Source organism: Desulfonispora thiosulfatigenes DSM 11270 (assembly GCF_900176035.1).
Classification (GTDB): Bacteria; Bacillota; Peptococcia; order Peptococcales; family Desulfonisporaceae; genus Desulfonispora; species Desulfonispora thiosulfatigenes.
In genome coordinates, this window is the sequence record NZ_FWWT01000019.1 from 1 (window position 1) to 57671 (window position 57671).

The following is a 57671-nucleotide window of genomic DNA, read 5'->3' on the forward strand; positions in this document are numbered from 1 at the left end:
TTGTCTCGCCAGAGGCATAGCTGGGGTAGCTACGTTTGGAAGTGATAAGCGCTGAAAGCATCTAAGCGCGAAGCCTACCTCAAGATGAGATTTCCCACAGCGTAAGCTGGTAAGACTCCAGAGAGAATATCTGGTAGATAGGCTAGAAGTGTAAGTGCCGTGAGGTATTTAGCGGACTAGTACTAATAGGTCGAGGGCTTGACCTAAATAAAGACGAAAATCTTCACTGTGTAGTTTTGAGAGAGCAAAGTATCATTTAAAGTTTAAGTAGGAAAAATACTTAAACAGATAAAGGATATATTGTTTGCTCAACAATTACATATTTTCTCGGTGATAATAGCGGAGGGGTCACACCCGTTACCATTTCGAACACGGTAGTTAAGTCCTCCAGCGCTGATGGTACTTGGACCAGAGGTCCTGGGAGAGTAGGTCGTCGCCGGGATTTTTCCTATTGTTCCTCGATAGCTCAATGGTAGAGCACCTGGCTGTTAACCAGGGGGTTGCTGGTTCGAGCCCAGCTCGAGGAGCCATTTAAAATATTATAGGGGTGTGGCTCAATTGGTAGAGTAGTGGACTCCAAATCCATTGGTTGCGGGTTCAAGTCCTGCCGCCCCTGCCATCAAAAAAAGGTAAACCTGAATATTTAGGTTTACCTTTTTTATATTAATAATTTATTTGACATCTTATATACTCGTTGATATAATATCCCCTGTTAAAGGGGATACTTAAAGATATTGACCCTTAGGAGGATTTATCGTGAAAAATGATATTAAAGAAATTTTATTAACTGAAGAACAAATTAAAACTAAAGTAGCTGAATTAGGAGCACAAATTAGTAAAGATTATAAAGGAAAAGATTTAATTGTGATTTGTATTTTAAAAGGTGCAACTCCTTTTATGGCAGATTTAATTAGAGAAATAAAAATTCCTATGGCAATTGATTTTATGGCTGTATCTAGCTATGGTGTATCAACTCAGTCATCAGGTGTAGTTAGAATTCTTAAAGACTTAGATACTGGTATTGAAAATAAGGATGTATTAATAATTGAAGACATAGTAGACTCAGGATTAACTTTAAAATACTTATTAGAAAATTTAAGTTCAAGGAAAGCAAATAGTGTAAAAGTATGTACATTCCTAGAAAAAACAGAACGCAGAGAAATTAATGTAATTCCTGACTATAAAGGGTATGATATACCAAATGAGTTTGTCGTTGGTTATGGCTTAGACTTTGCTGAAAAGTATCGTAATTTACCGTACATTGGTGTATTAAAGCCAGAAATTTATTCTTAAATATGAAGTGTTTTAGCTACCTTTAATGGTAGCTAAATTGTTTTGTATTACCTAAGTAGTTTAAATTAAATAATAAGGAGGAAGTAATATGGATATAAAGAGACATGATGTAGTTTTAGTAATTGACTTTGGTGGTCAGTATAATCAATTAATAACTAGACGTGTACGTGAACTTAGTATATATTCTGAGTTAGTTTCTTATAAAACATCTATTGAAAAAATTAAAGAAATTAATCCAAAAGGTATCATCTTATCGGGGGGACCTGCGAGCATTTATGGTGAGAATGCACCAAAATGTGACCCTGAAATATTAAATTTAGGTATACCAGTTTTAGGTATATGTTATGGTATGCAATTTATTAATGATAATTTTGGTGGAAAAGTAGAAAGAGCGGAAAAAAGAGAATATGGTAAAGCTACTGCCAAAGTAAATACAAAAGACTTATTTTTTAAAGGCTTAGATGAGAGTCAGCAAGTATTAATGAGTCATGGTGACTATATTACAAGTATACCAGAAGGTTTTGAAAGTATTTCAAATACTCCGCATGCTCCTTATGCTGCATTTGCAAATCAAGATAAAAAGATTTATGGTGTACAATTTCATCCTGAAGTAAAACTCACTGTAAATGGACAATCTATGCTTAAAAACTTCTTATTAAACATTTGTAAGTGTAATACAGATTGGACTATGGGTTCATTTATTGAAGAACAAATTGCTTTAATTAAAAAGCAAGTGGGAGATAAAAAGGTTATCTGTGGCTTAAGTGGTGGAGTTGATTCTTCAGTAGCTGCTGTTTTAGTACATAAAGCAATTGGTGATCAATTAACTTGTATTTATGTTGACCATGGGTTTATGAGGAAAAATGAATCAGAAGAAGTTAAGGAAACCTTTATAGGAAAATTCGGTATGAATCTTGACTTTGTAGATGCTGAAGAAAGGTTTTTATCAAAACTAGCTGGAATTACTGAACCAGAAGAAAAAAGAAAAATTATTGGAGAACAATTTATTAGAGTATTTGAAGAAGAAGCAAGTAAATTTGGTGATAGTGAGTTCTTAGTACAAGGTACTTTATATCCGGATATTGTTGAAAGTGGAACAGATACAGCTGCAGTAATAAAAAGTCATCATAATGTAGGTGGCTTACCTGAGGATATGAAATTTGAACTTATCGAACCTTTAAAAAACCTATATAAAGATGAAGTAAGAGAAGTTGGTAAAGAATTAGGCTTACCTGAAGCTATCGTTCAACGTCAACCATTTCCAGGACCTGGACTGGCTATTAGAATTATTGGCGATTTAACAAAAGAAAAACTAGATATCTTAAGAGACGCTGATGCAATAATTCGTCACGAAATCTCAAGTGCTGATTTAGAAGAAACAGTGTGGCAATACTTTGGTGTATTACCAACTATTAAATCAGTAGGAGTTATGGGCGATGAAAGAACTTATGCTTACCCAATTGTTTTAAGAGCAGTTACTAGTGAAGATGCTATGACAGCTGATTGGGCAAGATTACCTTATGAATTGTTAGAGAAAATCTCTAATCGTATAGTTAATGAAGTAAATCATGTAAACCGTGTAGTTTATGATATCACTCCTAAACCGCCAGGAACTATCGAGTGGGAATAATAAATAATAGTCTTGAAACCTTTAGAAATAGAGGGTTCAAGGCTTTTTTTATGTAAAAGAAAAATCCTCTAAATAAGATAAACTATAAGTACAATTAGATGAAAATAAAAATCTACATGTAGAAGAAACAAGTGAAGGAAGTTGGTAATGATGACCTAGTCAATGCCTTTGAAGAAAATCGAGTAAATACGGAAGAAGTAGCAAAGGATATAAAGAAAACTATATACAATTTGAATGAGCATTGATTTTTATTTACAATATAAATAATATTGTAGGCATATTCTATTTTTAGAATTCATGTTAATTTTAATATTTAACAAAGCAATATAAATGGGGGTGAAAATATGAAATATAAAAACCCTAAATATAGGAAAAGACGAAATACTTTTCCGCTTGAAGTTTCTTGTGGGAATTGTAAAAAGCCGATGGTTATATATGAAAAAGGGGGAAAAGGAAATTTGGTAAAGATGCAAGTTCCTAGAATAATAGAATCAGATGTAAATCTTGAAGGCTATGAAGGTCATTTATTATGTTCTAATTGCAAAGAAGAACTTGCAAGAAAAGGTACTTATAATGAAAACATAACTTATTGGATTATTAGAGGAAAAGTAAATACTAAAAGATTAACTAATTATTTTTGATAAAATATAAGGTGGATTTATTTTTTAAATTTAAATATAAAAATCACGATCACAATTTTTATAGATTGCTAACTATTATGATGCCAGATTGGAAAGAAAAGAAAAAATCTTAGATGAAGTGATTGTTTGTCAATTTTAAAATAAAAGCTGAAAAAAGTTTAACAACTATGGTAAAGTTAATATAAAAACAATTATATCGAAAATATCTAAAAGGAAGGAGTTTTATAAATTGCTTACAGTTACTAAAGAATTTACTTTTGATTCTGCGCATTTTTTTGACTCAGTATCATGGAAAGTGTGAAAATTTACATGGTCATACTTATAAACTTCAGGTTACAGTAAAGGGAACTTTAAATGAAGAAGATTTAGTTCTAGACTTTATTGTGTTAAAGAATATTGTTAAGGAAAAGGTTTTAAACAAATTAGATCATACTAATTTAAATGATCGCTTTACCCAGCCTAGTACAGAAAATATCCTTATTTGGATATGGAATGAAATTAAAGATGAGTTAAAGGGACCTAATTATGAGCTTTATGAACTAAAATTATGGGAAACACCAACTAGTTTTGCTACTTATAGAGAAGATTAAAGGAGATTTTTAAATGTTAATTCGTCCATTATCAAAAAGACGTAATTTAATTAATGAGATAGATTTGATCGGTGCAGATAAAGGCTCGATTCCTTTCTTTAAAGAAAAAGCAGAGATACTTTATTTCAAAATTTATGGAATTAGATCAGCTGAAGCTAATATTTTAAAGCAAGAGCTACTTTCAAGGGGTGGAGATTTAGTTATTAGTCATCAATGTGTTGTCTGTAAAACTGAAAAGACAGATGCTTTAATTTTAGCAACGCGTAAAACGCTAAAACAATTGATTAATAAACTTACATTTTTACCTTATTGGAATTTGCCAAAGATAAAGAAGCAATTAGAGGATTATTTGAAAGAAACTAATAAGGATAATTTAAATTTACCTAAAGACCGAGTTTTAAATATTTGGGATAAGCCTTTATTGATGGGCATAATTAATTTAACCCCGGATTCATTTTATGCAAAGAGTAGAATTAAAAAGGATGACTTGCTCTTAAAGGTAAAAGAATACATTGATAATGGTGCAGATATTTTAGACATAGGGGGGGAGTCAACTCGTCCAGGGTCAGACTCTGTATCTAAAGAAGAAGAATTAGAACGGGTGATCCCTACAATCCAAGTTATTCGGGAAAATTTTGATATTCCTATCTCTCTTGATACCTATAAAGCTGAAGTAGCTAGAGAGGGAATAAAAGTAGGCGCAGATATAATAAATGATATTAGTGGTTTTGAGTTTGATGAAAACATGGTGGATGTGATTAAAGAAACAGGTGCACCAATTGTTATTATGCATATGAAAGGTAATCCTAAAAATATGCAAGAAAATCCTTATTATGATGATGTTATAAAAGAAGTATGTTCTTATTTTGTAGGAAAAATTGAATATGCTCTGAATAATGGGGTTAAGAGAGAACAAATAATTTTAGATCCAGGTATTGGTTTTGGAAAACGATTAGAAGATAATCTTACTATTTTAAAATATATGGATGAGTTTAAGATGTTTAATCTACCTATATTAATAGGAGCATCACGTAAATCTGTAATTAAGGATGTTTTAAATTTGCCAGTTGATGAACGACTTTCAGGTACACTTGCTATCACCGCGCGAGCAGCAGAACTAAATACTAATATTATCCGTGTTCATGATATCAGAGAAAATAGACAAGTTATCGATATGATTGAAGCCATAAAAGAGGTTGATTAAAATGAATAAAGAAAGAATTTTTATTGCACTAGGAAGTAATATGGGCGATAAAGATAAAAATATAGAACAAGCTCTAGAGTTAATGAATGAAAGAGAAATAAAGGTAATAAAAATATCTTCTTTAATTGAAACTGAACCTTATGGATATATGGATCAAGAAAGGTTTGTAAATGCAGTAGCAGAGGTAGAGTATACGGGAGAACCAGAAGAATTATTAAAGAATCTATTAGAAATTGAAGTGGATATGAAAAGAATTAGGATTATACATTGGGGACCACGAAATATTGATTTAGATATTGTTCTATGGGGACAACAAATAATTAAACAAGATAATTTAAATATTCCACATACTGATATGCATAATCGTGAATTTGTTCTGGATCCATTAGCAGAAATTGCCCCGGAGATTATTCATCCAGTTTATAACTTAAGTATTTCTGAACTGTTAGATAACCTAAAACAACAATAATATATGCTAAAAGGTATTTGAATTTTCGTCAAAACCTTTTAGCATATTTTTTTTTATTTGGGTCAAAATATAAATATGCTTAAGAGGTATGTTTTATACGGATTAATAGGTTGGATTATTGAGGTTATATGGACAGGTTTAGGTTCTTTGTTAGAAGGGAGATGGACTCTAGATAGTCAGACGTATCTATGGATGTTTTTTATTTATGGATTTGCTATATTTTTAGAACCTATACATGATCTAATAAGGCAGTACAATTGGTTTTTTAGAGGTTTGATTTACATGAGTGTAATCTTTCTAATCGAATACACTACGGGTTACATATTAGATTTAGCTATTGGCGCTTGTCCTTGGGAATATGCAGGGAAGATTTATGCTGTTAATGGTTATATCAGATTAGATTATGGTCCAGCATGGTTTGGTGCAGGCTTATTATTTGAACATATCCATGATAAATCGGGAAAATTAATAGCCATCATTTAAAACAACCATTTGTTTCCACATTAATGGTTGTTTTTTATGCTAAAAATACAATTTATGAGCAATATTGACTTGATTTTTCACTCCTTTTAGTTTAAGATAAAAACAATTAGTGAACATTTGTTTTGTAAAACCAAATATCGTTCGTATATTATGCTGCCTATATAAGTTTGATAATATGGATCAAGCGTCTCTACTTAGTAACCGTAAATTACTAAACTATGGGTAGTTTATATTATTGCTCCAGGCTTTTAATATAAACTCCCAAACCACTGGGAGTTTTTTGTTTTGTTAAGGATAAATCATAAATAGAAAGGAATAAAAATTATGAAAATATTACAAGAAACAATCAGAGAAAAGGGTAAAGCTATTGGGAAAGAAATCTTAAAAGTAGATAATTTTCTTAATCATCAAATAGATGTTAAATTGTTAAATGAAATTGGAAAAGAATTCAAGAGACGTTTTGGCTCGAAAGAAATTACGAAGATTTTAACTATTGAAGCTTCTGGAATTGCAATAGCCTGTCTTACAGCTCAATATTTTGATAATGTACCAGTTGTTTTTGCCAAAAAGTTAGAAGCTAGTAACCTAGATCAAGATGTCTATGAAAGTGAAGTGCATTCATTTACGAAGAATAAAACATACAAAATTAGAGTTTCTAAGAACTATATTAATAAGGATGATAAAGTATTAATTATAGATGACTTTTTAGCTCATGGAAAAGCTGCTAGTGGCTTAATTGAAATCGTGGAACAAGCAGGAGCTAAAGCTGTTGGTGTGGGTATTGTAATAGAGAAGTATTTCCAAAATGGTCGTAAGTTTATCTTAGATAAAAATGTCCAATTAGAATCCCTTGCAATCATAGAATCCTTAGATAATGGGAAAGTTAACTTTAAGTAATTAAATTTAGGGTCATAAATTAAATCATCAAGAAAGCATAAATTAAGACATAAAAGTAAGCAATGCAATAAGCATTAAATCAAGAACTAAAATAAGAAATAATTTAAGCCGTAAATTACGACATGAAAATAAGACTTAAATTAAACAATAAATAGGGAAGGTTTGTTATTAAATAAACCTTTCTTAAATAAAAAATAAAAGGAGGAATTTTTAATGATGAAAAAAATTAGCTTATTATTAGTATTAGTAATGTTATTATCTATTTTTATGGTTGGCTGTGATAATAAGCAAGAAGAAGACAAAAATCAAGAAAAAGCAGGTTTAAGTAAAGAAGATATCAAGGTAGGTTTTATATATGTAGGTCCAATCGGTGATGGTGGATATACATATGCTCATGATCAAGGAAGATTATACTTAGAAGAAAAATTAGGTGTAGAAACAATTTATGCTGAATCTGTTGAAGAAGGACCTGGATGTGAAAAAGTATTAAATGACATGATTGATCAAGGATGTAATGTTATTTTTGCTACAAGTTATGGATTTATGGATTATGTAGAAAAGGTTTCTAAGTCTAACCCAGAGGTAAAATTCCTACATTGTTCAGGATATAAGATGACAGAAAACATGGGTAATTATTTTGGAAGAATGTATGAAGCTCGTTATTTATCAGGTATTGTAGCTGGACTTAAAACAGAAAGTAATGAGATTGGATTTGTGGGTGCTTTTGATATTCCAGAGGTAGTACGTGCTATAAACGCATTTACTTTAGGGGTTCAGTCAGTTAATCCAGATGCTGTTGTTAAGGTGAAATGGACAAACACTTGGTATGACCCAACTAAAGAAAAAGAAGCGGCAATTGCATTATTGGATGAAGGAGCAGATGTTATAGCTCAGCATCAAGATACAGCTGGACCACAACAAGCAGCTGAAGAAAGAAATGCGTTTTCTATTGGATATAATACTGATATGAAAGAAAAAGCTCCAAAAGCATATATGACTTCAGCAGTATGGAACTGGGGCCCTTATTATGTAGATCAAGTACAAAAAGTAATGGACGGAACTTGGAGTGCAGAAAGTTATTGGGGATCTATGAATGACGATATTATTGGCTTAGCTCCATTAACAGAAAATGCACCTGAAGGAGCAAAGGAAGCTATTGAAAAAGCAAAAGCTGATATTTTAAGTGGTAAGACAAAGATATTCGCTGGACCTCTAGTTGATCAAGAAGGTGAAGTTAAGGTAAAAGAAGGCGCAGAAATGACAGATCAAGAACTGTTAGAATTTAACTGGTTTATTAAAGGAATAGAAGGAAAAATTGAAACAAAATAATAGCTAAAAAGAAAACAGGTGATTAGATGAATAGTAAAGCGTTTATATCAATGCAAGGTATAACTAAAACATTCGGTTCAGTCATAGCGAACAAAAATGTAAACTTAACTGTAAATAATGGTGAAATACATGCTTTACTAGGTGAAAATGGTGCTGGTAAAAGTACCTTAATGAACATGCTGTCAGGGGTTTATATCCCTGATGGCGGTTCTATTTTTATTCATGGTACGAAAGTTAGTTTTACTTCACCTAAAGATTCCATAAATGCTGGGATAGGTATGATTCACCAACATTTTAAGTTAGTAGATGTTTTAACTGCTAAAGAAAATATAATGTTAGGTCAAAAAACAGGATTTTTTCAAAACAAGAAAAAGTTATCAGAAAGGATAATGGAATTATCGAATAAATATGGGTTAAATATTGATCCTGATAAAAAGGTATACAATATGTCAGTTGGAGAAAAACAAACCTTAGAAATTTTAAAGGTTTTATATAGGGGTGCAAACATTTTAATTCTAGATGAGCCCACTGCTGTTCTTACACCGCAAGAAACCAAAAATCTTTTCAAAATAATGAAAAAAATGAGAGAGTCAGGTTGTGCGGTTATTTTTATAAGTCATAAAATGAATGAAGTAATGGAAGTAGCTGATAGAGTCACAGTCCTTCGAAAAGGTGAAACTATTACAACAGTAAATAAGGAAGATACTAATCCTCAAAAACTAACTGAATTAATGGTTGGAAGACCTGTTGTTTTATCAATTGAACGAGTTATAAATGAAAATAAAAGCAAAATCCTTGAGGTAGAAAACTTAACCTGTATAGATTCGGAAAATGTAAAAAAACTAAGAGGAATTTCTTTTGATTTATATAGTGGTGAAATTTTAGGCGTTGCAGGAATTGCTGGAAGCGGTCAAAAAGAGATATGTGAGGCTATAGCAGGACTTTATCCTATTAAAGAAGGGAAAATCTTATTTAAAGGTGATGACTTAGTTGGTAAGACTCCTAGAGAGATAATTACTAAAGGTGTAAGTATGAGCTTTATTCCAGAAGATCGGTTAGGTATGGGCTTAATTCCTTCAATGGATATTGTCAGTAATTTAATTTTAAAACAATATCAAAAACAAAAAGGATTTTTAATAAATCGCAAACCTTCTGAACAAAAGGCTCATGAAATTGTTAAAAAGCTAGAAATAAAAACGCCAGGTATTAATCATCCTATTAAAGAATTATCAGGAGGAAACATTCAAAAGGTACTACTTGGCAGAGAATTAGATATAAATCCAGATTTATTAATTACAGCTTATCCTGTTAGAGGATTAGATATAAATACCTGTTATAAAATTTATGATCTTTTAAATACTGAAAAGAAAAAGGGCGTAGGAATTTTATATATAGCTGAAGATTTAGATGCTTTAATTGAATTATCTGACCGCATTATGGTGCTTTCTGGTGGAGAGATATCTGGAATTGTTGATGCTGATAAGACAACTAAGGAAGAAATAGGATTACTTATGTTAGGAGAAAAATTTACTAAGCGTGAGGGTGTTAATGTTGATTAGAATTGCAAAAAGAAGTGATATGAATAAAAGAAAATATGTAACAATTCAAATAACAGCAGTTTTATTAGCATTATTAACAGCAGCGATTTTTATTGTTTTGTTAGGTCATAATCCACTAGAAGTATATTCATCTATGCTAAAAGGTGCGTTTGGGTCATCTTATAGATTTAAGGAAACTGTAATAAAAGCTATCCCTCTTGTAATTACTTCATTAGGAATAGGTATTGCTTTTAAAATGAAATTTTGGAATATTGGTGCAGAAGGTCAAATTATTATGGGTGCATTTTTAGCTAGTTGGGTAGGACTTAGTTTTCCAGATTTACCAAAGTTAGTTTTATTATTATTGATGTTTATTGGTGGATTTATTGGTGGCGGAATGTGGGCTTTAATACCTGCCTTTTTAAAGGCAAAATGGGAAACAAATGAAACCATTGTTACTCTAATGATGAATTATATAGCTTTAAAATGGATAACTTATTTACAATTTGGGCCTTGGAAAGATCCTAAAGCAATGGGATTTCCTAAAATACCGTATTTCTCTGATAATGGGATATTACCTGATTTTTTTGGAGTTCATTTGGGCTGGGTAATCACATTAGTCCTAGTAGTTTTGGTATATATTTTCATGAATCATAGTAAAAAGGGTTATGAGATAGCTGTTTTAGGAGAAAGTGAAAATACAGCTAGATATGCTGGGATTTCAGTTCCAAAGACAATTATTTTAGCTTTAATTTTAAGTGGTGGATTAAGTGGTATAACTGGATTTATTCAAGTATCTGGAGTAAGCAATAATTTGTCGATTCAAATTGCAGGTGGTGTTGGTTACACAGCAATAATAACTACTTGGCTTGCTGGACTTAGTGCTCCCGTGATATTAGTTGTTTCTTTTTTATTTGCAGTCCTTATTCAAGGAGGAGCTTTTATTCAAACTGCATTTGGAATACCAGAAGCTGCCGCTAGTATGCTACAAGGTATTATTTTATTTTTTGTTTTAGGTAGTGAGTTTTTTGTAAGATATAAGGTTATATATGATCATAAACAAGCGGAAAATAAGGGGGTATAATCATGGAACTAATAATTTCCTTTTTAGCAAGATCAATAGTTGCAGGTACCCCATTGTTATTTGCAACACTTGGTGAAATATTTACGGAAAGAGCGGGACACTTAAACCTTGGAGTAGAAGGTATGATGCTAATGGGAGCAGTAGTTGGCTTTCAAGTAGGACTTGTAACCCAAAGTCCACTTCTTGCTATTTTAGCGGCCATGATAGCTGGAGCGTTTGGAGCATTGATATATGCCTTCTTAACAGTAACTTTACGTGCAAATCAAGTCGTTTCAGGTCTAGCTTTAACTATTTTTGGGACAGGCTTTTCAGGATTTTTAGGAAGTAACTTAATTGGTGAAATAGCACCAGATAGTATTAAAGTATTTTTTAGCCCTCTTGCCCTTCCTATTCTTTCTAAGATACCAGTCATTGGTCCTATATTCTTTAATCACGATCCTTTTGTCTACTTGGGATATTTAAGTACAGTTTTATTAGGGATTTATCTTTATAAAACAAGAGTAGGTTTAAATTTACGTGCTGTGGGAGAAAATCCAGCTGCTGCAGATTCAGCTAGTATAAATGTAAGTAAGTATAAATATTTTCATATTTTACTAGGTGGAGCCTTTGCAGGATTAGGTGGAGCTTATTTATCTTTAGTATATGTACCTGCGTGGCAAGAATATATTACAGCAGGGAGAGGCTGGATAGCTGTAGCTTTAGTTATTTTTGCCGTTTGGAATCCGTATAAAGCAATAGCAGGAGCTTATCTCTTTGGTGGTTTAGACATAATTGGTTTTCGTATTCAAGGATCAGGAATTATCATATCCCAATATTTTATCGACATGCTTCCATATTTAGTAACAATTATTGTGTTAGTTTTCGTTTCTATGCGCAAACTAAAAGAAAATGCGCCACCTAAAGGTCTTGGTAATCCTTACTTTAGAGAAGAAAGATAAGTAAAACATGAATTATAAAAGGTTTTATTTGAAAATCGTTCGTTAAAATATTGACTTAAACTAGTTTTTTATGCTAATATTCATATATCAAGCAGGGAACATCATAGGTAGTTCCCGAACATTAGATAAGGCATAATTTGGAGGTCAGAGTAAATGTTTGAGAATTTATTTAAATTAAGAGAAAATGGAACAAATGTTAGAACAGAAATAGTTGCAGGTTTAACTACATTTATGACAATGGCATATATTATCGCAGTTAATCCTCAAATTTTAGGTGAAGCTGGGATGCCAACTGGTTCTGTTTTTGTGGCTACTTGTTTATCAGCAGCAATAGGATGTTTTTTAATGGGGCTTTTAGCAAACTACCCCTTTGCATTAGCTCCTGGTATGGGGTTAAATGCTTTCTTTACTTACTATGTAGTTATGCAAATGGGACTGTCATGGCAAGGAGCCTTAGCGGCAGTATTTATATCTGGAATCATTTTCATTATATTAACGGTTACAAAAGCAAGAGAAGCAATTGTTAATTCTATTCCTTTAACTTTAAAGTATGCAGTTAGTGTTGGTATAGGACTATTTATTGCTTTAATTGGTTTTAAAAATGCTGGTATTATTATTCATAATCCTTCAACAGGGTCATTAGGATTAATAACTGGTGAATATTTTACTGATGAAGCATTAAGACAGCTATTACCATTTGGAACTAGTCCTGAAAGCATTTTGTTAGCTGTTATTGGATTAGTAGTTACAAGTATTTTAGTGGTTAAAAAGGTACGTGGATCTTTACTTTGGGGGATTTTATTAACTACAGTAATCGGAATTCCGTTAGGAGTTGTGAATCTAGGGGCAGGATTTTCGCCAATTAGTATGCCACCAAGTCTTAGTGGGACCTTTTTAGCTTTAGATTTTAAAGAAGTATTTAGCTATGGATTAATTCCAGTTATTTTTGCTTTTACTTTTGTGGACTTATTTGACACGATTGGCACCTTGATCGGTGTTTCAAGTAAAGCAGGGTTTTTAGATGAAAAAGGAGAACTACCTAAGGCAAACAAGGCTTTATTTGCTGACTCTATTGCAACCTTATTTGGAGCAGTACTTGGTACAAGTACTACTACTACCTTTGTTGAAAGTGCTTCAGGGGTAGCTGAAGGTGGACGTACTGGTTTAACCGCTATTACCACAGGAGTATTATTCTTATTAACTCTTTTCTTTGCTCCATTAGTTGGAATTATTCCTGCTGCTGCAACTGCTCCAATTTTAATAATTGTTGGTATTTTTATGATGGAACCTGTTACTAAAATTGATTTTAGTGATTATGTCGAAGCTATTCCAGCTTTCTTTACTATCTTCATGATGCCACTTGCATATAGCATTGCTGAAGGTATTGTTTTTGGTGTTTTAGCTTTTGTCATTTTAAGAGTATCTGTAGGAAAAATTAAAGAAGTTAGTTTAACGATGTGGATTTTATTCCTTTTATTTATAATAAGATTCTTTGTATAAAATTAGATTAAGGAGTGATATAAAATGGCAAAAAATTTAGTCGGAATTGTAATGGGTAGTGACTCAGATTTAAAGATTATGAAGCCATGTATTGAAATTTTAAAAGAATTTAACATACCTTATGAGGTAATTGTGGCTTCAGCTCATCGCACACCACATAGAGCATTATCTTATGCTGAAACTGCTGATGAAAGAGGATTAGAAATTATAATTGCTGGTGCTGGAGCAGCTGCACATTTAGCGGGTGTACTAGCTAGTGTAACTACTTTACCTGTCGTAGCTGTGCCAATTAACTCAACTCCTTTACAAGGATTAGATGCACTTTATGCAATGGTGCAAATGCCTTCAGGTGTTCCTGTGGCTACAATGGCTATTAATGGTGCAAAAAATGCAGCATTATTTGCTATGCAAATCTTAGCTGGTAAATATCCTGAGTATAAAAAGTTACTAAAGTCATATAAAACTCAAATGAGTGTTGAAGTAGAATTAAAAGATAAAAAGGTAGCAGAAGAACTAAGTAAATAAAAACATAGCCCATGTTGTGAATTTTTCTAAGTTCATGCTGGGCTTCTTTTATACTTAGTATAAAATTTTGAATTAATTTTGAAAATAATGAGGAGGTAGAAATTTATGTTTAAAGCGTTAATTCATATTACTTTAAAAGAGAGTATCTTAGATCCACAAGGGAGTGCAGTAAAAAAGGGTTTAGAATCTTTAGGTTTTTCTGATGTAACAGATGTTAGGGTAGGAAAATATTTAGAAATATCCCTGGAAGCTAGTGGAAAATCTGAAGCAGAAAATAAGGTATTAGAAATGTGTAAAAAACTTTTAGCCAATCCTGTAATTGAAAACTATGAATACGAATTGGTGGAGGGTTAAAATGAATTTTGCTGTAGTAGTTTTTCCCGGTTCTAATTGTGATGCTGACTGTTTTCATGTTATTAAAAATGTGTTACATGAAGAGGTAGAATATGTGTGGCATAATGAAAAAAAATTACCTAAACAATATGATTGTATAATCCTACCAGGTGGGTTTTCTTATGGTGATTATTTAAGAACAGGAGCAATTGCTCGTCTATCTCCAATTATGGAAGAAGTTAAAAAATTTGCAAATAACGGTGGTTTAGTATTAGGAATATGTAATGGCTTTCAAATTTTAACGGAAGCAGGTTTATTGCCAGGCGCTTTAGTAAGAAATAAAAACTTAAAATTCATATGTAAAGATTCGTATTTAAAAATAGAAAATAATAAAACAATATTTACAAACATGTACAATTTGGATCAGGTTATAAAAGTACCAGTAGCCCATGGAGAAGGAAATTTTGTATGTAGTGAAGATACTTTAGCTGAATTAAAGAAAAATGGTCAAATTGTCTTTAAATATAGTTCGCCAAATGGTGAAGTAACTGAAGAGGAAAATTTCAATGGTTCGCTAGAAAGTATTGCCGGCATAATCAATAAAGAAGGTAATATTCTGGGTATGATGCCACACCCAGAAAGATGCTCAGAAAATATTTTAGGAAATGATGCGGGTAAGTTATTATTTGCTTCAATTGTAAAAGCTTTTAAGGGAGGTACTTTAAGTGGAAACTAAAATATGGCAACAAGTAGGGCTTACTGATTATGAATATGGATTAATTACAGATTTACTAGGAAGAGAGCCTAATAATGTTGAATTAGAAGTTTTTGGAGTTATGTGGTCAGAACATTGTAGTTATAAAAACTCTCGACCAGTACTTAAAAACTTTCCAACTAAAGGGCCTCAAGTCCTACAAGGACCTGGAGAAAATGCTGGCGTAGTAGATATAGGCGATAGCTTAGGAATAGCCTTTAAAATAGAAAGTCATAATCATCCTTCAGCAGTTGAACCATATCAAGGGTCAGCCACGGCAGTAGGTGGAATAATTAGAGATATCTTTACCATGGGAGCTAGACCAATCGCCCTTTTAGATTCTTTAAGATTTGGATCTTTAAGTAGTGCTAAATCCCGTTATTTATTTAATGGAGTGGTAGAAGGAATAGGTGGATATGGTAATTGCATCGGTATTCCAACCGTAGGAGGAGAAACATATTTTCATCCATCTTATGAGGATAATCCGATAGTTAATGCAATGTGCGTAGGTTTAGTAGAACATAAAGATTTAGCTAAAGGTATAGCAACAGGAGTAGGAAACCCTGTAATGGTAGTTGGTGCAAAAACAGGCAGAGACGGTATTCGTGGAGCAAGTTTTGCTTCTGAAGAGTTAGGTGAAGACACAGAAGAAAAACGTCCAGCTGTACAAGTTGGAGATCCATTTATGGAAAAATTACTTCTAGAAGCTTGTTTAGAATTAATTAAAACAGGTAACGTTGTAGGCATGCAAGATATGGGTGCAGCAGGACTTACTTCATCTTCTTGTGAAATGGCTTCTAAAGGAGATAGTGGAATTGAAATAGATGTAGCCTTAGTACCAAGACGAGAAGAAGGCATGACACCTGATGAAGTCTTAATTTCAGAGTCTCAAGAAAGAATGTTAGTTGTTCCTAAAAAAGGAAAAGAAGATGATGTAAAAAGGATTTTTGATAAATGGGGCTTAGATGCTGTTGTAGTAGGACGTGTTACAGATGATGGCATTTGGAGAATAAAAGAAAATGATAAGGTAGTAGCTGAAATTCCTGCTAAAGCTTTAACTGAGATGTGTCCAATGTATAATCGTGAAGGTAAAGAACCTGATTATATTAAGGATGTGCAAAATTGCAATTTACAGGACTTAAATGAACCAGAAAACTATAATAAGATATTTATCGATCTTTTAGGCAGAGAAACAATTGCAAGTAAAGAATGGGTATATGAACAATATGATCATATGGTAGGAGTAAATACAATTGTAAGACCAGGCTCTGATGCAGCTGTTGTAAGAATAAAAGGGACCAAAAAGGCCGTTGCTTTAAGTACGGATTGCAATTCTCGTTATGTGTATTTAAACCCATATTTAGGTGGAAAAATTGCTGTTAGTGAGGCAGCTAGAAATGTAGTATGTTCTGGGGCTAAACCACTTGGCGCAACAAATTGTTTGAATTTTGGTAACCCAGAAAAACCTGAAGTATTTTGGCAATTCAAGGAATCAGTTAATGGTATGAGTGAAGCTTGTGCTAAATTAGATACACCTATTACAGGTGGAAATGTAAGTTTATACAATGAAACTAAAGGTGAATCAGTATTTCCAACGCCAGTAATTGGCATGGTAGGTTTACTGAAAAATGTGGACAAGGCCTGCACCTTAGGTTTTAAAAAAGAAGGAGATGTAATTCTTCTTTTAGGGGAAAACAAAGATGAACTTGGTGGATCAGAGTTTTTAGCAATGTTCCATGGATTAGAGGCAGGTATGCCACCTAGTTTAGATTTAGATAGAGAAAAAGATTTGCAAAACTGTACTTTACAGTTAATTGAAAGTGGTTTAGTAAATTCAGCTCATGATACAAGTGAAGGTGGACTTAGTATTGCGTTAGCAGAGTGTGCTATGGCAACTAATTTAGGAGCAGAAATTAATATAGATAGCAATATAAGACCAAGTGCATTATTGTTTGGTGAAACTCAATCTAGAATTATTATTAGTGTTAACCCAAAAAATGTAGAGTTAATTAAAGATATTGCCAATGGATTTAACTTACCTGTGAGTACCCTTGGAGTAGTAAAGGGTGATTCTTTAAAGATTAAAGGAAATAATTTCGAATTAGATGCTAAGTTAAACGATATGATAGAAAAATATAAGGGGGCAATACCGTGTTTGATGAACGATTAGACAAAATGGAAGAAGAATGCGGTGTCTTTGGCATCTATGGTCCAGGAAATGATGTTGCTAGTTTAACTTACTATGGACTCTTTGCACTTCAGCATAGAGGCCAAGAAAGTGCCGGAATTGCTGTAACAAATGGAAATCATATTAAAATTCATAAAAATGTAGGGCTAGTTACTGAAGTTTTTTCTGAGGAAGATTTAAAAAAACTTAAAGGTGATATAGCAATAGGACATGTACAGTACTCTACTACAGGTATAACTTCAGCTTTAGATGCCCAACCAATAGTTTGTAGTTATTTACAAGGAAATATTGCTCTTGCACATAATGGTAGTTTAACTAATGCCAAGGAGCTTAGAAATAAACTTGCAAATAATGGATCTGTCTTTCAATCTAGTACTGATTCGGAAGTGTTTGTTAATTTAATAGCACATTATGGGCAAAATCCTATTGAAGAATCTTTAATGAAATGCATGATTGATGTTAAAGGATCTTATTCTTTAGTAGTTATGACAGAAAATAAACTTTTAGGAGTGCGTGACCCTTATGGTAATCGTCCTCTTTGTATCGGTAAAATTGGAGACGGTAGTTATGTACTTGCCTCTGAAAGTTGTGCTTTAGATACAGTAGATGCAGAATTTGTTCGTGATGTTGATCCAGGTGAAATAGTTGTTATTGATAAAAATGGGATTAATAGTATGCGTATTTTACCTAAAGGTAAAAAGGCACTATGTATATTTGAATATATATATTTTGCTCGTCCTGATAGTACGATTGATGGGATAAATGTAAATTATGCTCGTTATTTAATGGGATGTGAATTAGCTAAAGAAAGTCCTATTGATGTTGATGTAGTTGTACCCGTGCCTGATTCAGGAAATGCTTCAGGAATTGGCTATGCTGAAACTGCTAAACTTCATTTTTCCCAAGGAATCTTAAAAAATAGATATGTAGCGAGAACATTTATTAAACCTACTCAAGCTTTAAGGGAAATAAGTGTGCGCTTAAAGTTAAATCCAATCAAAAGAATACTTGAAGGGAAAAGGGTAGCTGTAGTTGATGATTCAATTGTTCGTGGTACTACTAGTAAAAAATTAGTAGAAATTTTACGTAAAAATGGTGCTAAAGAAGTACATTTATTAATTAGCTCACCACCGGTAAAATTTCCTTGCTACTATGGTATCGATACATCAGAAAGAACAGAATTAATAGCTGCTCTTAAACCTTTAAAAGAAATCGAAAAATACATTGGTGCTGATAGTTTACATTATTTAAGTCAAGAAGGTTTATATAAGGCAGTAGGTAAAAGTAAAGGCTTTTGTAGTGCTTGCTTAGATGGTAATTATCCTATACCGATCCCTTCTGGTGAAGGTTTAGGAAAAAACTGTCTAGAAATGTCAAATGATAAGGTGGGAAATCATGCAAAATAAAGGATTAACTTATCAAGAAGCAGGCGTAGATATAGATAAAGGAAATAGAGCGGTAGAATTAATCAAACCTTTAGTAAAAAGTACTTTTCGTAAAGAAGTTGTTACAGATTTAGGCGGCTTTGGCGGATTATTTGCTTTAGATAATAGTAAATACGAACAACCTGTTTTAGTATCAGGTACTGACGGAGTTGGGACAAAGCTAAAACTTGCGTTTATGATGAATAAACATAATACCATTGGTATCGATGCAGTTGCGATGTGTGTAAATGATATCTTAGTTTCTGGTGCTGAGCCTTTATTTTTCTTAGATTATCTAGCTGTTGGCGGACTTGATCCTGAACAAGTTAAAGAAATTGTAGAAGGAATAGCTGAAGGATGTAAGAGATCAGAATGTGCTTTAATTGGAGGAGAAACTGCCGAAATGCCTGGGTTTTATTCTCCTGGAGAATATGATGTTGCAGGATTTTCCGTAGGAGTTGTGGATAAGTCTAAAATAATTGATGGCAAGAGTATAAAGCCAGGAGATATTGTTTTAGGACTTCCTTCAACAGGAATTCATAGTAATGGTTTTTCATTAGTGAGAAAAGTACTCTTAGAAAAAGCTAATTTATCTTTAGATGAAGAGATTTCTGAATTAGGGGATAAATTAGGTAATGTTTTACTTGAGCCGACTAAGATTTATGTAAAGTTAATTAAAGCATTATTAGAAAAGGTAACTATAAAAGGTATGGCACATATTACTGGTGGAGGATTAATTGAAAATATTCCTCGTATATTACCAGAGGGAACAGATGTAGTTTTAAATAAGGGAAGTTGGCCTAAGTTACCAATTTTTGAACTTATAAAGAAACTTGGTAATATTTCAGAAGAAGAAATGCACCGTACATTTAATATGGGAATAGGTATGATTTTAATTGTAGATCCAAGCGAAGAAAAAGTAATTATTGATTTATGTGAAGGTTTAGAGGAAAAAGTATTTAATATAGGAACAGTAACTGAGGGTCATAAAAAGGTTTCATTTCGAGAGGGTATAAATTTATGAGCCATAAATTAGCAGTGTTTGCTTCGGGTAGAGGCTCTAATCTGCAATCCATAATAGATCAGGGATTTAATATTGGTGTAATAATATCCGATAAAAAACAAGCAAAAGCTCTAGAAAAGGCAAAAGAAAAGAAAATTCCTTCATTATTTATTGATCCAAAAGCATTTTCTTCGAAAACAGAGTATGAAAAAGAACTATTAAAAGTAGTAAATGAGCATAATTGTAATTTGATTTGTTTAGCAGGATTTATGAGAATTTTGAGCCCTTATTTTATAAGAAATGCGCAGATGAAAATTTTGAATATCCACCCCTCATTATTACCTTCTTTTCCAGGTTTACATGCACACCAGCAGGCTCTTGATTACGGAGTCAAGTTTTCTGGTTGTACGGTACATTTTGTAGATGAAGGAATGGATAGTGGACCAATAATTATGCAGGCAGTTGTGCCTGTATCAGATGAAGATACAGAAGAAACATTAGTAAATAAGATATTAAAGGAAGAACATCGTATCTATCCTGAAGCGATAAGGTTAGTCGTAGAAGAAAAAATTAAGGTTCAAAATAGAAAAGTAATTATAAACGAGTAGGAAGGTGAGACGAGTTGAAAAGAGCATTAATCAGCGTTTCTGATAAAACAGGAATAGTTGATTTTAGTAAAGAGTTAGTAAAGTTAGGATTTGAAATTGTTTCAACAGGTGGTACATTTAAAACTTTACAAGATAATGGAATTAATGCTATCGGAATATCAGATGTAACAGGTTTCCCAGAAATCTTAGAAGGAAGAGTTAAAACTTTACATCCCAAGGTTCATGGCGGAATTTTAGCAAAAGATACAAATGAACATATGGCAGTTTTAAAAGAGCAAGGAATCACGCCTATTGATATAGTCGTTGTTAATTTATATCCTTTTCAAGCTACTATTGAAAAAGAAGGGGTTACCCTAGAAGATGCAATAGAGAATATTGATATTGGTGGACCAAGTATGGTAAGAGCTGCTGCTAAAAACTATGAACGAGTAGCTATAGTTGTTAATCCTTTAAGATACTCAGAAATTATCGATGAATTAAAAGAGGAAGGAAAAATTTCTCTTAAAAATAGAAAAAAATTAGCTCTAGAAGCGTTTGAACATACAGGTCAATATGATGCAACAATTAGTCAATATCTTTCAAAAACCTTATATCAAGAAGATTTACCCGAAACATTCTTAATGGGAGGACACAAGATATCTTCCTTACGTTATGGCGAAAATCCACATCAAAAGGCTGCCTTTTACGCTTTTGATGGTAATATTAAGGGAACAATAGCTGGAAGCAAACAATACCAAGGAAAAGAACTTTCGTATAATAATATTGTAGACGTTGAGGCAGCTTGGTCAATGGTTAAAAGCTTTGGGAATCATCTTTGTGCCTCTTCAATAATTAAACATACTAATCCTTGCGGAACAGCATTAGGATCTAATATTTTAGAAGCTTATCAAAGAGCTTTTAAAGCTGATTCCATGTCTGCATTTGGAGGAATTGTAGGGTTAAATCAAAAGGTCAATAAAGAAACAGCTGAAGAAATTGTGAAAACATTCATGGAAGCTGTGGTTGCTCCTGAGTTTTCAGCAGAAGCCCTAGAAATATTTACGCAAAAGAAAAACTTACGTGTGATTGAAATGGGTTATGAACAGCCTAAAAAGGAAATGTGGATAGAAAAAGTTAGTGGTGGATTTTTAGTCCAAGATCGTGATGAAAAAGAAGTTGAAATCGATGATTTAGAAATAGTAACAGATAAAAAGCCGACTGAGGAAGAACTTGAAGAACTATTATTTGCTTGGAAAGTAGTAAAACAAGTTAAATCTAATGCTATCGTAGTCGCTAAAGATAACCAAACAATTGGGGTAGGCGCAGGTCAAATGAACAGGGTGGGTTCAGCTAATATTGCGTTTAACCAAGGTGGTAAAAATTGCAGAGGCGCGGTCCTTGCAAGCGATGCCTTTTTCCCATTTAGAGATACAATTGATAATGCAGCAAAAGCAGGAATAAAAGCGATCATACAACCTGGTGGATCTGTAAGAGATGATGAATCAATAAAAGCATGTAATGAACATCATATAGCTATGGTATTTACAGGAGTTAGACACTTTAAACACTAATTTTTTGCAAAACAAAAGAGGTGATTTTGATGCAAGTTTTAATTATTGGTAGTGGTGGTAGAGAACATGCATTAGCATGGAAAATAAGTCAAAGTCCAAAAGTTTCACAAATATATTGCGCTCCTGGAAATGCGGGTATAAGTGAATATGCGACTTGTATAGAGATTAAAGATAATAATTTAGATGAATTACTATCCTTTGCCAAAGAAAAACAAATTGATTTAACTATTGTAGGCCCTGAAATTCCACTTAGTTTAGGAATTGTTGATTTATTTAATGATAACGGACTAAAGATATTTGGTCCTTCTAAATTAGCAGCAGAAATAGAAGGAAGTAAAGCTTTTTCAAAAGATTTAATGAAAAAATATAATATACCTACGGCAGAATATGAAATCTTTACAGAGGTAGAACCTGCTAAGGACTATTTACAAGATATAGGAATTCCTTGTGTAGTTAAGGCTGATGGATTAGCTGCAGGAAAAGGAGTAATGGTTTGCTTTACTGAAGAAGAAGCATTAAAAGCAATATATGAAATTTTATTAGACCAAAAGTTCGGAGATGCAGGAGCAAGACTGGTTATTGAAGAATATTTAGAAGGTCAAGAAGTAAGTATGTTAGCTTTTTCAGATGGAAAAACTATAGTTCCAATGGTTTCAGCGCAAGATCATAAGCAAGTTTTTGATAATGACAAAGGACCTAATACAGGGGGCATGGGAGCTTATTCACCAGCACCAATTTACACTGATGAGATACATGACTTTGTCGTTACTGAAGTATTAGAAAAAACGATAAAGGCAATGGAAATTGAAGGCAGAAATTATCAAGGTATCTTATATGCGGGGTTAATGTTAACCCCTAAAGGACCAAAGGTTTTAGAATATAATGCACGTTTTGGCGATCCCGAAACACAAGTTGTCCTTCCGCGTTTAGAAACTGATTTAATTGTTATTATAGAAGCAATTTTAGAAAACACCCTAGATAAGATTACAATTAAATGGTCTCAGGAAGCTGCCGTATGTGTAGTAATGGCATCTGGTGGTTATCCTGGTGATTATGAAAAAGATAAAGTAATCACAGGTTTAGAAAAGGTTAGTGAACCTACAAGGATTTTTCATGCAGGAACAGCTACAAAAAATGGGCAAATTGTCACAAATGGTGGACGTGTTTTAGGTGTCACGGCCTTAGGAAAGACTATTCAAGAAGCAATTAATAATGCTTATAAAGGAGTAGAAAAAATTAATTTTGCTGATGTTCATTATCGAAAGGACATTGGGGCAAAAGCAGTAAAGGGCTAGTAGTTTCTAGCTCTTTTTTTGTTTTATATGGTATATTTAAAAGAAAAGAAAAGAAAAGAAAAGAAAAGAAAAGAAAAGAAAAGAAAAAGGAGGTAAATAATGAATAAAGCTATAATATTAGTCAGCCATGGAAGTGTTAGGCCTGAAACAAGGGAACAATTAGAGGAACTAGCAAATAGGATAAAAGAAAAGTATTCAGATTACGATGTGAATTTATCTTTTTCAGGGAAAATAATAATAAAGCTCTTAAAAGAAAAATATAATATAATTATGAAGACACCCAAGGAAGAATTAACTAGATTAATCCAAGAAGGCTATACAGAAATTATCGTTCAATCTCTACATATTTTACCTGGTCTAGAGTTCCATGGATTATTAAAAGATATTAGTGAATTTAAAGGTGCAAATATTAAAGTGGGTTATCCATTATTATCAAGTAATACAGATTACTCAAAATCAGCAAAGGCAATACAAATGTTATTTCCGAATTTAGAAGAAAAGCAAGGAGTAGTCTTAATGGGTCATGGAACATATCACCCAAGCAACTCAGGTTATGCTTGTTTACAAAACCATTTTTATGATCAAGAAAAGAACTTTTTTATTGCAAACGTAAAAGGGTATCCAAAGTTGGAACATATTATAGGTAAGCTACATAAGCTAAATATAAACCAAATAGTCTTAATGCCTTATCTTTTAACTGTTGGTAATCATGTTTATGAAGATATGATAGGCAATGACAATTCTTTTATTAAAGTACTAGAAAAAGAAGGTATCAAGGTAATTCCATATCTAAAAGGATTAGTAGAAGATGTTAATCATCAAGATATATTTATCGAACATATTAATGATGCAATTTCTGGAATAACATTAAAAGATAAGTTTAAATTAGATGCATAAATACAAAGACATTCTTAAGATAGAATGTCTTTATTAAAAAATTGCCAATAAATCAAATTTTCAGAATTTACTAAAAGTTAATTATGTGGTAGAATAAATTCACAGATGAAGGAATTACAGAACGAAAGATTAACAGCCTAAAGAATAAATAAAGATAAAGGGAGATGATTTAATGACAAGGGAAGAATTTTTAATCAAAATGGATGAAAAGTTAGCAAATAGAGTTACCTTTTCTAGAGAAGAACTGAGTAAAATTGGATTAGCCTTTACATTACCTAACTTATCTAGCGAAATTATTGATTGCGAAAAATCACATAAGAGCTCCTTAATCTTTAAATTTGATGATAAAAATGGTGTTAAATTTTACAAATTATCTGTAGCAAATATCAATGATACTTACATCATACCATTTAATTTCAGTAAATTTCTTTTAAAAGAAGTAACAGCTGAAGAAGTTTTAATAAAGTTAGACATCTTAAAGAATAATGTGGCTTATCAGTTCTCTATAAGTGAATTTGGTAAATCTACCATCAAGCAATTAGAACATGTCAATAATTATAAAAATGTAAGAAGAGATTTACTGCATCCTAAATTCTTATATATTTATCGGGGCAGAACTGATAATGTAATGGGAGATTATACGTTAACTCATCCTAAGGTTATTTTAAAATGGTTAGCTCGTAGAGAAGATAAAGTGGCTGAAAATAAAGAAAGCGAATTTTTAGATAAAGAAAATCCATATGTTGATATAATTATCAATGAATCTGGAGAAGTTTTTAGATTTTATTGGAAAGATAATAATAAAGAGATAAAACAAAGACTATTAGCAATTTTAAAGAAAAGTAGAGTGTTTTATGGCACTACATTTATTAAAAACGAAGTTGAAGAGCAATGTATATAGAGTATTATATTTTAAGATGAGAGTCTTCTAGCTGAGCGCAGAAGGCTCTTTTTTTATGTAGATTAAAAACATAAGTTTGTAGATAAAATATAAAATTATAAAAAATATAAAATAAAAAGATAAACATCTAAACAAATAAAAATAATAAAACAAAAGGATTCCAAAGATTTGAAATCCTTTTGTGATTATTGGTTATTTTTTAAATTTCTTATAGCTGCCTGGGTATCAATTAAACCAGATCCTTGAAGATTTGCATCTAAATTATTTACACCCCTAGCAGAATTAATAAGAATAGTCTTAACTTGGTCGGGTGTTAAGGAACTATCAATTTGTAAAATTTGAGCAACAACACCGGAACATACACCTGAAGCCATGGAGGTACCGGAGAGAGTAGTATAATAATCATCTACCTTTGTGCCTTTAGATACCCCTTTAGATAAAAGAGAAGTGATTTTTACTCCAGGAGCTAAAATATCAGGCTTAGTTAAACCATCTATCGTAGGACCACGACTTGAAAAACTTGCTACATCATCATCTCTAGTTTTAACCGTTTGTTTAGTATCTAGAGCACCTACTGTTATTATAGAAGGATGAATTCCAGGTGAATCTATTGTTTTAGGATCAGGGCCACTATTACCTGCAGCAGCACAAACTACAATACCTGATTTCCAAGCCTTTTCTGCAGCTAAACATAGAGGATCCTTTTCATAAGTTTGAGAGGCAGCAGTACCTAGGGATAGATTAATAACTCTAATATTCAGTCTTTCTTTATATCTTATACACCATTCGAGTGCTCTAACAATAGTAGAAATATTACCTGAACCATCCTTATCTAGCACCTTTACACCGATAATATTTGCTTCAGGAGCGGGTGCAGTATAGCGAAAAGAAGAATGTTTTCCACTAGCAGCTACGTTTCCAGCTACATGCGTACCATGACCATTATCATCATAGGGATATTTTTTTCTCCTGACAAAATCTTTAAAGGCAATAATTCTATCCTCTAGATCAGGATGATTATAGATGCCTGTATCTAATACAGCTACTCCTACACCTTTACCAGTAATGTTTTTTCTCCACAATTTACTTGAATTAATAGATGGAGAGGCAATATCTAACAAGGCTCTTACTTTACCATCATGCCAGACATTTTTGACTAAAGGATTTTTCATTAATAATTCAAGATTTTTAGTATTAACAGTAGTAGTGAAAAAGTTAATTAAAGGTATTTCTGAATCAATAACACATTTTGCAGTTTTGGCAATTTCTCTAATAGCTAATTCTTTATTACGCTGACTTTCAAATTCTACGATAACTGGAATTTTGTTTTTATGAAATCCTAAGCGAAAAAAAGGCTGATCTATATTAGAAAAATTTGATTTTAAAGTAGGGCATAACTTGTGGGAATACGTTTCAAACCAGTCGTTATTACTAAATCTCATACTATCCCCCCTAAAGAAAACTATAGGATATAGTATGAAATTAAAATTAAATGGTCACAAATATTGTAGTAGAAAAAAAAGCTAGAACATTAATGTTCTAGCTGAAAAAGTACATTTTCATATCTTTTTAATAAGAGTGAATTAGTTACAACGGAGACTGATGAAAAGGCCATAGCTAAACCTGCCCATTCAGGAGGTAGAAGATGACCGGTTAGAGGAAACAGTAAACCAGCAGCGATTGGAATGCCTAATACATTATAAAATAGGGCCCAAAATAAGTTTTGCTTGATTTTTGTTAAAGTTTTTCTTCCTAAACGAATTGCTCTTTCAACATCTAGTAAATTGTTTTTTACTAAAATAATGTCGCCCGTTTCTTTAGCTACATCTGTACCTGAACCAATTGCAATTCCGATATCAGCTTGAGCCAGGGCAGGGGCATCATTAATTCCATCGCCAACCATAGCAACTTTGTATTTTTTTGCTTGATAGTCTTTAATTATATTTATTTTGTCTTCTGGTAGTATTTCCGCTATTATCTCATCGATCCCAACTTCTTGACCTACTACATTTGCTACCTTTTGATTATCACCTGTAATCATAAATGTTTTAATTCCTAATTCATGAAGTCGAGAAATTGCTTCCTTAGTAGTTTCTTTTAAGACATCAGCTAAAGCAATTATACCAATACATTTTTGATCTAAAGCTATAAACATAGTTGTTTTTCCTTCGGAGGCAAGTTTATTAAAATCATCTAAAGTATTTTGGTAATTAACCTTATATTTTGTCATTAATTTAATATTTCCGATAAGTAAGGTTTGTCTGTTATAAGTACATTTGATGCCATGACCACTTTCTTCAAAATAATCAGTAACATCTTCAATTATGATATTTTCACGATGAGCTTCTTTTACAATAGCTTGAGCTAAGGGATGAAGAGAAGGTTTTTCACCTGCTGCTGTAATTTTAAGTACTTCATCCCTAGAATACTTTTCAAAAGATACTATATCTGTAACTTCTGGAGTTCCTTTAGTTAAGGTGCCTGTTTTATCAAAGCCAATAGCATCTAATGTAGCTATTTCTTCTAAAACAGCAGCAGACTTAAATAAAATCCCACGGTTTAGCCCAATACCACTACCTACCATAATGGCCGTAGGTGTAGCAAGTCCTAAAGCACAAGGGCAAGCTATAACTAAGACAGCTATACTTGCAGTAAAGGCAAAAACAAAGTCAGAATCTACAATAAAATACCAAACTAAAAATGTGATAACAGAAATAGTTACAACTATAGGTACAAAATACTGGGATATTTTATCAGCAAGTCTCTGAATAGGAGGCTTTACTCCTTGAGCATCTTCGACCATTTTTATAATATTAGAGAGAACGGTATCTTTACCTGTTTTAGTTGTTTTAACTTTGATACTCCCAGATTTATTAATTGTTGCTCCAATTACTTCGGCACCAACTGATTTTTCGATAGGTATTGATTCTCCAGTAAGCATTGATTCGTCTATACTTGTTTGTCCTTCAATAATTTCCCCATCAACAGGAACTTTCTCACCAGGTTTAACTACTACAATATCACCTATTTGAAGACTAGAAGCACTAACTTCTTTTTCATCTCCATCTATAAAAATTCGCGCTTTATCAGCTTGTAATTCAAGAAGAGACTTTAAGGCTGTGGTAGCTTTACCCTTAGCTCTTGCCTCTAAAAATTTACCAAACCGGATAAAGGTGATCAGGATTGCTGAAGTATCAAAGAAGGTAGGCCCTTCAAAGAAAATATCAGGAAAAGTGGTTAATACACTGTATCCATAAGCAGCCGTAATTCCTAATGAAACAAGCACGTCCATATTCGCGGCTCCATTTTTTAAGGCATGATATGCACTTTTATAAAAGGTTAATCCTGCGGTAAATTGAACAATAGTAGCAATAAAGAACATAAAATAGATAACCCCGGGAGTCATTGGTAAAAACCACATAATCGGCATCAGGGGAAGAGATAAAACAGCACTAAAGATAAGCCAATTTCTTTCTTTGTTAGCTATTTGCAGATCATCTTTATCATCTTTATTTTTTAAAGGTTCATAACCAGCATCACGAACTTTTGCAAAAATTGTATCAATATTTATAGTTTCAGGATCAAATTCAACACTTACTGTTTCATTTGCAAAATTGACAGCAGTTTTTTGAACTCCCTTTGTCCCATTTAACTTTTTTTCAATAGCTAAAGCACAATTAGCACATGTCATTCCATTTACTTTAAACTGCGTTTTATTTTCCTTGGTCTTTACTCCATAGCCCAGGTCTTTGATTTTATTAATTATTTCTTCATCTTTCACTTTATCTGTATCTATTTCCACAGAAAGTTTTTCAGAGGCAAAATTAACATTTGCAGTTTTTATTCCATCCATAGTTTTAACCTTTTTTTCAATAGCCATAGCGCAATTAGCGCAAGTCATACCCGTTAGTTCAAATTGCTTTGTTACTGTTTTATTTTCTTTTTCACTAGGCGTAATGATTTCAGGTGGCTGAACCTTAGTATCGATCTGTGTTTTTTCTGTATTTGTAGGCTCATCTATGGACTCCACAGCCTTTGATTCTGTAGGATAGCCTGCTTTAGTAATAGCTTCTTTAATTGCTGTTAAATCAATTTGCTCAGGGTCATAGCTAAAACTAGCTGTTTCATCTTCAAGCGTAACTTCTACATCTTTAATACTCGGTAACTTTTCTAAAATAGTCGTAACTCTTTTTACGCAGTGTCCGCAAGTCATATCATAGACTTTGATTTTTTCGTTCATTAACTCAACTCCTCTCTATATTAGTAATTATTTCCGCATTTAAAACATAGTATACCCCCCTATCATATGTGTCAAGATATGCTAGGATTAAAATACTCAATCTTTTATTAGAATTTATAAAAATAGAAGCAAGTAACTTTAAAGTTACTTGCTTCTATTTATTATTTCAAATTATGTGATTTTAAAATTAAACTTAAACTATACCTTGGTCAAGCATTGCATCAGCAACTTTAACAAAACCAGCTATATTTGCACCTGCTGCATAGTTAATATAGTCGCCTTCTTTACCATAAGTCATGCATTGTTCATGGATATTTTTCATAATTGTTGAAAGTCTTTCATCAACCTCATCACGGCACCAACATAAACGCATACTATTTTGCGTCATTTCTAGACCACTAGTACTTACGCCACCGGCATTTACGGCTTTAGCTGGTCCATAAAGAATTTTAGCACTTAAAAAAACATCGAAAGCTCCAGGTGTACTAGGCATATTAGCGCCTTCAGCAACGCAGAAACAACCATTTTTAATAAGTTCTTTAGCATCATCGCCATTGATTTCATTTTGGGTAGCACAAGGAATAGCAATATCACATTTAATAGACCATGGACGCTTTCCTTCTAAATATTCACATCCATAATGATCTGCATATTCTTTAATACGACCACGTTTAACATTTTTAAGTTCTTTAATGAAATCTAATTTTTCTTCGGTGATACCTTCTGGATCATAAATAGTACCATTAGAATCAGATAAAGTAACAACCTTAGCTCCTAGGTGAATTGCTTTTTCAGTAGCAAATTGAGCAACATTACCTGAGCCAGAGATTAATATTGTTTTACCTTCAATACTTTTACCATGTGCTTCAAGCATTTCCTTAGCAAAATAAAGGGTACCATAGCCTGTAGATTCAGGTCTAATTAAACTACCACCCCAGTTACGTCCTTTTCCAGTTAATACTCCGGTAAATTCGTTTTGCAACTTTTTATATTGGCCAAACATATATCCTACTTCACGAGCACCTACTCCAATATCACCAGCTGGAACGTCAGTATTTGGACCGATATGTCTATATAATTCTGACATAAATGATTGGCAAAAACGCATTACTTCATTATCAGATTTGCCTTTAGGATCGAAGTCAGCACCGCCTTTACCACCACCCATAGGAAGGGTGGTTAAAGAGTTTTTAAAAACTTGTTCAAAAGCTAAAAATTTTAATACGCTTAAGCAAACTGAAGGGTGAAAACGAATACCACCTTTATAAGGCCCAATAGCACTATTCATTTGCACGCGATATCCACGATTTACATGGACTTCACCTTTATCATCTACCCAAGGAACTCTAAATATAATCACTCTTTCAGGTTCTGCTATTCTCTCTAAAATTTTAGCATCAGTATATTTAGGATTTTTGTCTAAAAAAGGAGCAAGAGTAGAGGCAACCTCATGAACTGCTTGATGAAATTCTTTTTCTTCAGGATCCCTTGCAATTATTTTTTCCATAAATGAATCTAAATTAAACGCCATTATAATATCCTCCTATTGTTTAATCCTTTTATAAGGTCAAAAAGGTTAAAATATTTTATATTACATCTAATGATTAAAAATTACTTCTATTAATTGTTACGGTTTTAATTTTAGCAAAAGGATATTTTAATACAATAGAGTTAGAGAAAGTATATTGTATACTAAGGTGTATGATTAAGTAAATTCATTGCTGTTAACATATTTTAATACATAATTTTTTTAAAAAGGCTAATAATACTATTAGGAGGTGTAATTAATGCGAAAGAAAAATAATACTACTAGTATGGCGGTTACAGGCGTAGGTACTTTAGTAACAGGTGCAGGAGCATTGTTGCGGGGAAGAGTAGGAGCTGGAGTAATGGGTTTTGGTTTAGCCCACGTTGTACTGGGTGTATTAGATAATTTTCGACCTAAAAGTCGTTGGTAATTTTGCATTAAGAACCCTTTTAACGCCGTCCTTAGGGACGGTTTTTTATTTTATAGTTAAATAAGTATAATTTATTTGTTATACATTTAACAAAACATTAAGTGAATTGTTATCAATATAATGAGAAATATATATATTTAATAAATAAAAGAAATAAGATAACAGTATTTTACAAAGTGTTCGTTACTTAATAGAATAGTATTAAAGATTCAGACAATTAGAGGGAAAGAGATTATAAACTAATTTTAAGGTGTTAAAGTTGATTTAAATGTTAAAGATGGGGGTTGATATTATGGATACTAAAAAAATAATACCGGGTTTATTATTTACAACTGCATTAGCTTGGGTTTCAATAAAAATCCAAAACTTAGAAGTATTACAAAATATGCACTTAAGCTCATTAATTGTAGCGATAGTGTTAGGTATGTTAATCAAGAATATATTGCCAGTTCCTGAAACTTTTTCTGCAGGGATTACTTTTTCAGTAAAGCGTGTTTTAAGATTAGCAATTATATTATTAGGTTTTAAATTAAGTTTTGCAGAGGTAACACAAATTGGTGGTAGAGGATTTATTTTAGTATTTTTTGTTACTATCATTACCATTTTATTTACTGTTTGGTTAGGTAAAAAAATGGGTTTAGATGATAAATTAGCTTTACTAATTGGAGCAGGATCTTCAATATGTGGAGCATCAGCAATTGCAGCCGTAGCCCCAGTCGTTGATGCTGATGAAAGAGATACTACTTTTGCAATTGCAACTGTAACCATTTTTGGAACCATAGCAATGTTTGCTTTCCCTTTTATGTATAAAGTATTTCATTTACCAAATCTGCTATACGCAGTTTGGGCAGGATCATCTATTCATGAAGTTGCTCAAGTGGTAGCTGCAGGGTTTGCTGCAGGAGATGAAGCAGGACAGTTTGCAACTTTAATAAAATTAACGAGAGTATTATTAATCATACCGATAGCAATCTTTTTAGGAGTTAAAGAAGCTAAGAAAAAACAAAATGGAAAAACAATTAGCATGAAGCAAATAACTATACCTTGGTTTGTATTTGGGTTTTTAGCAGTAGTAATAATTAATTCAATTAACATAGTACCTCAAAACTTAACAGGTCAATTTCTTGCTATCGATGCATTTTTATTAACAATTGCAATGGGTGGTATGGGGCTGTCAACAGATCTAGAAAAAATGAAAAAGGTAGGAATGAAACCTTTTTACCTAGGACTTACTACTTCAGTGTTTATCGCAGTTTTAGGATTTGCAGCATCTAAACTATTATTTACTGGATTTTAAAATGAAATAAATAAATTATTATTCACTGAAATGAAGTTTATGCCTCCTAGCTAAAAATTTTAATTAGTTAGGAGGTATCTTTATGAGCTTATAAGCATAAGATATTTTTATAATAATGATAATTAGGTTATAATAGATTCGATAGTTACATTATTAACAAGGATAAAATTTAAAAGATTGAAAATACTATCTATGGAGGTAAGGTAAATGAAACGAATATTTTGTATTTTACTTTGGTTTATAACTTTAGTTGTAATCGCATTTTCTCTATTTAATACTCTTTCTTTCCAATACTTCTGGGCGGTAATTATATTTTTAAGTATTTATTTTGGTTTAAATACATCTCAAGAAATTAAGATATCAGATGAAATGAGCCATCAAATAATTACATGGGTAAATAAATATAAACAGTATTCGTATTGTGAACGCCAATGGTTTTTAGAAAAAGTAGTTAATAGGTCTGTAGCCAGTAATAAATCACAAGAAGCTATTAAATTTTTAAATTATATCCTAAAAGCAGAACCTGATAATGATTTAGCTAAAAACTTAATGGTATCAATCTGGGGAATGGAAGTTTTAAATACTTATACTCAAAATAAAAGGTAATGACAAAATGTCATTGCCTTTTTTTGTCTATAAGCAAAAGGTAAGATATTTCACAAGGTGATTAGTAAATTTTATACCTAATACTTTTTAAAGATGATGTTTGAAATAAAAATAATAGATTTTACAGGTGAAGCTTAAATGTTTAGAATATTATTAATAGTTAGATAAATAATAAGGAGGAAATCAAATGAGCGTTAAAAGCAATATTTTACCTGGTCTTGTGTTAGCAGGTGTAATTGCCGGAGTATCTCAGTACCTGGAAGAATTGATTGTTATAGGAGGACAGCATCCGATAAGTGGAGTAATTCTTGCAATTTTGATAGGTATTCTTATTAAAAATACAGTCAAAGTTGGCGATTCATTTCAACCAGGAATTCGTTTTGCATTACAAAAAGTTTTAAAAGGTGCTATTATTTTGTTAGGATTAAGTTTAAGTTTTACAGCTGTTCTAAAAACAGGTGCTGATGCATTAATAATTATTTTAATCTGTGTAACTGCTGCTATTTCTTTAACCTTTTTTATTGGTAAGAAAATGGGATTACCAGATAAGTTAGCAGCCTTAATTGGTATTGGTTGTGCAATTTGTGGATCAACTGCTATCTGTGCAGCAGCTCCTGCAATTGAAGCTGAAGATGAAGATGTAACATTTTCGGTTGCAACGATTACTCTTTTTGGTGTAGTAGCAATCTTCCTTTATCCAATAATCGGTAAAATGTTATTATTAACAGACATGCAATTTGGTACTTGGTCAGGTATTGCTGTACATGAAACGGCTCAAGTTATTGCAGCTGGATTTGCTTATAGCGATGAAGCAGGTAAAATTGCGACTGTTGTAAAATTAACTCGTACAGTTTTATTAGCACCACTAGTATTAATATTTGGTATTATTTATGCAAGACAAAAGCAAGGTTCAACTACTCAAAAGGTAAATTATTTAAGAATATTCCCTTGGTTTGTTTTAGGTTTCATTGCATTAGCTATTTTCCGTACTTATGGTGATACAATTTGGATGGATAGCGCTCAATGGACTGCATTCTTAGCTCAAGGTAAAACTATTGCAAAATTCTTAATTGTAGTAGCTATGGCTGGTGTTGGACTATTAACAAACTTTGAAGACATGAAAAGAGTAGGTATTAAACCGTTTATAGTTGGCTTAATTGCTTCAGTAATAATGGCAGTATTTAGTATTATTTTGGTTTATGCTTTAGGTATATAGATATTAGAATAATATGATTAAAAAAGTGCTATTAATAGCACTTTTTTAATGTAAAAAAATAATACTTTTTGACAAATACAATGATTTTATGTAATATTTAAACATTGCTATATTTGTAATATTAAAACTTAATACTCGTGGGATGAAGGTTACAGGAGAAGAACTTAGTTCTGCCGAAGGGTTATGATTTTAAATAATCGAAGATCTCAGGCTTCCTAACATGGAAAAGTACTGTAACTGGACCAGCCTCTGGAGAGACCTATTAAATTAGGCGCCGAAGGAGCAAATCTATTTTGTAAACCTTTTATTTTCTTAGTTGAGTAAAGATAATCAATAAGAGAAGAAAAATGGTTATAATTAGATAAACTCTCAGGCAAAAGGACAGGGGATGTGAGAATAATAAGATATATAAGTTAATATTATATCTTATTTGTGATATATTTTTTTTGAAATATATCTTCGCACTCCTGAGAATTTATCCAAAGAGGCTAAGTAGATACTTAGTCTTTTTTTATTGGTAAAAAAGGTTGAGGCAGCTTAAATTTAAGTTTTAAAAAACTAAATAATTTGGAGGAATTTTAATGAAAAAGTATTTAGCACTAATTTTAATTATTTGTTTATTTGTACCACTAGGATTAACTGGTTGTGGGTCAAATGGTCAATCATCAGATCTTAAAAAAGTAAAAATAGCTTATGTAGGACCAATTACTGGACCAAATGCTGCAATTGGACTTGGAATGAGAAATTCAGCGGAACTAGCAGTTAAGCAAGCGAATGCAAAGAAAGATCTACCTTTTGAACTTGAATTAGTTGTTTTAGACGATCAAAGTGATCCAGCTGTTGCTGTAAATGCAGTTAATATGGCAGCAAGTGATCCAGAAATTTTAGCTACTGTAGCCCATTTTAATAGTGGATGTGCTCTTGCTACAAAGGATGTATTTAATAAATATGGTCTATCAGCTGTAATTTTATCTGCGATCAATGATAAAATTACTGAGGATGGTTATGCTGAAATTACGCGTGTTATAGCTGCTTCTAAATTACAAAATACTTTTGCAGGTGATGTAGCAGTAAAAGATTTTGGAGTAAAGAAAATTGCTGTAATTCATGACCAAACAGATTATGGTAAAACTAATGCAGAGCAATTTATTGCAAAGGCAAAAGAAAATGGTGCTGAAATGCTGTGTTTTGAAGGAATTGCAGTAGGACAACAAGATTTTTCATCATTACTTACAAAAATTAAATCCTTAAATCCAGAAATGATCTTTTTTGGAGGATTAGCTACAGAAGCAGCTTTAATTAAAAGACAAATGAATGAAAGTGATATTCCAGCTATCTTAATGAGTGACTCTGGTATTCACACGGATACTTTTATAGATATAGCGAAAGACTTAGGAGAAGGTACTTTATGTAGTGGATTAATTAGTCCTATTGAAGATTTACCAAAAGGCCAAGATTTTATCAAAGCTTATGAAGAAGCTAAATATAAAGATTATTATGAAGCATTTGGACCTTTTGCTTACGATGCTACTAATATCGTTATAAAGGCTTTACAAGATGCTGAGAAACTCGATAGAGAAAGTATAACGAAGGCTATCAAGTCAACTAAAGATTATGAGGGTGTTCTTGGGACAACTACATTTGATGAAAGTGGACAAACAAAATTAAATACAGTTATTACTTATGTAGTTAAGGACGGAAAATGGGTTCCTTTCAAAGACTCTGGTTTAACTATAACTGAAGGTCAATATAAAAAATAATTAAATATTAGTTTTATGAATTGTAGACTTGTTATTAAAGTCTACAATTCATTTTTTAGAAGGGAGCAAATTATATGGTTGATACGGCTGTAATTATTCAGCAGATATTAAATGCCTTAAGTTTAGGAGCAATGTATGTATTAGTAGCTGTGGGCTTTACATTGTTTTTTGGAGTTATAGATATTATCAACTTTTCTCATGGTGAAATTTTTATGTTGGGAGCATTTATTGCTTTAACAACGATAGGATTTTTTGCGGGAACTGGTTTTTTAACACAGCACTATATTTTAGTTTTTATTATTGTTTTATTAGTAACTGTTATTTTAAGTGGTCTAGTAGGTAGCGTAATAGAACGAACAATTATTAAACCGATGCGTGGAGCATCTGATTTAATGCTGCTATTATTAACCTTAGGTGTTTCTATTATTATTCGTGAAGGTGTAATGATTTTTTACCCTAATGGGGCTAATCCACAATCATTTCCTGACCTATTTCCGAATGAAAGCTTAACAATTTTTAATGTTGTTATTAAATATGAGCAGATATTTATCATTGCTTTATCTTTGTTTTTAGTGATTTTGTTGCATTTATTTGTAACAAAAACAAGATATGGACGATATATGTTAGCAACCTCACAAGATAAAGAGGCAGCTATGATGATGGGTATTAGTATTGATAGAATTATAATTTTAACCTTTTTTATTGGTTCGGCACTTGGAGCAATTGCAGGTCTTATGAACGGTATTTATTATAATATTATAAAATTTAATATGGGCTTCTTAATAGGCATAAAAGGATTTTCAGCAGCGGTAGTTGGTGGCCTTGGTAATATTTATGGAGCTATTGTAGGTGGATTTTTATTAGGATTTTTAGAAATGTTTGCGGCAGCCTTTATTCCTGGGGGCTCAAGGTATCAAGACGTAATTGGATTTGTAATTGTAATATTATTTCTTGTTTTTAAACCATCGGGTATTTTTGGTGAAAAGGTGTATGAAAAAGTATAAGGAGGTGTTTGTATGAATATAAAAATGAAACATATTATTAGCATTACGTTAATGGAGATAGTTGCTTATGTATTATTGCTAAGCATTATAGTAGTTGAAGATTATTTAATATCTGCATTTTTAGTTTTAGCGACAACGATAGGTTTTAGTATGTTTAAAAAGAAACAGGCTAATTCATATGAGAAGATAAAGAATTTATTCGAGGATAATAAAATTTTCTCATATATAGTTTTATTTATTTTAGTATGTACCTTTCCAATCTTACAAGCACATAATCCATATTGGATTCAAGTAGCGATAATGGTTTGTTTATATATTATGATGTCTTTAGGTCTAAATGTTATGGTGGGAAACACTGGACTTACTTGCTTAGGTTATGCTGCCTTTTATGCAATTGGAGCTTATACATATGGAATTTTAGCAAGTAGATTTGGCTTATCTTTTTGGCTTTGTATACCGATTTCAGCTTTATTTGTAATGGCTTTTGGATTTTTACTGGGTTTACCGGCTCTAAGAGTTAAAGGTCATTACCTTGCTTTGGTAACTATTGCTTTTGGGCTTGTAGTCTACCAATTAACTATCAATTTAGAAAATTTAACGGGTGGAGCTAATGGATTAATGAATATTCCTGCTCCAAGTATTGGCGGATACTCTTTTAATTCTCCTTTAAATTTAGGATTTATTAATTTGCCTTTTCATGCTAATTATTTTTATTTATCTTTAGTTTTTGTTGCAATTGCTATATTGGTAGTAAATCGCTTATCACATTCTTTAACAGGTTTAACCTTAAATGCAATACGTGAAGACCAATTAGCCGCACAGTGTTATGGTGTGGACTTAACTAAAAACAAATTGTGGGCTTTTGCTTTTGGCGCAATCTTTGGTGGAGTTGCCGGAACCATTTATGCAGGAATGGTAGGATTTATTGCTCCAGAGAACTTTACTTATCATCATTCTATTTTAATTTTAAGTATGATTTTATTAGGTGGAATTGATTCCATTCCCGGTGTCATCTTAGGAGCAATAATTTTAACTATTGTACCGGAAAAATTTAGAGCCTTTGCAGATTATCGTATGATGTTTTATGGATTAACTATTGTCTTAATTCTCTTATTTAAAAATGACGGTTTAATCCCTGCTCGCACACGCAAGTTTACTTCTAAATGGAAAAGCAGGCCACAGGGGCAGAAAAATCATCTTACTATATATAAAGTAGGGAAGTGAAAATGTGGAATTATTAAAGACAACAAATCTAACAATGCAATTTGGAGGACTCGTTGCTGTTAATAAAGTTAGCTTTAATTTAAATAGGGCTGAAAATATTGGAATTATTGGTCCTAATGGATCAGGTAAAACTACATTTTTTAATTTATTAACAGGAATTTACGAGCCAACTGGCGGTGATATTATATTTGAAGGTAAAAAAATTAATGGCTCTAGACCTGATTATAATTATAATTTAGGAATTGCTAGAACATTTCAAAATGGTCGTTTATTTTGGAAATTAAATGTATTAGAAAATGTAATGATGGGGCTACATACAAAGCAAAAAAGTTTTCTGTGGGATGCTGTTTTCCGGACTAAAAAAGAAAGGCAAGAAGAAAAAGAAGCTGTTGAGAGTGCACGAGAAATTTTAGGGTTTTTTAGTAAAAAATTATTAGAACAACAAGATAAATTAGCCAGTGACCTTTCATATGCTGATCGCAGAAGACTTGAAATATGTCGGGCTTTAGTTTCTAAGCCTAAATTACTTATTTTGGATGAACCATCAGCAGGCATGGATCCTAATGAAACCCTTGAATTAGTAGAAGATATAAAAAAGATTAGAAAAATAGAAGAAGATATATCAATTATTGTAATTGAACATGATATGGGACTAATTGAGGGTTTAGCTGATCGGGTAATCTGCTTTAGTTCTGGGGATAAAATTGCTGAAGGAAGTTTTAACGAAGTAAGTAAAGATAAAGAAGTTATTCGTGCTTACTTAGGGGAGGACGAATAAATGCTAGAACTAAAAAATATCACTACACACTATGGCTCAATTAGAATTTTAAGGGATGTTAATTTAAAAGTAAAAAAAGGTGAAATCACATGCCTTCTAGGAAGTAATGGAGCAGGAAAAAGTACGACGATTAAAACAATTATCGGCCTTGTGAAACCTAGTTCAGGTGAAATATATTTTGAAAATGAACGTATAGATAGTATTAATACACCAGAAATAGTTAAGAAAGGGATAGCTACTGTACCAGAAGGCAGGAGATTGTTTCCAAAGTTAACTGTTGAAGATAATTTATTAATAGGGGCTTGTACTTTAAAGGATCAAAAAAAGATCCAAGCTAATCTAGAAAAATCTTATAGTATCTTCCCTAGATTAAAAGAAAGAAGAAGTCAAACTGCTGGAACATTAAGTGGGGGAGAGCAACAAATGGTCGCTATGTGCAGGGCTCTCATGAGTGAACCTAAACTAATTCTAATGGATGAACCTTCTTTAGGTTTAGCTCCTATTCTTATTAAAGAAATATTTGAGACTATTGTGAAGGTCAAGAATGAACTAGGAACATCAATTTTTCTAATTGAACAAAACGCACATAAGGCTATTGAAATAGCAGACCATGTTTATGTAATTCAAAAAGGAGAAATTATCTTAGAAAGTAGTGGAGATGAAAAAATAAATAAAGAAGAAATAGAAAAGGCTTACTTGCACAAAAACACTGAAAAGTATGGAACGAGGTGATAGATATGAATGTTGACGAAATATATAGCTTACTAGAACAAGAAAAGGCTATTAAATTATTACAACAGATGCTACAAATGAATACAACTAATCCACCTGGAAATGAAGAACCTTTAGCTAAATTTATCAGTAATTATTTAAATGAGCATGAAATTGAAAGCTATATCGATGAATTAGAAGTAATGCGTGCAAATGTGATTGGTGTTATCAAAGGAAATGGTGAAAATAAGGATTTATTATTTAATGGACATTTAGATGTAGTGCCTACAGGTGAATCTAAATGGAGGCATGATCCTTTTAGTGGAGTAATAGAAGATGGAAAAATTTATGGACGTGGGGCATCAGATATGAAGGGTGGCCTAGCTGCCATGATTATAGCAGCGTGCTTAGTGAAAAAAGCTGATATAGAATTAAAAGGAGATTTATTAATTACAGGTACAGCTGGAGAAGAATTTGATAGCATAGGAGCTAAAGATTTACTTACAAAAGAATGTCTAAAAAATGTAGGAGTGGCGGTAATAGCTGAACCAAGTGAATTAAAACTATTTACTGCTACCAAGGGAACCCTATGGTTAAGTTTTGAGACCTTTGGAAAAACTGCACATGGGTCTATGCCTGAGTATGGTAATAATGCTATTTTACAGATGAATAAGTTAATTACAAAAATAAATGAATATAAATTTATGTATAAACAGCATCCGTTATTAGGACATCCTACAATTAATATAGGTACATTAGAGGGTGGAGTAAAAACTAATGTTGTGCCAGATCATTGTAAAATAACAGTAGATATACGTACAATTCCTGGGCAAGATAATGAAACTATTATTACTGATATGCAGAATATTATAAATGATTTAACAAGAGAAAACGAAGGATTTAACTGTTCCTTAAAGGTTATTAATAATCGTCATCCCGTAGAAACAGATATTAATGATTCTTTTGTTAGTATGGCAATTAAGGCTGCAAAAAAATCTTTAGGTAAGGATTTAATTCCATTAGGGGTGAATTTTTACACTGATGCCTCAATTTTTGTACATAACTTAAAGATTCCAGCAATTATATTCGGACCAGGAGATGAAAGGCTAGCACATCAACCTGATGAATATGTCGAAACTCAAAAATATTTAGATTCTATAAAATTTTATATCTCGATAATATTGGAATATTTAACATAAAAGATAGGTTTATGCCTATCTTTTTTTATAATAAAGGAAAGTTTTGATCTGTTACAGAATAGTATTAATTGATACAAAAAGTTAATGCTGTTTTGGAGGCTAGTAAAATGTGGAGGTTTCATAAAACTCGGATAATCATCATATTTACTGTGGTTATTATGTTGTTTTTTAATTATATAGTAAGCAAAAAATTAATGATTAATAATTTCTCTGAATTAGAAAATGCACAGGCTGCCGAAGATATTATGCATATAAAAAACTCTTTGAATGAAAAGGCCGAATCATTAAATAATTTAGGTAAATACTGGGCTTCTAAAGAAAAGAGTATAGATTTTATTCAGAATCCCTATAATCAGTATTTTCAAGATTATATAGAAATAAATTTATTAAAGGATAATAATCTTAATGTTATTATGTATCTAAATGCTAAAAATGAAATTGTTTATGCAAAGGAATTAAACCAAGAAAATCAATCAGATAAAAGTATTTATCCGGAGTTATACAAATATATTGAACAAAATCCAAAAATTCTGGAGTGCAAAAATCCTGATAATGCACCATGTGGTTTGGTGAAACTTGGAAATGAAACACTACTTATTTCTTTGTGTCCTTTAATAAAAAATGGTGCTCAAAAACCTGCTCAAGGAACATTAATTTTGGGGCGCTACTTAGATAAAGGTATTCTTAATTCCTTAACAAGTAATGATAAAATTAAATGTCAAATTGTAAATTATGATAAAGAAGATAATAATTATGGCCTTGACTGGAAAACATTGACAAATAAACCTTCGTTATCCAAAGAAATTAATTCGGAACACATGGTAGGGTACTCAATTCTTCATGATATTAATGGAAATGCAAATATGGTACTAAAAACTGAATTACCTAGAGATATTAACTTAAAGGCTAGACAAACTTTGAGATATTTACTAATTATTTTAGGTTCCAATTTAATGTTTATAGGTTTTGGAAGTAATCTTCTCCTTAAAAACAGGATACTTAATCCTGGAAAAAGACTTAGTAAGATTATAGATAAGTTTTCCAACTATGATATTTATCGTGGTAATATCAATTTAACTACAGAGGACACTAAACTAAAGTCCCCTGATAACTTTAATCATATGCTAAATACACTAGATGAAATCCAGGAAAATGTTACAAGTATAAATAAAACATTACAAGATATCATAGACTTTTTACCTGATCCTACTTTTGTGATTGATAATAATCAAAATGTCATTGCTTGGAATAGAGCTATTGAAGATATGACAGGTGTACTAAATCAAGAAATATTAGGAACAAGGAATTATTCAATACCCTTTTTTGATAGGATTGAACCTATGCTAATTGATTTAATCTTTGATAGTAATTTAAGGCTTAATGGAAACTTTGATAGCCTTAAAAAGGATGGAGATAAGTATTTTGCTACAAGATACAATGGAAAGGTATTTAATAACAAAGGAGCATTTTTATGGGCAAAGGCTTCCCCACTCTATGATGAAAGGGGTGAAAAGGTAGGGGCTATTGAATCTATACGTGATATTTCTGAACAGAAAGAAATCGAAGAAAAATTAAAGAGTTTAAGTTTTAAAGATCATTTAACTGGCACATATAATCGTACATTTTATGAGCAAGAAATATCGCGACATCAAACAAAAAATAATCAATCATTAGGAATAATAGTATTAGACCTTGATGGGTTAAAATTAATAAATGATACAATTGGACATCTAGCAGGAGATATGGTGTTAAAGACTGCTGTAAATATTATAAACAAATCTATACGAAAGCAAGACTTCTTAGCACGTATTGGAGGAGATGAGTTTTCTATACTTGTTACAGAAGCTAATCATGAAATTATGGAAAAGATAATTAGGAATATTTTGGAGAATTTAAATGTTTATAATACTAATTATCCTCAAATTCCTCTAAGTATTTCGCTTGGGTATGCTATAAGTGGAATGGAGAAAAGTATCGAAAGCACTATAAAAGAGGCGGATAATTATTTATATCGCCAAAAAACAAAGCAAAGACAAAATGCCAGAAGTAATATAGTTAAAGGTTTAATGGAAGCACAAAGTACTCTAGACTATAATACGCATAGTCATATGAGTAGATTACTAGACTTAGCTAGTAAATTTGCCCATAAATTAAACTTAACCCAAAACAGGGTAATGGATTTAAAACTATTAGTAAAGTTTCATGATATAGGTAAAGTGGGTATACCCCATAGAATATTACTTAAGCCTGAGGCTTTAACTAATGAAGAAATTAAAGAAATGCAATTACATACAGATATAGGATGCAGGATTGCTAAAGCAATAAAGGATATAGAACATATTGCTAGTTTAATTCAACAACATCATGAATGGTACAATGGTAAAGGATATCCTTTAGGATTAAAAGGAGAGGAAATTCCCCTAGAATGTCGGATAATTGCCATTATCGATGCGTACGATGCGATGACTAATGATAGACCATATCGTAAGGCATTAAGCCATGAAGAAGCGATTAAAGAAATAAAAAATAATGCAGGTACTCAATTTGATCCTAATTTAGTTAATGAATTTGTAAAATTATTTTAAAAAAAGGCTTGTACAATTTAAAGTGAGGTGCTATAATAATTCTTGGTTAGAGATTGTTGCCGACGTAGCTCAACTGGAAGAGCAGCTGACTTGTAATCAGCAGGTTGCGGGTTCGAGTCCCATCGTCGGCTCCAGTATGGGGGTATAGCTCAGCTGGGAGAGCACCTGCCTTGCAAGCAGGGGGTCAGCAGTTCAAATCTGCTTATCTCCACCAAAAAAACCAGAGGATTAATCCTCTGGTTTTTTTATGTCTCCAGAAATTTTTACATTAAGTTTTTGCTATCTACTATCTGTTGTGCTTGCTGAATTTGATTTTGTGCAAATTCTATAACCTTTTTAGCTTCTTTTACTTGATCCATATTATTACTATAAATAGCTTGATCAATGGCCTGTCCTGCTTTACTTAATTGCTCCTCGATTTGTTGTTGATATTGTTTCATTTGCATAACATCTGCTGAATTTGGCATTTTACCAGACATATGTATCCCTCCCAAATTTTAAATTCCTTTATAGAATGCGTATTAGCAAAGAAATTATTCATAATAATAGAAGTTCTAAAATTATAAATTTAATAGAGTATAAAAACTTATAAATTAACCATTATATTAGTGTAAGATATTTTACTAAAATGGGGTGAGATGATGACATTATCATCAGGCGAGGGATTAGAAGAAATAAAAGATTCGCCAAAAGGAGCAAATGGAATGTTTACAGATATTTATGAATCACCAACAGAGATAGTTGCAGTTATTGAAATTCCAGGTGTACAAGATAAAAAGGATATTAAAATTGGTATCGAAAATAATATATTAACTATAAATGGAAAGTTAGAAAAATCATTTAATTTACCTTGTCCGATTAATGAAGAAGTTATCAGAACCTATTATGAAAATGGTATTTTAGAAATTAGGTTGCAAAAAACAATTTCAGATAACAAAAATATTGAGATAAATATTCATTAAAAATAAAATTAATAAGAAGACATACTGAAAAATTAAAATAATTATAAGATATGTTAAAAAAATTATTATAATATATAGAAAACTTAGCATGAAAATAATATCAAAAATGAGATAATAGTAATGAAAAGTAAAAATTAAATGTATTAAAAGCTCAAAAGAAGGTAATAATAGTTATAGAAAATAATTTAAGCAATGGGATGTCGCCAAGCGGTAAGGCACAGGACTTTGACTCCTGTATTCGTTGGTTCAAATCCAGCCCTCCCAGCCAAAGAATCTAGAATACTATTCTAGATTCTTTTTTGAATGGTTTAAAAAATAGAATAATTTTAAAACAAGGTATTTAGCAATTAAATAGTTTAAATATAAGCTATTTAGAAATTAAAATGATTTTATATAAAAATATTCTGAAAAAGTTATTTAGATAAAGTTTAAAATTTTAGTAAATGATTACCATAAAAAGACTAGAAGCAAAGATAAAAGGAATTTTGAATTTATATAAAGAATAGATTCAGTAAAGAAACCTTTTCCAAGAGGCACATTTTATCTACTCAAGAGTATTTAATTTTAATTTTTTGATTTTAGAAAAGAGGAGGAGGCAATATGAAAAAATATAAAGCATTATTTCATGTAGATGAAAAGGAAAAAATCATGTTGGTGCTAAAGAATATGGCAAATCTATTAAATGATTTAGGAGAAGATGAAGTTGAGGTAGCTTTAGTTGGAAATTCTGAAGGGATAGCTTTAATGTATCAAAGTTCAGAATATAAAGAAAAGGTTGAAGCTCTTTATAAAAAAGGAATATCTTTTGCAGCCTGCGCCAACACAATGAAAGAAAAAAAATTGAACAAAGAAGATCTTTTAGAATTTGCATATATTGTTCCTTCTGGTGTTGGAGAAATTGTAAAAAAACAAGCTCAGGGATATTTTTATATACGACCATAAAAACAGCCTAAAAGGCTGTTTTCTTTATATAAAATAAAGTAATTAATTTTATTAATAATCAGTAATCTATTACATAAGTATTTTAGAAAAAATTTTATTTGATAAAAAATATTTAACGGTTGACTATACTTAATTGTAATTGTATACTAATAAAAAATATAACTGTTACATAATATATAGCCAAACACATAAACTGTTATATATTATAAAAAGATGTTAAACTATAAAAAGCAATATACCCTAGAATTATTTTGGAGCCAGGGCACCAAATTCTAGGTGCATTATATTTTTAAATGTAATGTACTATATATTAAGAAGGAGGAATTTTTATGTTAGGGTCTGAACTTCTACTTAAGTGTTTAGAAGAACAAGGTGTAGATGATGTTTTTGGTATACCTGGTGGAGTTTTACTTCCTTTATATAATGTTTTAAGAACAAGCAATATTAATCATATTCTTACTAGACACGAACAAGGAGCAATACATGCAGCTGATGGTTATTCAAGATCGTCTAATAAAGTTGGAGTATGTTTTGCTACTTCAGGACCAGGTGCGACTAATTTATTAACAGGACTTGCAACGGCACATATGGACTCAATTCCTTTAATTGCGATTACGGGGCAAGTAGGAAAAAGTTTTTTAGGAAAAGATAGTTTTCAAGAGGCAGATACTACTGGCTTTTCTCAGCCAGTAACTAAACATAATTATTTAGTTACTGATGCAAGAGATATCCCTTCTATTGTTAAGGAAGCCTTTTATATAGCGAAAACTGGGAGACCAGGACCTGTTTTAATTGATATACCTAAAGATGTTTTTACGCAAGAATTAACAAATATCCCTGAAGGTAAAATCAGAGAGCGGGTAATTAAAAAACTCGCAAAGCCAGAAATTAATGATTGCCAGATACAAAGAGTAGTAGAAGCCTTAAAAAATGCTCAAAATCCTTTGATTTTTATTGGTGGAGGAGTTACGAGTGATGCAAGTCCTGCTCTAGAAAAAATTGCAACTAAACATCAAATTCCAGTAGCTTGTACTTTAATGGCTAAAGGATTATTCCCACCAAATAGCCCATTATACTTAGGAATGGTTGGAATGCACGGAATGCCTGGAGCTAATTATGCAATTCAAAATTGTGATCTTTTATTAGCCGTAGGACTTCGTTTTGATGATAGGGTAACAGGAGATTTAAACCATTTTGCAAAAGGGGCAAAAGTAATTCATGTAGACTTAGATGGTGCAGAGATTGGAAAAAATAGAAATGTAGAAATACCTGTGGTTGCAGATAGCTCTGATTTCTTTAATTCCTTAGAAAAAAGCTTAAAGAAAGTAAAAAGTACCAAAGATTGGTTAAGTTTAATTGAAGAAAAATCTTGTAAGTTATATAATAAGAATAATGATTTAATTAGTCCTCAAGAATTATTAGGAAAGATTAATGATTTAGTAGATGATGATACAATAATTGTAACAGATGTAGGTCAACATCAAATGTGGTCAGCTTTATTTGTTCATCCCACTAAACCAAAAAGTTTTTTAACTTCTGGTGGTTTAGGTACTATGGGATATGGATTACCAGCTGCTATTGGGGCGCAAGTAGCTAATCCTAAGAAAAAGGTAGTTTTAATAACAGGAGATGGAAGTTTTCAAATGAATCTTCAAGAATTAGCTGTTATAAAACAATGTAAACTACCAATTAAGATATTTATTGTAAATAACGGTTGTTTAGGTATGGTAAGACAATGGCAAGAATTATTCTTTGATAAAAATTATGCACAATCAAGCCTTGAGTTTAGTCCGGATTGGGAAATATTAGCTAGTTCTTATGGAATCTTAGGACAGAAAATTACGAATAATGAGAAAAAAGACAAGGTTATTAAAGAATGTATAGAAAGCGATTTTCCTTGTTTACTAGATGTTAAGGTAGATCCTGAAGCCAATGTCTATCCTATTGTACCTGCTGGTTGTAGTATCGATGAAATGTGGGGGAGATGGAATGATGAAGAAAACATTAGCAGTCTTGGTTGAAAACAGACCAGGTGTACTCTCTAAAGTTTCTGGACTTTTCTCACGTAGAGGGTACAATATTGAAAGTTTAGTTGTTAGTGAAACAGAAGATTCTTCTATTTCCCGCATGACAATAGTGGTTTCGGGTGATGAGATAATCTTAGAACAAGTTACAAAGCAATTAAACAAACTTATTGATGTTATTAAGGTGCATGATATGACAAGAGAAGAAACAGTTGATCGTCAACTGCTTCTTCTCAGAGTTAATGCTGATAACTCTACAAGAAGTGAAATATTAGAGTTAATAAATATTTTTAGAGCCAGGGTGGTAGACATTGGAAGGAAATCCATTATTATAGAAACAACTGGTGATATAAACAAAATTGAAGCAATAATAAAACTATTAAAACCATTTGGAATTCAAGAACTTGTTAAAACCGGAACTATATCAATGGTTCGTGGAAATAAAGAAAAAAATTAGGGGGAATAGAAATGGTACAAATGTATTATGATAAAGATGCAAATTTAGAGGTATTACAAGGCAAAAAGGTTGCAGTAATTGGTTATGGTTCACAAGGTCATGCTCACGCTCAAAGTTTACAAGATAGTGGAGTAGATGTAGTAGTAGGTCTTCGTCCTGGTAGTAGTACCTTTAAAAAAGTTGAAGCAGACGGTTTAAAAGCATTACCTATTGATGAAGCGAGTAAACAAGCTGATATCATCATGATCCTAATTCCTGATGAAAATCAAAAAGAAATTTACGATACCTATATCAAGGAAAACTTAGTAGCTGGAAATTCTTTAGTATTTGCTCATGGATTTAATGTTCATTTTGGACAAATTGTACCTCCAGCAGATGTAGACGTATTTTTAGTAGCTCCTAAGGGACCTGGACATATGGTTAGAAGACTTTATATTGATGGCGTAGGAATCCCAGGATTATTTGCAATTTATCAAGACGCTAGTGGAAAATGTAGAGATAAAGCATTAGCTTATGCTAAAGGAATTGGTTGTACTAGAGCTGGAGTTTTAGAAACAACATTTAAGGAAGAAACAGAAACTGATCTTTTTGGAGAACAAGCAGTTTTATGTGGTGGAATGACAGAATTAGTTAGAGCAGGATTTGACACTTTAGTAGAAGCAGGATATAAGCCTGAAATCGCTTATTTTGAATGTTTACATGAAATGAAATTAATCGTTGATTTAATGTATGAAGGTGGAATCCACAACATGCGTTATTCTATTTCTGATACAGCTGAATACGGTGATTTTGTAGCAGGAAAGAGAATTATTAATGATGATGTAAGAGCAGAAATGAAAAAAGTATTAAGAGATATTCAAGATGGTACATTTGCTTATAATTGGTTATTAGAAAATAAAGTAGGTCGTCCACGTTATTCAGCAGCAAAGAATGAAGGTAGAAATCATTTAATTGAGCAAGTAGGAGAAGAATTAAGAAGTAAAATGGCTTGGCTTAAAAAATAAGGAGTGAGACTTGATGATACACAGTGGGGCACAGATTTTAGTTAAAGCTCTAGAAAAAGAAGGGGTAGATTTAATTTTTGGATACCCAGGAGGGGCTGTGCTTGAAATCTATGATGAATTAGAGAAAAGCTCTATAGATCATGTTCTTGTTAGGCATGAGCAAGCAAGTGTGCATGGGGCAAGTGGTTACGCTCGTGCTTCTAATAAAGTAGGAGTAGCGCTAGCAACATCAGGGCCAGGAGCTACTAACTTAGTTACTGGAATTGCTACAGCTTATATGGATTCAGTGCCCCTTGTGATCATTACAGGTCAGGTTCCACGAATATTAGTGGGTACAGATGCTTTTCAAGAGGTAGATATAACAGGGATTACGGCACCAGTAATTAAATATAATTATTTAGTTCAAGATGTAAAGGATTTACCAAAGGTTGTAGCAGAAGCTTTTTATATTGCAAGATCTGGAAGGCCAGGGCCAGTGCTTATAGATATTCCTAGTGATGTTTCAAGGGATGAATGTGAGTATATCCCCTACAATAAAGTTAATATAAGAAGTTATAAGCCGACAATAAAAGGTCATCCTGAAATGATAAAAAAGGCAGTTAAGATGATTAAAGAAAGTCAATTTCCTTTACTTTGTGTTGGTGGAGGAGTAATTAGTTCTAACTGTTATGAAGAAGTAAAAAAATTACAAGAATTAACTCAGGCAAACGTCGTGTCAACGATGATGGGTCTCGGTGGGTTTCCATCAGATGATCAGGTACATAAGGGTATGCTTGGAACATATGGGCATAAAAAAGCTAATGAATTTGTCCAAAAGTGCGATTTATTTTTAGCGCTTGGAATGAGATTTGATGATCGAGTAGTGGGTAATTCAGCAAGATTTGCCCCAAATGCAAAAGTAATTCACATAGATATTGATCCAGCAGAAATTGGCAAAAACATAAATCCGGATTTACCTATTGTAGGAGATTTGCAACATATATTGAAAGATATTAATAAGCACTTAGAAAAAGAAAAAAAATCAGATATTGATTGGAATATAGAAAGTATAGAAAAATGGGAAAATTTAATGGTGCCTGAAATTTTAAGAAAAGTATCTGAATTAGTTCCTAAAGAAACCATTTTTACAACAGATGTAGGACAACACCAATTATGGTCAGCTTTAAATATTCCTTTTAATTTACCAAGAAAATGGATTTCATCTTGTGGTTTAGGAACTATGGGATATGGAATTCCTGCTGCTGTCGGAGCCCAATTAGCAATGCCAGATAAATTAGTAATCGCAATTACAGGTGATGGTAGTTTTCAAATGGGGATGACAGAGCTCGGAACCATTTCTGAACTAGACTTACCATTAAAAATATTAGTATTTAATAATAACTGTCTAGGAATGGTAAGGCAGCTGCAACATCATTATTGCGGAGAAAGGTATAGCCAAGTTCGCTTTAAAAAAGCTTTAGATTTTATGACTTTAGCTAAAGCCTTTGGAGCAGAAGGTTATAAAATTGAAAACATAGAGGAAAGCGAGAACATTCTAAAAGAAGCTTTCAATAATAATAAATTTTCGATTATAGAATGTTTAGTAGATCCACAAGATTTAGTCTATCCAATGGTTTTATCAGGTGATGGATTGGATCAAATGACTGGTGTTTAAGGAGGGGATATCTATGGATAATATATTTATTTTTGATACTACTTTGCGTGACGGAGAACAGTCCCCTGGAGTAACGTTGAACTTAAAAGAAAAGGTAGCTATAGCTAAACAACTAGCAAAACTTGGTGTAGATTGCATTGAAGCAGGTTTTCCAATAGCATCTCCTGGTGATTTTGAATCAGTTAAGGCTATAGCCGAATCTGTTGAGGGACCTGAAATAGCGGGACTTTGTCGGGCTAATAAAAAAGACATAGATAGAGCTTGGGAAGCCTTAAAAGTAGCCAAAAAACCAAGAATTCATATCTTTTTAGCAACGTCTCCAATTCATATGAAGCATAAACTAAATAAAACTAGCGAAGAAGTTTTAAAAATGGCGGTAGAAGCTGTAAGTTATGCAAAAAGTTTTACTGAAAATATAGAGTTTTCAGCTGAAGATGCTTTTCGTAGTGAGATGAATTTTTTATGTGAAGTTGTAGAAGCAGTAATTGATGCAGGTGCAACTACTGTAAATATTCCGGATACAGTGGGGTATGCCACCCCAGATGAGTTTGGGAAATTCATTAAAACTATTCATGAAAAAGTACCTAACATAGATAAGGCTATTATTAGTGTGCATTGTCATAATGACCTTGGCATGGCAACAGCTAATTCACTAGCTGCTATGGAAAATGGAGCAAGACAAATAGAAGTAGCTATGAATGGAATTGGTGAACGAGCTGGTAATGCTGCTTTAGAAGAAGTCGTAATGAGTATTTATACTCGTCGTCATTATTATAATAAAAAAACCAATATTAATTTGGGTGAAATTTATAGAACAAGTAAATTAGTTAGTCATTTAAGTGGGATGCAAATTCAGCCTAATAAATCTGTAGTAGGACGTAATGCTTTTGCTCACGAATCAGGAGTTCACCAAGATGGAGTATTAAAAGAAAGAGAAACTTATGAAATTATGAATCCTGAAATGATTGGGATACATGTAAATAATATAGTTTTAGGTAAACATTCTGGTCGTCATGCTTTTAAAACTCAGTTAAAAGATCTTGGTTATGAACTTGAGGGTGAAGGTTTAAATTCTGCTTTTGATAGATTTAAAGAACTTTGTGACCGGAAAAAAGAAATATCTGATGAAGATTTAATTGCCTTAGTAGATTCAGAAATATTAAAAGGGCCAGAAACATACAAGTTTGCTTTTATTCATTTTTCTTCAGGGACAAATGTTACTCCAACTGCAACTATCGGAGTTGAGGTAGAGGGAAAATTAGTCGAGGCAGCTGCTTGTGCGGAAGGTATAGTAGAGGCTACTTATGCAGCTATCAATAATATTGTCAAAGAAGAAATTACGTTAGCAGATTATTCTATAAATTCTGTAACTAGTGGAAAAGATGCGCAAGGTGAAGTAATTGTCAAAGCTCTTTATAAGGATAAAAGCTTTACGGGTAGAGGTATAAGTGTAGATGTCATTGAGGCTAGTGCGAGAGCATATATAAATGCAATTAACAAAGCAATCAATATGACTAAAGTATCTGAAGGGAAGTGAGCATTATGGGAATGACAATAACGGAAAAAATATTAGCAGCTCATGCTGGTTTAGATAAGGTGCAAGCAGGAGACTTAATTACCGCAAAAGTAGATGTTGTTTTAAGTAATGACGTAACAGCTCCAGTTGCAATAAGAGAATTTGAAAAATTAGGTGTAGGTAAAGTATTTGATAATTATAAAGTGGTAATGGTGCCAGATCATTTTAATCCTTGTAAAGATATTAAGTCTGCAGAGCAGTGTAAAATAATGAGAGACTTTGCTAGAGATCAAGAACTAGAAAACTATTTTGAAGTAGGAAAAATGGGAATCGAGCATTGTTTGTTACCAGAACAAGGTCTAGTAGGACCAGGAAACTTAGTTATTGGAGCTGACTCTCACACTTGTACTTATGGAGCTTTAGGCGCGTTTTCAACAGGCGTAGGAAGTACAGATGTTGCAGCAGCAATGGCTACGGGAGAAGTATGGCTAAGAGTTCCTGAATCTATTAAAGTAGTTTTAAAAGGAAAACCAGGTAAATGGGTAGTTGGAAAAGATGTTGTTTTAGCACTCATTGGAAAAATAGGCGTAGATGGTGCAAGATATCAAGCACTTGAATTTACAGGCGATGGCTTAGAACATTTATCTATGGATAGTAGATTTAGTATTGCTAATATGGCTATTGAGGCAGGAGCTAAAAATGGAATAATCGCCGTTGATGAAAAAACTAAGGAATATATTGAAAATAGATTGAAAAGACCATGTACAGTATATGAAAGTGATGCTGATGCTAGTTATGTAAGAGAAATTGAAATAGATTTAAGCACTTTAAAACCACAGGTTGCATTCCCACACTTACCATCAAATACTAAAGATATTGATGATGTAGGAGAAGTGAAAATTGACCAAGTAGTAATTGGTTCTTGTACAAATGGACGTATGGAAGATTTAAGGACAGCAGCAGCAGTTTTAAAAGGTAAAAAAGTTGCTCCTTTTATTAGACTTGTTGTATTTCCAGGAACGCAAGACATTTATCAACAGTGTATTGAAGAAGGACTTATTCAAACAATAATCGAAGCAGGCGGAGCAGTTAGTACACCTACTTGTGGTCCATGTTTAGGTGGTCACATGGGAATACTTGCAAAAGGTGAAAGAGCTATTGCTACTACTAATCGTAACTTTGTAGGTCGCATGGGTCATGTTGAAAGTGAAGTATACTTATCTAACCCAGCTGTAGCAGCAGCATCAGCAATTACAGGTAAGATCTCTAGTCCGGAGGAGGTATAATTATGGCAAATTATGTAGGTAAGGCCTGGATGGTCGGTGATGATGTAGATACGGACGTAATTATTGCAGCTCGTTATTTAAATGATTCTAGTGATGAAAATTTAAAAGCTCATTGCTTAGAAGCTGCGATTCCAGATTTTCATGAAAAGATAGCACAAGGTGATATTTTAGTAGCAGGTAGAAACTTTGGTTGTGGTAGTTCTAGAGAACATGCCCCTATTTCTATTAAAGCAGCGGGAATTAGCTGTGTAGTGGCTCATAGTTTTGCTCGTATCTTTTACCGTAATGCAATTAATATAGGTTTACCTATTGTTACGGCTCCAGATGCTGTAGCTGAGGTAACTGCTGGTGATCAGCTAGAGTTAGATGTTGAAGCAGGCGTATTAAAGAATATTACTAAAGGCAAAGAATATAAAGCAGAAACATTCCCTCCTTTTATTCAGGAAATTATAAATTCTGGAAATCTACTTAATTATGTAGAAAAGAAGGTGAAAAAGAATGACTAAATTAGTTATTCTACCTGGAGATGGGATAGGTCCTGAAATAATTGATGCTAGTTTACCTATATTAGAAAAGGTTAGCGAGAAGTTTAACTTAGAATTTTCTATGGAAACAGCTGATTTTGGTGGAAATGCTTATGATAAACATGGTAATCCTTTCCCGGATGAAACTTGGGAAAAGGTACAAAATAGTAATGCTGTAATTTTAGGATCAGTAGGAGGCCCTAAGTGGGATGACCTTCCTAGAGAACTTCGCCCAGAGGCTGCTCTTTTAGGAATCAGAAAACGTTTAGGACTTTACTGTAATATAAGACCAGTTAAATACCATGATATCTTAGCTTCTAAAGTAGTGTGGAAAGAAGAGTATATCAAAGGTGTAGATATAGTTATTATTAGAGAATTAACAGGTGGAGCTTATTTTGGTGCTAAAGGAAGAGATGAGCACAAGGCTTTTGATAATATTGAATATACAGCTGAAGAAGTAGAACGTATTGTACGTCGTGGTTTTGAAATTGCCATGAATCGTAAAAAAGTACTTCATTCAGTTGATAAAGCAAATGTTTTAGAAAGTTCAAGACTGTGGAGAGAAGTAACTTTAAGAGTAGCAAAAGAATACCCTGAAGTTAGATTAGAACATTTATATGTAGATAATGCTGCACTTCAATTAGTAATTAATCCTAAACAATTTGACGTAATTGTTACTGAAAATATGTTTGGTGATATCTTAAGTGACCAAGCGGCAGCTTTAGCAGGATCCCTTGGAATGCTTCCATCAGCTAGTTTAGGCGGAGAAATTGGTGTTTATGAACCAGCTCATGGTTCAGCTCCAGATATTGCAGGACAGGATAAAGCAAACCCACTTGCAACGATTCTTTCGCTAGCTATGATGTTAAGGTTTACCTGTAAAAATGAAGAAGCAGCTAAGGCTATTGAAGTAGCTGTGGAAAAAGTAATGAATGCGGGTTTTGCAACGATAGATATTGCCGGCCCAAATAGCAAATTAGTAGGTACCAAAGAAATGGCTGAGTTAGTGCTTAAAGAGATATAAATATAAAAAGGGCTCCCTTAGGGAGCTTCTTTTGTTTGTAAAATATTAATCTTACTCAGGAGGAATAAACATGATTATTTTAGAAAAACCCTATGTTTCAGAATTACTGATAAATTCATTAATTGAAGATAATATCCCTGTCCTTAAAAATGCTGTTTTAGAAGAAATGGCAGAAAAGAATAAATTAAAGGTATTAGCTGAACAAGAATTTAAAAATAGAATTACAGTAGATACTAAATTGTATTCTAATTCAGAAAATGCCTTAGGGTGGATAGCTGCTAATTTACCTGATTATTATGAGGAAAAAAAATAAATATCTTTAAGGATAAAGTAGAATTTAGAAAATTATTAAAAGATATTTATCCGGATTTTTTATTTAGGGAAATTGAGACAACGGAAATTGAAGATTTAGATATAAATACATTGAAAACTCCTTTTATTCTTAAGCCGGCAATCGGATTTTTTAGTATGGGCGTCTATAAAATAACTTCTGAAAGTGATTTAGAGTTAGCTAAAGAAGATATCCAAAAGAACATTAGAGATGTGCAAAAATTATATCCTAAAGATGTTATTGATGGGACAAGATTCATTATCGAAGAATGTATCGCAGGAGAAGAATACGCTATCGACGCTTATTTTGACTCAGAGGGTGAACCTGTTATTTTAGATATTTTAAAGCATGATTTTTCCTCGGAAGCTGATGTCAGCGATAGAGCTTATTATACGAGCAAAGAAATCATTGAAGAATATTTAGATAAATTCACGAAATTACTTATAACCATCAATGAAAAAACAAATCTTAAAAACTTTCCTTTTCATATAGAAGTAAAGGTAAATAGGGATAGAATAACCCCAATTGAAATAAATCCTCTAAGATTCGCGGGCTGGTGTACTACAGATATCGCTTATTATGCTTATGGGGTAAATGTTTATAAATATTATTTAGAAAATCAAAAGCCTGATTGGAATAAAATTCTAGAGGGTAAGGAAGGTAAATTATATAGCATGATCATTCTAGATCGTCCCCAACACCTAGCAGTTGAAGAAATTAAAGAATTTAATTATGATAGGGTTTTAAATAGTTTTGCAAAACCTTTAGAACTAAGAAAAATAGATCACAGGGAATATCCAGTTTTTGGATTTGTATTTACCGAAACAGAGCAGGAAAACAAAAGAGAAATAGAAGACATTTTGAAATCGGATTTACTAGAATATATTGAGTTAAGATAAGTAAAAAACAATGACAACTAGATTTAGTTGTCATTGTTTTTTTAGAGATTAAAAGGAAATTTAAGGAACAATGGAGATTTAATTCTAATCATCCTCTTTTTCAATTTCAAATATCTGTCCTGTATTGGCGTTGATTTTAACTTCATATAAACCATATGTGGTGAGAATATATACTTCATAGACTAATACCCCGTCTTCATAGTCTAATTCAACCTTTACCACTTTACCGGGGATTTGTTGTAAAGCAATTTGAATAGCCATTTCGCTATTGACTCGATAACTTCCCCAATAATTATCCCAGATAACAGGAAAACTATTGTTTCTATAATAATATTTTAACAATATTAAAACCACCTTTTTAATATTTGTAGCTAATATTAAAATATGTATAATATTTTTAAGAGGTACTCAATGTGGAAAATATGCATTTCTTTATTATGTTTTATTAATTTTATTAATAAAACACTCAGATGAATCAGCACTTTAAGAGCCTTTATAAATAGATGCTCTTTGGTGTCTAAAATATTGACTCGAGTCCACTTGAATTTGTCATAATAGCAAGTATGAAAAACTCATAAAATAGACTAAACAATTGATATGACAAGGATAGAGTGTGTTTTGCATTCTGTCTTTTTTAATTTTCTTTCTTTGGGTTTGTCATAGTGCATTATATAATAGTGTTATGTAAAACTAAAAATGAAGGTGTAAAAACATGGAAAGTGTTGATCCGATTAGAGATTAAAAGAAGATACAGGATAGGTTTGATGATAAGAGAGAGTCTGTAAATAAAATGACATAAAATAATTTATGAGTGGTTAGTTTATTTTCGAGTTTCAATGATGAATATAATTTATAATATGAATCGTAGTTATGGTAGACTTCTATTATTCAATATTTAAACCTAACTCAAGTATAAGAGCAAGGTCAGAGGAAGTAGTATGTATATGTAATGAATTTGCTATATGTTAGAATTTCATAAGTACGAGGAGTGAATTATATATTTAAAATAATTGATGACAAAAAGGCCTTGCTAGAGAGTAAAAGACCATTTCCACAACATACTTTAAAAAGTATAAGAAAAAAATACTACTTGAATGGACTTATAACTCAAATGCAATAGAAGGAAATACTCTTACACTTATGGAAACTAAAGTTGTATTAGAAAGCATTACTGTAGGAGGAAAAACGTTTAGAGAACATTTAGAAATAGTAAATCATAAAGATACTATACTTTATATAGAAGATATAGTTAAAAGTAAAGAAGAACTCACGGAGTGGCAGATAAAAAATATTCATAGACTGATTTTAAAGGGAATCGAGGATAAATACGCTGGAAGTTACAGAGAGGGCTTCTATCGTCCAATTATATTTGTAGGTATACATCCTTTTATAGATG

Annotated in this window: 53 protein-coding genes, 5 tRNA genes, 2 rRNA genes and 2 riboswitches (1 of these 62 running past the window's edge); of the genes, 55 read left to right on the top strand and 5 right to left on the bottom strand. The window is 32.2% G+C overall.

What is annotated here, in order from left to right:
- The 28 genes from B8965_RS07675 to B8965_RS07810 all read left to right on the top strand — a co-directional run.
- Positions 1–206 (top strand): 23S ribosomal RNA (locus tag B8965_RS07675); the annotation flags it as partial.
- Between the two features lie 120 nt (positions 207–326).
- Positions 327–442, top strand: a 5S ribosomal RNA gene (rrf, locus tag B8965_RS07680).
- A gap of 13 nt (positions 443–455) precedes the next feature.
- Positions 456–530, top strand: a tRNA-Asn gene (locus B8965_RS07685).
- Between the two features lie 13 nt (positions 531–543).
- Positions 544–619, top strand: a tRNA-Trp gene (locus tag B8965_RS07690).
- A 137-nt stretch (positions 620–756) separates the two neighbouring features.
- Complete coding sequence (hpt, locus tag B8965_RS07695) at positions 757–1293, top strand: hypoxanthine phosphoribosyltransferase (RefSeq protein WP_084053356.1); 537 nt, start codon at positions 757–759, stop codon at positions 1291–1293.
- Positions 1294–1381: 88 nt separating this feature from the next.
- The gene (guaA, locus tag B8965_RS07700) at positions 1382–2923 is read left to right on the top strand and encodes a glutamine-hydrolyzing GMP synthase (protein ID WP_084053358.1); all 1542 of its coding nucleotides are present in this window, start codon (positions 1382–1384) and stop codon (positions 2921–2923) included.
- Between the two features lie 344 nt (positions 2924–3267).
- Positions 3268–3564: a hypothetical protein gene (locus B8965_RS07705; RefSeq protein WP_084053360.1), complete on the top strand. Its 297-nt coding sequence runs from the start codon at positions 3268–3270 to the stop codon at positions 3562–3564.
- Positions 3565–3839: 275 nt separating this feature from the next.
- Positions 3840–4154 carry a 6-pyruvoyl trahydropterin synthase family protein gene (locus B8965_RS07710; protein ID WP_242941958.1) on the top strand — a complete coding sequence of 105 codons (315 nt, stop codon included), beginning with the start codon at positions 3840–3842 and terminating at the stop codon, positions 4152–4154.
- Positions 4155–4167: 13 nt separating this feature from the next.
- Complete coding sequence (gene folP, locus B8965_RS07715; RefSeq protein WP_084053362.1) at positions 4168–5358, top strand: dihydropteroate synthase; 1191 nt, start codon at positions 4168–4170, stop codon at positions 5356–5358.
- 1 nt (position 5359) lies between these two features.
- On the top strand, positions 5360–5827 hold the full coding sequence (gene folK / locus B8965_RS07720) for a 2-amino-4-hydroxy-6-hydroxymethyldihydropteridine diphosphokinase (protein ID WP_084053364.1): 468 nt from the start codon (positions 5360–5362) through the stop codon (positions 5825–5827).
- A gap of 75 nt (positions 5828–5902) precedes the next feature.
- Positions 5903–6310 carry a putative ABC transporter permease gene (locus B8965_RS07725; protein WP_084053366.1) on the top strand — a complete coding sequence of 136 codons (408 nt, stop codon included), beginning with the start codon at positions 5903–5905 and terminating at the stop codon, positions 6308–6310.
- Positions 6311–6447: 137 nt separating this feature from the next.
- Positions 6448–6549, top strand: a riboswitch (purine riboswitch).
- A gap of 85 nt (positions 6550–6634) precedes the next feature.
- Entirely contained in the window at positions 6635–7207 is a 573-nt protein-coding gene (locus B8965_RS07730; RefSeq protein ID WP_084053368.1) for a xanthine phosphoribosyltransferase, read from the top strand.
- A 216-nt stretch (positions 7208–7423) separates the two neighbouring features.
- Entirely contained in the window at positions 7424–8536 is a 1113-nt protein-coding gene (locus B8965_RS07735; protein ID WP_200805899.1) for a BMP family ABC transporter substrate-binding protein, read from the top strand.
- A 26-nt stretch (positions 8537–8562) separates the two neighbouring features.
- The gene (locus tag B8965_RS07740; protein ID WP_084053372.1) at positions 8563–10095 is read left to right on the top strand and encodes an ABC transporter ATP-binding protein; all 1533 of its coding nucleotides are present in this window, start codon (positions 8563–8565) and stop codon (positions 10093–10095) included.
- Positions 10088–11158: an ABC transporter permease gene (locus tag B8965_RS07745; RefSeq protein ID WP_200805900.1), complete on the top strand. Its 1071-nt coding sequence runs from the start codon at positions 10088–10090 to the stop codon at positions 11156–11158. Before B8965_RS07740 ends, B8965_RS07745 begins: the two co-directional genes overlap by 8 nt.
- 2 nt (positions 11159–11160) lie before the next feature.
- Positions 11161–12096 (top strand): ABC transporter permease, encoded by a 936-nt coding sequence (locus B8965_RS07750; RefSeq protein ID WP_084053376.1) that lies wholly within the window; start codon positions 11161–11163, stop codon positions 12094–12096.
- A 153-nt stretch (positions 12097–12249) separates the two neighbouring features.
- Complete coding sequence (locus B8965_RS07755; RefSeq protein ID WP_084053378.1) at positions 12250–13596, top strand: NCS2 family permease; 1347 nt, start codon at positions 12250–12252, stop codon at positions 13594–13596.
- Between the two features lie 24 nt (positions 13597–13620).
- Positions 13621–14121, top strand: coding sequence for a 5-(carboxyamino)imidazole ribonucleotide mutase (gene purE / locus B8965_RS07760; protein WP_084053380.1), 501 nt, complete (start codon positions 13621–13623; stop codon positions 14119–14121).
- Between the two features lie 105 nt (positions 14122–14226).
- Positions 14227–14475, top strand: a complete 249-nt coding sequence (gene purS, locus B8965_RS07765; RefSeq protein WP_084053382.1) for a phosphoribosylformylglycinamidine synthase subunit PurS — start codon at positions 14227–14229, stop codon at positions 14473–14475.
- 1 nt (position 14476) lies between these two features.
- Positions 14477–15190 (top strand): phosphoribosylformylglycinamidine synthase subunit PurQ, encoded by a 714-nt coding sequence (gene purQ / locus B8965_RS07770; RefSeq protein WP_084053384.1) that lies wholly within the window; start codon positions 14477–14479, stop codon positions 15188–15190.
- Positions 15180–17378: a phosphoribosylformylglycinamidine synthase subunit PurL gene (purL, locus tag B8965_RS07775; protein ID WP_084053386.1), complete on the top strand. Its 2199-nt coding sequence runs from the start codon at positions 15180–15182 to the stop codon at positions 17376–17378. The genes purQ and purL overlap by 11 nt, the downstream gene beginning before the upstream one ends.
- Positions 17379–17383: 5 nt before the next feature.
- Complete coding sequence (gene purF, locus B8965_RS07780; RefSeq protein ID WP_084053464.1) at positions 17384–18802, top strand: amidophosphoribosyltransferase; 1419 nt, start codon at positions 17384–17386, stop codon at positions 18800–18802.
- Entirely contained in the window at positions 18792–19844 is a 1053-nt protein-coding gene (gene purM / locus B8965_RS07785; protein WP_084053388.1) for a phosphoribosylformylglycinamidine cyclo-ligase, read from the top strand. The genes purF and purM overlap by 11 nt, the downstream gene beginning before the upstream one ends.
- A complete protein-coding gene (gene purN / locus B8965_RS07790) occupies positions 19841–20431 on the top strand; it encodes a phosphoribosylglycinamide formyltransferase (RefSeq protein ID WP_084053390.1) in 591 nt (196 codons plus the stop codon). The genes purM and purN overlap by 4 nt, the downstream gene beginning before the upstream one ends.
- 14 nt (positions 20432–20445) lie before the next feature.
- Entirely contained in the window at positions 20446–21981 is a 1536-nt protein-coding gene (gene purH, locus B8965_RS07795) for a bifunctional phosphoribosylaminoimidazolecarboxamide formyltransferase/IMP cyclohydrolase (RefSeq protein WP_084053392.1), read from the top strand.
- Positions 21982–22010: 29 nt separating this feature from the next.
- Positions 22011–23276, top strand: a complete 1266-nt coding sequence (gene purD / locus B8965_RS07800) for a phosphoribosylamine--glycine ligase (protein ID WP_084053394.1) — start codon at positions 22011–22013, stop codon at positions 23274–23276.
- Between the two features lie 99 nt (positions 23277–23375).
- Positions 23376–24173 carry a sirohydrochlorin cobaltochelatase gene (locus B8965_RS07805; protein WP_084053396.1) on the top strand — a complete coding sequence of 266 codons (798 nt, stop codon included), beginning with the start codon at positions 23376–23378 and terminating at the stop codon, positions 24171–24173.
- 172 nt (positions 24174–24345) lie between these two features.
- Positions 24346–25074, top strand: a complete 729-nt coding sequence (locus B8965_RS07810; protein ID WP_084053397.1) for a hypothetical protein — start codon at positions 24346–24348, stop codon at positions 25072–25074.
- Between the two features lie 185 nt (positions 25075–25259).
- On the opposite strand, the gene B8965_RS07815 is transcribed toward B8965_RS07810, so the two are convergent.
- From B8965_RS07815 to gdhA, 3 genes are all read right to left on the bottom strand, one after another.
- Positions 25260–26516, bottom strand: coding sequence for a S8 family peptidase (locus B8965_RS07815; protein WP_084053399.1), 1257 nt, complete (start codon positions 26514–26516; stop codon positions 25260–25262).
- Positions 26517–26605: 89 nt separating this feature from the next.
- Positions 26606–29314, bottom strand: a complete 2709-nt coding sequence (locus B8965_RS07820; protein ID WP_084053401.1) for a heavy metal translocating P-type ATPase — start codon at positions 29312–29314, stop codon at positions 26606–26608.
- A 193-nt stretch (positions 29315–29507) separates the two neighbouring features.
- Complete coding sequence (gene gdhA, locus B8965_RS07825) at positions 29508–30845, bottom strand: NADP-specific glutamate dehydrogenase (protein ID WP_084053403.1); 1338 nt, start codon at positions 30843–30845, stop codon at positions 29508–29510.
- Positions 30846–31101: 256 nt separating this feature from the next.
- Here gdhA and B8965_RS12615 point away from each other — a divergent pair, with 256 nt between their 5' ends.
- The 13 genes from B8965_RS12615 (at position 31102) to B8965_RS07885 (ending at position 43866) form a co-directional block, all read left to right on the top strand.
- Entirely contained in the window at positions 31102–31272 is a 171-nt protein-coding gene (locus B8965_RS12615; protein ID WP_200805896.1) for a hypothetical protein, read from the top strand.
- Between the two features lie 292 nt (positions 31273–31564).
- Positions 31565–32569 carry a YeiH family protein gene (locus B8965_RS07830; RefSeq protein WP_159446310.1) on the top strand — a complete coding sequence of 335 codons (1005 nt, stop codon included), beginning with the start codon at positions 31565–31567 and terminating at the stop codon, positions 32567–32569.
- A gap of 207 nt (positions 32570–32776) precedes the next feature.
- Positions 32777–33175, top strand: a complete 399-nt coding sequence (locus B8965_RS07835) for a hypothetical protein (protein WP_084053407.1) — start codon at positions 32777–32779, stop codon at positions 33173–33175.
- 187 nt (positions 33176–33362) lie between these two features.
- Complete coding sequence (locus B8965_RS07840; RefSeq protein ID WP_084053409.1) at positions 33363–34391, top strand: YeiH family protein; 1029 nt, start codon at positions 33363–33365, stop codon at positions 34389–34391.
- A 239-nt stretch (positions 34392–34630) separates the two neighbouring features.
- Positions 34631–34786, top strand: a riboswitch (glycine riboswitch).
- 186 nt (positions 34787–34972) lie between these two features.
- On the top strand, positions 34973–36151 hold the full coding sequence (locus tag B8965_RS07845; RefSeq protein ID WP_084053411.1) for a branched-chain amino acid ABC transporter substrate-binding protein: 1179 nt from the start codon (positions 34973–34975) through the stop codon (positions 36149–36151).
- Between the two features lie 74 nt (positions 36152–36225).
- Positions 36226–37155, top strand: coding sequence for a branched-chain amino acid ABC transporter permease (locus tag B8965_RS07850; RefSeq protein WP_084053413.1), 930 nt, complete (start codon positions 36226–36228; stop codon positions 37153–37155).
- Positions 37156–37167: 12 nt separating this feature from the next.
- Positions 37168–38379, top strand: a complete 1212-nt coding sequence (locus B8965_RS07855) for a branched-chain amino acid ABC transporter permease (RefSeq protein ID WP_084053415.1) — start codon at positions 37168–37170, stop codon at positions 38377–38379.
- 4 nt (positions 38380–38383) lie between these two features.
- Positions 38384–39157, top strand: coding sequence for an ABC transporter ATP-binding protein (locus B8965_RS07860; protein ID WP_084053417.1), 774 nt, complete (start codon positions 38384–38386; stop codon positions 39155–39157).
- Positions 39158–39889: an ABC transporter ATP-binding protein gene (locus tag B8965_RS07865; protein ID WP_084053419.1), complete on the top strand. Its 732-nt coding sequence runs from the start codon at positions 39158–39160 to the stop codon at positions 39887–39889.
- A gap of 5 nt (positions 39890–39894) precedes the next feature.
- Positions 39895–41067 (top strand): M20 family metallopeptidase, encoded by a 1173-nt coding sequence (locus B8965_RS07870; RefSeq protein ID WP_084053421.1) that lies wholly within the window; start codon positions 39895–39897, stop codon positions 41065–41067.
- 107 nt (positions 41068–41174) lie between these two features.
- Complete coding sequence (locus B8965_RS07875) at positions 41175–43652, top strand: diguanylate cyclase (RefSeq protein WP_084053423.1); 2478 nt, start codon at positions 41175–41177, stop codon at positions 43650–43652.
- 58 nt (positions 43653–43710) lie between these two features.
- Positions 43711–43786, top strand: a tRNA-Thr gene (locus tag B8965_RS07880).
- A 4-nt stretch (positions 43787–43790) separates the two neighbouring features.
- A tRNA-Ala gene (locus B8965_RS07885) sits at positions 43791–43866 on the top strand.
- A gap of 49 nt (positions 43867–43915) precedes the next feature.
- Here B8965_RS07885 and B8965_RS07890 read toward each other — a convergent pair.
- Complete coding sequence (locus tag B8965_RS07890; protein ID WP_084053425.1) at positions 43916–44131, bottom strand: hypothetical protein; 216 nt, start codon at positions 44129–44131, stop codon at positions 43916–43918.
- A gap of 159 nt (positions 44132–44290) precedes the next feature.
- On the opposite strand from B8965_RS07890, the gene B8965_RS07895 reads away from it, so the two are divergent.
- From B8965_RS07895 to B8965_RS07955, 13 genes are all read left to right on the top strand, one after another.
- Positions 44291–44614 carry an Hsp20/alpha crystallin family protein gene (locus B8965_RS07895; RefSeq protein WP_144015887.1) on the top strand — a complete coding sequence of 108 codons (324 nt, stop codon included), beginning with the start codon at positions 44291–44293 and terminating at the stop codon, positions 44612–44614.
- 193 nt (positions 44615–44807) lie between these two features.
- Positions 44808–44882, top strand: a tRNA-Gln gene (locus tag B8965_RS07900).
- A gap of 332 nt (positions 44883–45214) precedes the next feature.
- Positions 45215–45556 (top strand): DsrE family protein, encoded by a 342-nt coding sequence (locus tag B8965_RS07905; RefSeq protein ID WP_084053428.1) that lies wholly within the window; start codon positions 45215–45217, stop codon positions 45554–45556.
- Positions 45557–45885: 329 nt separating this feature from the next.
- Positions 45886–47577 (top strand): biosynthetic-type acetolactate synthase large subunit, encoded by a 1692-nt coding sequence (gene ilvB / locus B8965_RS07910; RefSeq protein ID WP_084053430.1) that lies wholly within the window; start codon positions 45886–45888, stop codon positions 47575–47577.
- Entirely contained in the window at positions 47549–48037 is a 489-nt protein-coding gene (gene ilvN, locus B8965_RS07915; RefSeq protein ID WP_084053466.1) for an acetolactate synthase small subunit, read from the top strand. Before ilvB (B8965_RS07910) ends, ilvN begins: the two co-directional genes overlap by 29 nt.
- 11 nt (positions 48038–48048) lie before the next feature.
- Positions 48049–49041 carry a ketol-acid reductoisomerase gene (gene ilvC, locus B8965_RS07920; protein ID WP_084053432.1) on the top strand — a complete coding sequence of 331 codons (993 nt, stop codon included), beginning with the start codon at positions 48049–48051 and terminating at the stop codon, positions 49039–49041.
- A 13-nt stretch (positions 49042–49054) separates the two neighbouring features.
- The gene (gene ilvB, locus B8965_RS07925) at positions 49055–50695 is read left to right on the top strand and encodes a biosynthetic-type acetolactate synthase large subunit (protein ID WP_084053434.1); all 1641 of its coding nucleotides are present in this window, start codon (positions 49055–49057) and stop codon (positions 50693–50695) included.
- A gap of 13 nt (positions 50696–50708) precedes the next feature.
- Positions 50709–52232: a 2-isopropylmalate synthase gene (locus tag B8965_RS07930; protein WP_084053436.1), complete on the top strand. Its 1524-nt coding sequence runs from the start codon at positions 50709–50711 to the stop codon at positions 52230–52232.
- A gap of 5 nt (positions 52233–52237) precedes the next feature.
- Positions 52238–53497, top strand: coding sequence for a 3-isopropylmalate dehydratase large subunit (gene leuC / locus B8965_RS07935; protein WP_084053438.1), 1260 nt, complete (start codon positions 52238–52240; stop codon positions 53495–53497).
- 2 nt (positions 53498–53499) lie between these two features.
- Positions 53500–54003: a 3-isopropylmalate dehydratase small subunit gene (locus tag B8965_RS07940; protein WP_084053440.1), complete on the top strand. Its 504-nt coding sequence runs from the start codon at positions 53500–53502 to the stop codon at positions 54001–54003.
- Positions 53996–55045: a 3-isopropylmalate dehydrogenase gene (gene leuB / locus B8965_RS07945; protein WP_084053442.1), complete on the top strand. Its 1050-nt coding sequence runs from the start codon at positions 53996–53998 to the stop codon at positions 55043–55045. Before B8965_RS07940 ends, leuB begins: the two co-directional genes overlap by 8 nt.
- 70 nt (positions 55046–55115) lie before the next feature.
- The gene (locus B8965_RS07950) at positions 55116–55358 is read left to right on the top strand and encodes a hypothetical protein (RefSeq protein WP_084053444.1); all 243 of its coding nucleotides are present in this window, start codon (positions 55116–55118) and stop codon (positions 55356–55358) included.
- 110 nt (positions 55359–55468) lie between these two features.
- A complete protein-coding gene (locus B8965_RS07955; protein ID WP_144015888.1) occupies positions 55469–56275 on the top strand; it encodes an ATP-grasp domain-containing protein in 807 nt (268 codons plus the stop codon).
- A gap of 84 nt (positions 56276–56359) precedes the next feature.
- On the opposite strand, the gene B8965_RS07960 is transcribed toward B8965_RS07955, so the two are convergent.
- A complete protein-coding gene (locus B8965_RS07960) occupies positions 56360–56617 on the bottom strand; it encodes a PepSY domain-containing protein (protein WP_242941959.1) in 258 nt (85 codons plus the stop codon).
- A gap of 798 nt (positions 56618–57415) precedes the next feature.
- On the opposite strand from B8965_RS07960, the gene B8965_RS07965 reads away from it, so the two are divergent.
- Positions 57416–57671, top strand: partial view of a Fic family protein gene (locus B8965_RS07965; RefSeq protein WP_242941960.1) — the 5' portion only. Its footprint extends 203 nt past the window's final position; the window shows 256 of its 459 coding nt (coding positions 1–256); its start codon is at positions 57416–57418; its stop codon lies beyond the right edge, outside the window.

Bases quoted from the DNA above. Each gene is read 5' to 3' on its own strand.
- purE (WP_084053380.1), top strand. From the start codon at position 13,621: ATGGCAAAAAATTTAGTCGGAATTGTAATGGGTAGTGACTCAGATTTA.
- purQ (WP_084053384.1), top strand. From the start codon at position 14,477: ATGAATTTTGCTGTAGTAGTTTTTCCCGGTTCTAATTGTGATGCTGAC.
- B8965_RS07845 (WP_084053411.1), top strand. From the start codon at position 34,973: ATGAAAAAGTATTTAGCACTAATTTTAATTATTTGTTTATTTGTACCA.
- B8965_RS07950 (WP_084053444.1), top strand. From the start codon at position 55,116: ATGATTATTTTAGAAAAACCCTATGTTTCAGAATTACTGATAAATTCA.
- B8965_RS07725 (WP_084053366.1), top strand. From the start codon at position 5,903: ATGCTTAAGAGGTATGTTTTATACGGATTAATAGGTTGGATTATTGAG.
- leuC (WP_084053438.1), top strand. From the start codon at position 52,238: ATGGGAATGACAATAACGGAAAAAATATTAGCAGCTCATGCTGGTTTA.
- B8965_RS12615 (WP_200805896.1), top strand. From the start codon at position 31,102: ATGCGAAAGAAAAATAATACTACTAGTATGGCGGTTACAGGCGTAGGT.
- folP (WP_084053362.1), top strand. From the start codon at position 4,168: ATGTTAATTCGTCCATTATCAAAAAGACGTAATTTAATTAATGAGATA.
- B8965_RS07850 (WP_084053413.1), top strand. From the start codon at position 36,226: ATGGTTGATACGGCTGTAATTATTCAGCAGATATTAAATGCCTTAAGT.
- B8965_RS07755 (WP_084053378.1), top strand. From the start codon at position 12,250: ATGTTTGAGAATTTATTTAAATTAAGAGAAAATGGAACAAATGTTAGA.
- ilvN (WP_084053466.1), top strand. From the start codon at position 47,549: ATGAAGAAAACATTAGCAGTCTTGGTTGAAAACAGACCAGGTGTACTC.
- purS (WP_084053382.1), top strand. From the start codon at position 14,227: ATGTTTAAAGCGTTAATTCATATTACTTTAAAAGAGAGTATCTTAGAT.
- purM (WP_084053388.1), top strand. From the start codon at position 18,792: ATGCAAAATAAAGGATTAACTTATCAAGAAGCAGGCGTAGATATAGAT.
- purD (WP_084053394.1), top strand. From the start codon at position 22,011: ATGCAAGTTTTAATTATTGGTAGTGGTGGTAGAGAACATGCATTAGCA.
- B8965_RS07890 (WP_084053425.1), bottom strand. From the start codon at position 44,131: ATGTCTGGTAAAATGCCAAATTCAGCAGATGTTATGCAAATGAAACAA.
- folK (WP_084053364.1), top strand. From the start codon at position 5,360: ATGAATAAAGAAAGAATTTTTATTGCACTAGGAAGTAATATGGGCGAT.
- ilvB (WP_084053434.1), top strand. From the start codon at position 49,055: ATGATACACAGTGGGGCACAGATTTTAGTTAAAGCTCTAGAAAAAGAA.
- B8965_RS07805 (WP_084053396.1), top strand. From the start codon at position 23,376: ATGAATAAAGCTATAATATTAGTCAGCCATGGAAGTGTTAGGCCTGAA.
- gdhA (WP_084053403.1), bottom strand. From the start codon at position 30,845: ATGGCGTTTAATTTAGATTCATTTATGGAAAAAATAATTGCAAGGGAT.
- B8965_RS07865 (WP_084053419.1), top strand. From the start codon at position 39,158: ATGCTAGAACTAAAAAATATCACTACACACTATGGCTCAATTAGAATT.
- leuB (WP_084053442.1), top strand. From the start codon at position 53,996: ATGACTAAATTAGTTATTCTACCTGGAGATGGGATAGGTCCTGAAATA.
- ilvB (WP_084053430.1), top strand. From the start codon at position 45,886: ATGTTAGGGTCTGAACTTCTACTTAAGTGTTTAGAAGAACAAGGTGTA.
- B8965_RS07735 (WP_200805899.1), top strand. From the start codon at position 7,424: ATGAAAAAAATTAGCTTATTATTAGTATTAGTAATGTTATTATCTATT.
- B8965_RS07905 (WP_084053428.1), top strand. From the start codon at position 45,215: ATGAAAAAATATAAAGCATTATTTCATGTAGATGAAAAGGAAAAAATC.
- B8965_RS07895 (WP_144015887.1), top strand. From the start codon at position 44,291: ATGATGACATTATCATCAGGCGAGGGATTAGAAGAAATAAAAGATTCG.
- purF (WP_084053464.1), top strand. From the start codon at position 17,384: ATGGAAGAAGAATGCGGTGTCTTTGGCATCTATGGTCCAGGAAATGAT.
- B8965_RS07740 (WP_084053372.1), top strand. From the start codon at position 8,563: ATGAATAGTAAAGCGTTTATATCAATGCAAGGTATAACTAAAACATTC.
- B8965_RS07840 (WP_084053409.1), top strand. From the start codon at position 33,363: ATGAGCGTTAAAAGCAATATTTTACCTGGTCTTGTGTTAGCAGGTGTA.
- B8965_RS07855 (WP_084053415.1), top strand. From the start codon at position 37,168: ATGAATATAAAAATGAAACATATTATTAGCATTACGTTAATGGAGATA.
- B8965_RS07830 (WP_159446310.1), top strand. From the start codon at position 31,565: ATGGATACTAAAAAAATAATACCGGGTTTATTATTTACAACTGCATTA.
- guaA (WP_084053358.1), top strand. From the start codon at position 1,382: ATGGATATAAAGAGACATGATGTAGTTTTAGTAATTGACTTTGGTGGT.
- ilvC (WP_084053432.1), top strand. From the start codon at position 48,049: ATGGTACAAATGTATTATGATAAAGATGCAAATTTAGAGGTATTACAA.
- B8965_RS07940 (WP_084053440.1), top strand. From the start codon at position 53,500: ATGGCAAATTATGTAGGTAAGGCCTGGATGGTCGGTGATGATGTAGAT.
- B8965_RS07810 (WP_084053397.1), top strand. From the start codon at position 24,346: ATGACAAGGGAAGAATTTTTAATCAAAATGGATGAAAAGTTAGCAAAT.
- B8965_RS07870 (WP_084053421.1), top strand. From the start codon at position 39,895: ATGAATGTTGACGAAATATATAGCTTACTAGAACAAGAAAAGGCTATT.
- B8965_RS07835 (WP_084053407.1), top strand. From the start codon at position 32,777: ATGAAACGAATATTTTGTATTTTACTTTGGTTTATAACTTTAGTTGTA.
- B8965_RS07815 (WP_084053399.1), bottom strand. From the start codon at position 26,516: ATGAGATTTAGTAATAACGACTGGTTTGAAACGTATTCCCACAAGTTA.
- B8965_RS07875 (WP_084053423.1), top strand. From the start codon at position 41,175: ATGTGGAGGTTTCATAAAACTCGGATAATCATCATATTTACTGTGGTT.
- purN (WP_084053390.1), top strand. From the start codon at position 19,841: ATGAGCCATAAATTAGCAGTGTTTGCTTCGGGTAGAGGCTCTAATCTG.
- B8965_RS07820 (WP_084053401.1), bottom strand. From the start codon at position 29,314: ATGAACGAAAAAATCAAAGTCTATGATATGACTTGCGGACACTGCGTA.
- B8965_RS07750 (WP_084053376.1), top strand. From the start codon at position 11,161: ATGGAACTAATAATTTCCTTTTTAGCAAGATCAATAGTTGCAGGTACC.
- B8965_RS07930 (WP_084053436.1), top strand. From the start codon at position 50,709: ATGGATAATATATTTATTTTTGATACTACTTTGCGTGACGGAGAACAG.
- B8965_RS07730 (WP_084053368.1), top strand. From the start codon at position 6,635: ATGAAAATATTACAAGAAACAATCAGAGAAAAGGGTAAAGCTATTGGG.
- B8965_RS07705 (WP_084053360.1), top strand. From the start codon at position 3,268: ATGAAATATAAAAACCCTAAATATAGGAAAAGACGAAATACTTTTCCG.